This window comes from Arthrobacter sp. TMN-49, from assembly GCF_054511095.1.
The window spans coordinates 57,672-115,342 of sequence record NZ_JBTNDH010000002.1; the positions used below are offsets into that span (position 1 = coordinate 57,672).

Genomic DNA, 57,671 nt, shown 5'->3' on the forward strand with positions numbered 1-57,671 from the left:
TAGTTTGTCTTGATGCTTCTTGGACTCTCCCGTAGTCGTAACCTTGATCGGTCATGGAGGTTTGCCAAATCATCCCTGAGTAGGGCGCTTTACTCTTCATCGACTGAAAGAGTTGAAGTATGAAATCACGCTCGGTTGCCGCCACGACCATCTTGCTTCTACTCGCCGCACCAGGTCTCTCCGGGTGTTCCCTGTTCGATCCACAACGGGACCTCACTCTGCACGACGTCATGAACGCCGAGTACGACGCATCCGATGTCACGACGCAGGTGGAAGACATCACAGGTACGGCGTGTGAATCCCCGCGTGATTGCGTTGAGGCGTACAGCACTGCAGAAGCAGACTATTTCCGGTTTGATACCCGAAAGCGTGCTGAGGAGTATGGGTCTTCAGTGAAAGACGGGTTCGTTGTCAACTACTTCGTCATGGACTTCGAGGGCAAGAATGCCTCAGTGGAGAAACAGCTGTGGGCGATGCAGGCCCTGGCCGGCATGTGGAACGACTACGAGGGAGACTTCCCGGACCGTGGCTAACGTTTGAGGTAGAGGAACCCCCTGTGCAACGCTGGCGTCGGCGCTCAAGCTCGCTTCACGACACGGACAAGGGCGGCGGGGCGGAACGGCTTGCGGGACGCCAGAAACCGTACTCGCCCGCCGGACGACGTCGCTTGGAGCCATTCGGAACAGTAACGGCATATACCAATGCTTAATGAACTAAGCATTGGTATGCTTGGGTCATGTCAATGTTTGAGCAGAACGTGGTCTGGCCATCACTCGGCTATGAAGAGCGGCCCTGGCACAACGTTCAAGACGAGTATGGCTCACGCACGCAAAGACGCCGAGCTGCCGGACCTTACCTGGCGGCGGTGCCCCCATTCATTTCCGGTTTGGAAATCCACATCGATGGCGAACTGCAAGCACTGACTGAAGAAGGAGCCAGTGAACTCGCCCGCTTCGATGCAGAAGTGGGGCAGATCGCAGCACCATTCGCATCCATTCTCTTGCGCACCGAAAGCGCCGCCAGCTCAGAGATTGAGAACCTAACCAGCGGCGCGCGACAGATCGCCTTGGCAGAGCTCGGTGAGCACGCCTCGGAGAATGCGCAGCTGATCGTGGGCAACGTCAGAGCCATGCAAGCAGCTCTCGCACTGTCCGAATCCATTGATGGCCACGCCATCCTGGAAATGCACCGCGCGCTACTCGAGCAAAGCAACCCCGACATCGTCGGCCATTGGCGCGATCAGCAGGTGTGGATCGGAGGAGGGAGCTTCGGGCCCCACGCCGCACAGTTCATCCCGCCCCATCACGAACGAGTCACCGCGCTCATGGACGATCTTGTCGCTTTCACCAGCCGCGTCGACATTCCTGTTCTTGTCCAGACCGCGATTGCCCATGCCCAATTCGAAACAATCCATCCATTTCCCGATGGCAATGGCAGAGTCGGTCGAGCACTTATCCAAGCGATGCTGCGTGGGGGGCAGCTAACGCGCAATGTCGCCGTTCCGGTCTCCGCGGGTTTGCTCCACGACACCGGTCGCTATTTCGATGCGTTCGGTGCCTACAGATCCGGGGACATCGAACCGATAGTCCGCTCCATCGCTGAGGCATCGTTCGCGGCAGTTCACAATGGTCGTATCCTCGTCGACGACCTGGAAACTGTCCAGCTTGAGTGGCGCGACCGCGTTAAGGCAAGACGAGACTCCGCGGCCCACCGGCTCGTGAGCATCCTCCTTCGCCAGCCAGTTATTGACAGCACCTCCGCGGCAACTCAACTCGGTATTTCAGCCGTCAACGCCCAGGTCGCTATCAACCGCCTTGTCGATGCCGGCATCTTGGTCCAAATCTCGAACGGCAGACGCAACCGCATTTGGTTGGCGAAGGATGTTGTGCGGGTTCTTGACGAGTTCGGCGCTCGGGCCAAGAGACGCCGATAGGGGAAAGCTCTGTGCGACCGTCTTTAGTCCAACTGGTATTTCGAGGACGAAAGTAGCATTCAACGATCAATAACCGCACCAGCTACGTTCATTCTCGCGAGGGCTCGTTCACCAGATAGTTGTGAGATGCCAGAAACTGCTTCGGACAGGACGATTGTCTCGAGCCCGAGCTCAATGGAGTTGAGTACCGTTTGTTCAACTCCACCTTCAGCTACGACTCCGGCGTAGAACACCCTAGTGATCTGCAGCCGGGCTAGGAGCTCGGCAAGTCTGGTTCCTTCGAAGGCGTTCTGGCCATGCTTTGTGACTACGGTGTCCATGGACGCTATGGACACTTCCTCGACGAATTTCGTTGAAGAGTTTTCTATGCCACCGTCCGATTGATCCCATGCAAGGTATCGAACATGCACGACTGGGCTACTCGCCCTTCTGAAGTCAGCGGAAATTTTGCTTGCCCGACGCGCAGCAGCTCGTCCGGTTTTCGGTACAAACGACTCAACTATCCACTCTTGGAAATCAATCAGGACTAGCGCAGACCGCGAAGGATCGCGAATCGCTGGAGTTGCGTCTGTGGTCTCATTGACATTGAATGACAGTATACTCATATGAATCAGTGTACTGATATTAAGTGGATTCGAGAGAGGAACGATCGTGATTGAGCGAGAATTGGCGAGAACTGGTGAGCTTGTGGGGGCCGTGGGCCTTGGCTGCATGGGTATGAGCTGGGGATACCAGGAATCACAGCGGGATGATGCCGTGTCCATTGGTGTCATTCGTACCGCTGTTGATGCCGGGGTGACCGTGATCGACACTGCGGATATCTACGGCGATGGTCACAACGAAGAACTTGTCGGAAAGGCGCTCACGGGCATTAGAGGCGATGTCTTTCTTGCCACGAAAGGTGGTCTAGTCGTAGATGATCTCGGATCGCGGGCTATGCATCGGGACGCAAGTCCCGCGTATATGCAGGGCGCGGTCGACGCTAGTCTCAATCGCCTGGGCGTGGATCATATTGACCTCTACTATTTGCACCGGGTCGATGATCATGTGCCGCTGGAAGAGACGTGGGCTGCCCTGGCCGAAATCGTGCAACAGGGAAAGATTCGGTATCTGGGCCTCTCTGAAGTCTCAGTTGCGCAGGCGAGACTCGCCCAATCGATCCATCCCGTGACGGCAATCCAGTCAGAAATGTCCTTGTGGACCCGTGACGCGCTGACAGTCGCGCCGGGCTCTGATCAGGGTCTTCTGAGCTGGACATCAAGCAACGGCACAGCTTTTGTTCCTTTTGCTCCGTTGGGTCGCGGATACCTGACTGGCGACATTGGCTCAAATACGTCATTCGAATCCTCGGACTTTCGATCGTTCAATCCGAGGTTCTCAGACAAGGCCCGCAAAGCGAACGAAACCATCCTTGACGTTGTCCGCGCTGTCGCAATACGGCGAGAGGTGACTCCGGCTCAGGTATCTATCGCTTGGGCCCTGACCCAATCCGAGAATGTCATCCCCATCCCGGGAACCAAATCCGTCACACATTTACACGACAATGTTGACGCAGCATCGCTGATCTTGACTGCAAGCGATCTTTATGAACTTGACTCCATTCCACCGGCCAGCGGAACACGTTACTAATCAACACAGGGGCTCCCTGACTGTCCTAACGGACACGTACCCCGCGCGCGGCTAACGCTTGTCGCGGCCTGTCCTGCAGTGCTCATTCTGCCGGCCTCCCTCATCGGAACTTCCGTCGCTGTTCCCCAAATTAACGCGGATTTCGAGCCCAGTCTCGTCGCACTCCAATGGGTTGTTAATTCATACAATCTGATGTTTGCCTGCTTCATACTTGTCTGCGGTTCACTGGCCGACGTCCTCGGCCGCAAACGGATCTTCGTCGCCGGGACAGTGCTCTTTGGAGCATGTTCGCTTGTCGGTGCTTTCTCGCAAGGCATTCTGACTCTCGATGTCGCGCGCGGGCTCTCAGGCATCGGAGCCGCTGCGATGATGACAGGAGGAAGCGCGCTCATTGCCAACACCTTCAGTGGACCAAAACTTGCCAAGGCGTTCGCGATCTTCGGGTCTTCTGCTGGCGCCGGTCTCGCTTTGGGGCCCTCGCTGTCGGGGTTCCTTGTCGGTATCTTCAACTGGAGGGCAGTCTTTCTCGCCTATCTCGTTGTAGCGGTTGTGATCTTACTTCTGGCTTTCGCTGTCAAGGACCGTGGCGCTGCCGCATCCGGTGCCCGGGTCGATTGGGCCGGAACTTTCACCTTCACCCCGGCTCTGTTTACGTTTGTTTTTGGTGTGATGCAGGGGCCTCAGCTTGGCTGGGGCAGCCCCGTGGTCATCGGGTTTATAGTCGCTACAATCATTCTTGGCGTGCTCTTCGTGGTGGTTGAACCTCGCGCCAAATACCCCATGTTCGACGTGGATCTTTTCCGCCAACCGAAATTCTTCACTCTTTGCATGATCCCTGTCGCCCTAGCGTTTGGGTTCGTTGCGCTGCTTGTCTACTTGCCGATCTATTTCACTGCGAGCTACGGGATGAGTCCTGGAACCGTCGGAATCGTCATAGTCCTGATGACAATCCCGGTAATATTCGTTCCCCTCATCTCGGGGTGGTTACTGTCCTGTGGTGCCAGCGCACGCTGGCTACTGATTACTTCCCTTCTCCTCGTTGCCCTAGGAGCGGCGCTTCTCACGGTGATTGGACCTGAAACCCCTATCTGGGCGATCGCGCCCGCACTCCTCCTCATTGGTGCTGGCATGGGGCTCTCAGCGGGCATTCTTGATGGTGCAGCCGTCGGATCAGTTGAACCACACCGCGCCGGCATGGCAGCGGGGATGTTCAACACAAATCGTTTGGCGGGCGAGACCATCGCGATCGCGTTCGTGGGTACGCTTCTCGTCGCAATCAACATAGCTGGGGCGATTGCTACCTTGGTTATGATGCGCAACCGTACTCAAGAATTGATCGGTGATGCCACCGCCAGAAACCTAGAAGTGCCCGCTTAGGAAGCCGTGCAATGATGACGAAACGAGCAGACAGCAAACCGCATACGGCCGGGAGTTTTCAATTCTTGATGCTTCTGCGCCCACCCCGACCGAGCCGCCCGGAGATTCAGCGCTCATACGTCGCTATGGTGGCGCAATGCCAGATCCTTAGGCGGTGGCCCAAGACGCAGGTCCATGCCCTATCCTTGCGATAAAGCAGAACACTACTTCGTTACAGGATATTGATACTCATGAGCAGCTTGGGAAAAGAGCAACTTGAAGTCGATGTGGCAGGCAGAATCGGCCACCTCATCAAACGGGTCGAGCAGGTACTCATGGCCGAAAAGGCCCACGTCCTACGCGGATTTGACCTGACCGTTCCGCAGTACGTGACCATGATGGCCCTTCACTACGTGCCGAGCCAATCGGCAGCCCAACTTGCACGCGCAGCACTCGTTACCCCACAAACCATGTCGACAATTTTGGGCAACTTGGAAGGAAAAGGCCTCGCTCGCCGCGTCCCATCGGCAATCCACGCCAAGGTGCTTGTCACAGACCTAACACCTACCGGACGCTCCTTGGTGAAGAAGGCCGACAAATACGTCCTAGAAGTAGAAAATCAGCTCAAAAACGCCTTCACCGACACAGAATTCAAACAACTACAGTCACTGCTGGTACGAGCTGAGTCTGTCATCACTACCGCACTTGACGAACAAAAATCATCAAAACGTGAAGCGAAGATTTATTAGGGAACCGGAAATCTCCGAACATAGGCCGGTAAGGAAGCGCCAAGAGTATGGCGAACACACATCCCGTAGTGGGAACCGTCTGCGGGACGGAATAGAGTATCGGTGTGCAGCGTGATGAGCGGTACGGCGAAACGTCCCCAATGCCACCGTCAGATGGTTTTAGCTGCTGGACCGTGCGGTTCGCAGGGCAAGAAGCCATTTGTCCCATGCCGGGCGCAGCAGCGTGGCCAGGGCTTCGTAGCCGGCCGCTCCGGGATGGGCACCGTCGCCGTCGCGCACCTCGCGCCGCCAAACGCCATGGCCCTGCAGCTGCCGTACGACACTGAAATAGGGCACGGACTGGCGGTCGCATTCGACCGCCATTGAGGCATCGAGGGCAACGATGCGTTCGTTGTGCCGTTCGTCGTCGACTGCTGGGGGGCCGGCCATCATGACGGACCACCTCGCCTCATTCAGCTGCTGAAGCAAGATGCGCAGATTCGTCACCGTGTCATCGGCCGCCACCCTTGATATGCCGGATTCGAACATAGTGTCGTTGACGCCGAAGGACAACACGACTCCAGCGTGGCTTCCAGAAGGCAATCTGGGTGTGCATTCCGCTTGGAAGCGGCGGAGGATGTCGGCGCTGGTGTCGCGTCGAATTCCTAGGTTGTACGAGGTCAGAGCCTGTTCTGGTGCATGGCTGTGTGCTGCCAGGCGTCCGGCCCAGCCTAAGTGACGTGAATCGCCGACTCCGGCCACGAACGAGTCGCCGATAAAGCAGACACGCACATCCGGTTCCGGCGGCTTCCTGCCATCCAATGTATTCGCCTGGGACGCCTTCATGACTTCAGGCCTTCCACATGTTCACGACCACGCACGTATTCGGTGATGCCGACCCCGAGGAGTTGCCCCTGTTCCCGGAGACTGTTGAGCACTGCGATCAAGGTCGGGATATCAAGCCCCTCGGGTTCGGGGACAGCCACTGCCGGCCACACCTTTGGGTCCAGGACGTCCAGATGCAGGTGCACGTAAAGCGGCGCGACTTCCGGTAGCCACCGGTCCAGGAGCTGTTCCAGGAGGCCTGGTTCGTTTTGCAGTTGCCCGGGGGCAAGTAGTGGCAGTCCGTGGGCTTCGACGAACGCCTGTTCGGGTGGGTCTATGGAGCGGGTGCCCAGAAGTGCGCATCGTTGCGGTGACAAGGTGGTAGACGGCACCAGACGCCGGTGGCCGTCACCGAAGAGTGTGCGCAGCGGCATGCCGTGGGCGTGCCCGCTGGGGCTGGACTCCGGGGTGTTCAGGTCTGCGCGGGCGTCGATCCACACCACTCGTAGCTCCGGATGGATCGAGGGCAGGTACGACACGGAGGCCACTTCCACGGTGCAGTCTCCGCCGAGGGTCACCAGGCTGCGGGGGCCAAGGTCCTGCAAAAGGTCCGCCGCCGCGACCATGTGCGCCTCGACGGCATTGAGGTTCTCGACCAATGAGTTGTCCCCGCCGTTATAGGGCTCATCGAGGGTTCCAAGAGCCGGATCCGCGACGTGCCGTTTGGTCGAAGGCGCGAGCATCTCGGCCAGACGAGAGGCACCCTCCGCAATTCCAGGATCGCCGCTGCCCTGCCACAACGGCACCACCAGTTGAAGGTCCCAATCGGTCACCACAACCCCCACCTCATCTGTTGCAACCGGTTTCGGTTGCTCCCATGCTAGGGCAGTGTCCGATATTGACTGAATTCGGGAGTACGCAAGCGACGGACTAAGTCCCTTGCGAACACTGATTCGCCGTTCGCAAGGGGAACATTGAGCGGGCATTCTACTTGCGGGTCATCCGCGCTGAGAACGGTGCCCGAAGGATCTTCGTCCACAGTGACCGGCGGTGTGCAGAGTTTGGAGAGGAACTGTAGTCGTTTTCTGCGCGATCTAGGCTTTCTTCGATAAGCGCATCATGCATGGGCCGGAAGAAGAGTGGCCAGGTAAGTTTCGCCGTTCCGCTTGGCACCATAGAAAGCTCGTGCCGGAGCATCGTTGTATTGCCTGCAAGGCTGATGGCAGTGAACGAGTGGTGACCGTTGAAGCCCGATGGGCCGGTGAACTGAAACTCGATCCGTCGGCCGGGTTCGTACGCAGTTACGAAATAGCGCACAGGCCCATGCCCTCCCGCAGCGCCTATGTTGAGCGGCCCATCAAAGCGCATGGCTGGCCACTCGTGCCGGGGCCACAGCCGATCGTTCTTGCTCGCAAGCGAGTCAATGAGCAGTCCTACTTCGCTAGCGGGGGCCGCAGTTTCGCGCTGATGAGTGTTGTAGACCATATGGCAAGGGTAACTTTGATCCGCACCCGGCCCGATTCGGCTCAACCTCGCGAAAGAGTGTCCCCTAAGCCGGACCCCCATCGGTCAAACTACTCTCTGACCTGCGCCTTCACCGCACTTGAATTTTTGGATATCGCATAAGACCCGCCGCAAAAAAGCCCGGGGGAGCGGGCCCTATGCGGGACACCTTTGGCCCAAACGTGTCGTTGTTCTACGCCCTCCATATGCCAACGAAAACTCCGTGTTCCCGCAGCACCTCGGGGTTTTGACTAATGTTGGAAACTACTACAAACGCCACACTCCGAAGAAGAAGACAGGGGTTCGAATCTCCCTGGCTCCACTCAGGAGGAAGCGCCTCTGTCGTGGTCAAATACATGCCAGTGGAGCCTCTTGACTGGATGCTGGGGAGCCGCGTGGGTGACCTGCATTGACCATCGCCACAGCTGCGGCACCTCGCGGCAAATCACTCCAGAATGCGGCCCTCAGCCAGATGACTGAGTGCCAGTCGGTGTGAGGCTGCTCCCCTGCGGCTCCTGCAGTCATCACGCCCACACCTGGAGTTGCGACGCCGGCCTCAAGCACATCTGCAACGTCGGTGGAAACCTAGCCCGCGGTATACGCGAAGGCACCCGCTTACCAGTTCGTTTCCTTGGGCAACGCCACCGCGACCTTATGATCGTCCTGCCGGATGGGAGCAACGTAGATGATGCGATGGGGCACAGCGTTGCAGCATCGTGCTGCGGAACTGCACAACGCAAGCATCGACGTCGTCGACAAATCACAGCGGGCACCATTGACCCTAGTATCGATGTCCTTGGACTTGCCACCGAAGTTCGTCCGTGGTGGCGTCCAAGCGTCCCGGCCTTTTGCGTTCCCGCTGATATATGGCACACACAGCCCCCGAAGGATGCTGTTGGCGCCAGACACTCAGGAAACGTTCAGATTCCTTTCCTAGGGTTGAAAGTGTTCTAGTTGGATTCGAGTTGAAGGAGGACCTCATGGGTCTCGGAGATAAGATCAGCAACAAAGCTCAGGAAGCTGCCGGCAAGGCGAAGGAAACCCTGGGCGACGCAACGAACAATGAGAAGCTTCAGGCCGAGGGTGTTGCCGAACAAGCCGCAGCCAAGGCAAAGCAAGCCGGCGAGCATGTCAAAGACGCCGCGAAGGACACCTTCGGCAAGTAGCTAGTGCAGTCCTGGGAGGCCCCGCCGTGAGCTACGGCGGGGCTTCTTTGCTGTATTATTGCTCATTTGCGCCCCGCAATAGCTTTCACTGGAGCGTTCTGCTGGCATGATGAAACTGTGAACCCCACCGATGCAGTGCCGCCACGGTCCATTCCGCCAGAGGATGGTCACGCAGCTTCCCCAGCGCAAGACTCCGCGGTTTCCCTGCTGGAAAGCGTGCGATCCGAACTGGCAGCCCTTGACCTTCCGTTGGCGTTGCCGGGGGTGGACAGCGCCCGTGCCACGGCAGCGGCCGCGCTTGGCCAGCTCGATGACTACATTTTGCCGCGGTGGAAGAGTTTGGAGGCCCCACTGCTGGCAGTCGTTGGCGGTTCCACGGGGGCCGGAAAGTCTACGCTTGTCAACGCCCTGGTGGGGCATCCGGTGACGCGTTCTGGCGCCATCAGGCCCACCACGCGCCAGCCAATTCTGTTCCACAACCCGGCCGACGCGCCCTGGTTCACCTCCGCGCGGGTACTGCCCACCTTGCACAGGGTCCGCGGGGAGTCTGCACAAGGTAACACGCCCGCAACACGTGCGGGCGTGGAGCCGGATGCCTCAGCCATGACGTCCCTGGTTCTCATGGCTGACCCGGCCGTGCCAACGGGTGTGGCACTTTTGGACGCACCGGACGTGGACTCCATCTCAGATGACAACAGGCACCTGGCCGGGCAGTTGCTGGCGGCCGCGGACTTGTGGCTCTTTGTCACAACCGCCAATAGGTACGCGGACGCGGTGCCGTGGAAACTCCTCCTTGATGCCGCCTCCCGGGATATCACCGTCGCCATCATTTTGGACCGGGTCCCGCCCGGCGCTGAGCAGGAAATTGCCGCGGACCTGCAAGCCATGTTGGAACGCGAGGGCCTGGCCAGTGCGCAGCTCTTTGTGGTCCCGGAAATGACCCTTGACGCCTTGGGGATGCTGCCCGCTGCCGCTGTTGCCCCCATCAATAGGTGGCTGGCCACCATCAGTGAGGACTCGGCTGGCCGGGCGGAGATTGTGCGCAGGACCCTGAACGGTGCCGTCCGCTCACTCTCCGGGCGCCTGGATGTACTCTCCGGGGCGGTCCTGGACCAGCACGTGGCCGGCCAGCAACTGGCACAGGACGTCCGCGCTGCTTTCGACGACGCCGCCGCACGCATCAGCAAGGCCACCAGCGACGGGACCCTGCTGCGCGGGGAGGTCCTGGCCAGGTGGCAGGACTTTGTGGGCACGGGTGACTTCTTCAGAGCCTTGGAAAATGGCATTGGCCGTCTGCGGGACAGGGTGGGTGCCTTCTTCAAGGGCCAGCCGCCACCCGCCGTCAAGGTGGAAGTCGCCATTGAAACCGGCTTGCAGGCAGTCATTGTGGACCAGGCGGCCCGCGCCGCAGAGGACGCCGATCAACGCTGGCGGGCTGATCCGGCCGGTCGGCAACTCCTTGGCATGGATGACCTCTCAGCCCTCGACGCCGACTTCCCGGCCCAGGTGGCCGATGAAATCCGGGCCTGGCAAGGCCAGGTCCTGGCGTTGATTAGGGCAGAAGGCGCAGCCAAACGTTCACAGGCCAGATGGATGTCCTTTGGCGTCAACGGGCTGGGGGTGGCCTTGATGGTGGTTGTTTTTTCCTTTACGGGGGGACTGACTGGAGCCGAGGTGGGCATCGCAGGAGGCACCGCCGTCGTCGGTCAAAAAGTCTTGGAAGCCATTTTTGGTGAGGATGCTGTGCGCCGTCTGGCGAAGGAAGCTAAACGCTCCCTGGATGCCCGCTGCGCCAGTCTGCTGGAGCGGCAGCAGGACCTGTTCCTGAGCAGACTGGGACCCGTCCGGGGTGCCACCGATCCGCGGGTGCTTGGGCTGGCTGGTTTGGTCACCCACGTGGCTGCCTTGGGCGGGGCGGGGGAGCGCGCATGAGCCGGCATCGCCAGGCACGGGCCGAGTCCACGCTGTCCCGACAACTTGCGGCGCTCAACGAGGCGCGGGAGTTGGGCCAGGGCCGCCTGGAGGAGTCAGATCTGGAGCAACTTTTCGGGGTGTTGGAACGGGCCAGTTCGCGCCGTTCGTTGAGCGCCGACCACACGGTGGTGGGCTTCTTTGGCGCCACCGGCAGCGGGAAGTCGTCCCTTTTCAACGCGGTGGCGGGCACGGATGCCGCGCGGGTAGCCGTGCGCCGGCCCACCACGAGTGAGCCGCTGGCCATGGTGTGGGGGCCCGAAGGCAGCGCGCCCCTGCTCGATTGGCTTGAGGTTGCCGACCGCCGCGAGGGTGCCCCCGTGCCGTCTCTCGTGGACGACGCCGGGGGGCTGGTCCTGCTCGATCTGCCGGATTTCGATTCGGTCCAGTTGCGCAACCGCGAGATCGTGGAGCGCCTGGCCGGGCAGGTGGACGTTTTGGTGTGGGTGGTGGACCCGCAGAAATACGCCGATGCGGCCATCCACAACGAGTTCATCAGACCCTTCTCGGCCCACGCCGCCGTGACGCTGGTGGTGTTGAACCAGGTGGATAAGTTGGCCCCGCACGAGGTCAAGCCTGTGCTGGCATCGCTGACCGCCATCCTTGACAGCGACGGCCTGGGCACGGTGAAGGTGCAGGCGGTCTCGGCCGTGAGCGCCGTTGGGGTGCCGGAACTGCGCCAACGCATCGCCACGGTGGTGAAGGCCAAAGCGGCCCAAAACGCCCGCCTGGCCGCGGACGTGGCGGTGGCGGCAGAAAAGTTGGCCCAGGCAGCAGGTGGCGGTGACGCCGCCGGTGTGCACCAACAGGACAGAAAGCAGCTGGCGGCAGGGCTGGCCGGGGCGGTGCACCTGGAATCCATTGCCCGGGCAGTGCGCACGTCCTACAGCTTGGACGCCAGCAAGCGTACCGGGTGGCCCGCGACGCGGTGGCTGACTCGATTCCGCAGGGACCCGCTGCGGCGACTGAGTTTGCGGCGCACGGATGCCCCCGAGGTGAACAGGACGTCCCTGCCGCCCGCGGGTGCCGCCGAGCTGGCCCGGATCGATTCATCCGTGCGCGACTTCGCCGACGCTGCCAGCACCGGCGCTTCCGGGCCGTGGCGTGCCGCCATTCGGACAGCTGCCCGCAGCAACCTTCAGGAACTTCCCGACGCCCTCGACCAGGCCGTGGCCAGCACCGATTTGAAGGCCAACGCCCGCCCCTGGTGGTGGCAGGTGTTTTCGGTGATTCAGTGGCTGGCGCTGCTGGTGGCCGTGTCCGGACTGCTGTGGCTGGGCGCCGTGGCAGCCTTGGGTTACTTCCAGTTTCCGGTGCCGGAAACCCCGAAAGTTGAGGGCTGGGCCGTGCCCACCCTGATGGTTCTGACGGGTGTTGTGCTGGGTATCTTCCTTGCCATCACCAGCAAGTTCATGGCACTGGCCGGGGGCAAGAGGCGGGCCGCGCTGGCTCGACGGCGCCTGAGCGACAGTGTTGCCAGCGTGTCCCAAACACTGGTGGAGGAACCCACCGAGGCCGAGATTGCGCGCTACCGGGCGTTTCAGGAAGCGTTGGCGGCAGCCCGCTAGCCCATCGCCTCGCAGCACTTGAGCAGCGTGCGCAGGTTCCGGGTCGTCGTCGTACTTTTATAGCGCGGCCTAGCCGTCAGCTTACTAAAGGGGCTGGCCAGGGTGCTGCCGGTTTCGGCCAGCCACGCCAGCGCTTCGGGGCTCAGCCGGGCAAGTTCGAGCTCGGGAATCTCGCTGCCGCGGGTGGCAAGTTCGTCCAGGACGGCGGGGTCGTTGGAGAGTGTCACGTAGCTGTGCTGGGAGCTGTCATCGGCCGGGTAGGGGCACACGTCGATGATTTCCTGAAGCGTCTCCCGCTCCAGCACCACCACCCAGGCATCGTAGCCAAAGGAGTCGCGCAGAAGCTTTTCCACGGCGGTTTTCAACGCCCCGGCGGCCATGTTTGTGGAGCACACAACATTGCCCGAGGCCAGCAGTGTTTTGACCCGGGACACGGGGAGCGTGGCCAAGGCTGTGCGGAGTTCCGCCATTTTGACGTTAATGCCGCCAACATTGATCCCGCGCAGGAACACAGCGTAATTGGTCATGTAAGAACACTACTCCGGGCGGATTACTGCCGTGCGCCCATGACGATCAGGGAGCGCTCTTGCGCAGCGCCTCAGTCAGGATGCGGGAGGCGTTGCAGACAATTTCTGCGTGCAAACGGCCGGGCTGACGAGTCAGCCGTTCGATGGGTCCGGAGATGGAGACGGCCGCAATGACGCGACCGGACGGACCGCGCACGGGGGCCGATACCGAGGCGACCCCGGGCTCACGTTCGCCCAGGCTCTGACCCCACCCGCGCCGTCGCACACCAGCTAACACGGTTGGCGTAAAACGGGCGTTGTGCAGGCCCTCGAGCAGGCGCTCGTGGTCCTCCCACGCCAGCAGCACCTGCGCCGCGGAGCCAGCCTTCATGGTGAGCTGGGTGCCCACCGGAATAGTGTCGCGCAAACCAATGGGGCGCTCTGCCGAGGCGACGCATACGCGCGAATCGCCCTGGCGGCGGAAAATCTGGGCGCTCTCACCCGTGGAGTCACGCAATTGCAACAAAACAGGTCCTGCTGCGGCAATGAGCCTGTCCTCACCGGCAGCCGACGCCAGTTCAACGAGCCTGCTGCCGAGCACAAATCTGCCCTGCATGTCCCGGCTCACGAGCCTGTGATGTACCAAGGCTAGTGCCAACCTATGCACAGTAGGCCGGGCCAAACCGGTGGCTGCCACAAGCTGAGCCAGGGTTGTGGGGCCGGCTTCCAATGCGTCGAGCACAAGAGCCGCTTTATCGATGACGCCAACGCCACTAGAATTGTCCATGTAATGATATTGACGTCTCATTATGTGAGATGCAAATCGAAGGATTGGCTTCCGCCCGGATCTGGCTGGAACAGTGGGGATATACAAGCCACAGAACACTCTCGGGGAGCCCTTCACATTCTATGTGAATGCGGGGCTAGCTAAGAGGAGTTCAACAAATGAAGGGAGCTGCTGTGAGCGAGTCAACCACTCCCCACGCAGTGGACGAAACAGCAGTGGACGGTGCAGCCGTTGCTGACACAGTTGCACCGCGCAGAGTTGCCAAGACGCTGGCTGAAAAAGTTTGGCGCGATCACGTTGTCCGTCAGGGCCAGGGCGAGGGCGACGCTGCCCAGCCGGACCTTTTGTACATCGACCTTCACCTGATCCACGAAGTCACCTCACCCCAGGCTTTCGAAGGCCTGCGCCTGGCTGGCCGGCCGCTGCGCCGCCCAGACCTGACCATCGCCACCGAGGATCACAACACGCCCACGCTGGCCATCGACAAGCCGATCGCCGATCTGACGAGCCGCACCCAGATCCAAACGTTGCGCAACAACTGCGCCGAATTTGGTGTCCGCCTGCACTCCCTCGGCGACGCCGAACAGGGCATCGTTCACGTGGTGGGCCCGCAGCTGGGACTGACCCAGCCCGGTATGACAGTTGTTTGCGGTGACTCACACACCTCAACGCACGGTGCCGTGGGCGCCTTGGCGTTCGGCATCGGCACGTCCGAGGTTGAACACGTCATGGCAACCCAGACGCTGCCGTTGAAGCCGTTCAAGACCATGGCCATCAATGTTGAGGGAACCCTGCGTCCGGGCGTGACCTCCAAGGACATCATCTTGGCCATCATCGCCAAGATTGGCACCGGTGGCGGCCAGGGCTACGTGCTCGAATACCGCGGCTCAGCCATCCGGTCCCTGTCCATGGATGCCCGCATGACCGTCTGCAACATGTCCATCGAAGCCGGTGCCCGCGCCGGCATGATCGCTCCGGATGAGATCACCTTCGAATACCTCAAGGGCCGCGCGCACGCTCCCGTGGGTGCTGATTGGGACACGGCCGTTGAGTACTGGAAGTCCTTGAGTACCGAGGATGACGCAACATTCGACGCCGAGGTCTTCCTTGACGCCACCACGCTTGACCCGTTCGTCACCTGGGGTACCAACCCGGGCCAGGGTGTCTCCTTAAGCGACACGGTGCCCTTCCCCGAAGACTTTGGCGATGAAAACGCCAAGGCGGCAGCCGAACGTGCCCTGACCTACATGGACTTGGTTGCCGGCACACCCATGAAGGACATTCGTGTTGACACAGTGTTCCTGGGCTCGTGCACCAACTCCCGCATCGAAGATCTGCGCGCCGCAGCGGACATCATCCGTGGCCGTGAAAAAGACCCCAACATTCGCATGCTGGTGGTGCCGGGCTCCGCTCGCGTCCGGCTGGAAGCCGAGGCCGAGGGGCTGGATCAGGTCTTCAAGGACTTTGGTGCTGAATGGCGATTTGCCGGTTGCTCCATGTGCCTGGGCATGAACCCGGACCAGTTGGAGCCGGGGGAGCGTTGCGCTTCCACATCCAACCGCAACTTTGAGGGCCGTCAGGGCAAGGGTGGCCGCACACACCTGGTTTCTCCGGTTGTGGCAGCCGCTACAGCCGTTCGCGGAACTCTTAGTGCGCCGTCGGACCTCATCCCCGTTTCCGCAAGCACCGTAGCGTAAGGAGCTAACACCATGGAAAAGTTCTCCACCCACACTGGCATTGGTGTCCCGCTGCGTCAAAGCAATGTGGACACGGATCAGATCATCCCCGCCGTCTACCTCAAGCGGATCACCCGCACAGGCTTTGAGGATGCGTTGTTCTCCAGCTGGCGCAAGGACCCGGAATTCATCTTGAACAAGGAACCGTTCAACGCCGGGTCCGTCCTGGTGGCCGGCGCCGATTTTGGCACGGGATCCTCACGTGAACACGCCGTTTGGGCGTTGAAGGATTACGGGTTCAAGGCCGTGTTGTGCTCCCGTTTTGCCGATATCTTCCGCGGCAACTCAGGCAAGCAGGGCCTGGTGGCCGCCGAGGTTGCCCAAGATGACATCGAGCTGATCTGGAAGGTTTTGGAGAATGCTCCGGGCACCGAGATCACCGTTGACTTGGTGGGCAAGATGGTCACGGCCGGCACAGTTGTTGCGCCGTTCCAGATTGACGACTACACCCGTTGGCGCCTGCTCGAAGGCCTGGATGACATTGGTCTGACGCTGCGCAACGAAGCCGACATCACGGCGTTCGAGGCCACCCGTCCCTCAATCAAACCCACCACGCTGCCGGCGAAGTTCTAACTCTCGCTGCGCCAGTTGCCGCCTAGAAGCCGGCCAGCCCATGAGAGGGCGGGCCGGCTGTTGCGTGCACTGAGCTGTTTTGCGCGGAATTGGCGATGCGCCGGTGCCCCAAAAACTGCCGCGAGGCCGTTACGGACATTCGATGCTGGTCCACCTGGGGCGAATGTCTGTAACGGCCCCCGCACCTCCCGGGAAGGTCCGAAGCGACAACGAATGACCACTTCGGCCCCCGCTGAGCAGCTACTGTGAGGGCAAACCAGCTTCGTGCAACAAGGCGACGAGCCGTCGTGGGTCCCTGAGATCCGCCCAGACCCACCTAACTACGTTGTACCCCTGGGCGCGCAGACGGTTTTCACGATTCTTCTCCTCGACCACCACGTCGGAGGGAGTCTTGCCGTTCAAGTATTTTTGCGCGGAGTACTTTTCGTACCCGTCGAATTCGCCCAGAGTCTTGTATTCTTCCCAGTCAAAGTCCGGGAGGCCGATCAGCCCGCGATTATCCCGAAACGGAACCTGCAAAACGGGCGTTGGGAACCCGTTTTGGATCATGATGGCCCTGCTGAGGGATTCCCCCGCGGACTGCGAGAGCCCGTTGGCCACCTCCAGCACCCTTCCGACACGGCCACGCTGTGCGCTGTTGGGCAGCAGCAAGGCTGAACCGCGGACATCGTCCACCATGAAGACCAGCGGTACGTTGGGTGGGGACCCCGGCAGGATCTTGCGCTGCAGGAGCTTGTCCATGGCTGGCAGGGACTGGGCCAGGGGCAGTCTGACGGCCAAGTCCCTGACGGTCTGCACGGGAGGTGTCACCAGCAATCCAAACATTTCCCATGGAGCGGGGTCGCCGTCAATGGCGTTGATGCGGCGCACGCCATGGCTGCTCTGGCCGCCACTTGTGCCCACAGCAATCACCGTTTGCACCTCCCTCGGAATGCTGATGAGTGGGAGTCCCATAATCTGGGCCGCAGACTCCCGGGCAAAGATGGGCCGGCCTGCAGCGAGTTCATGGATGGCCTGTATTCGGATGCGGTATTTTTCCCACGGTTTCAGGGACTCCCAAAAATGAACCGGCAGATAAAGTCCCCGGCGGATACGAACAAGTTCCCCGGAAGCGGCGAGTCGTGAAAGCCTGCGGGCCGCATGTTCATCGACGAACTTGCTCCCCGGTTTTATGAATGGGGGTACTTGGAACGGTGTCATGCTCCCATGGTGTGGCTTGCCGGGCCCCGACGGCGGCTACCCTGCCCCGATTGTGGACAACCCCGGTCCCAAAGATGGGTGTGGGGGAATATAGCCAGTTGGGCGGACCCATATTTGTGCCGGATGCGAGGCACGGAGGCCGTTACGGACATTCGATGCTGGTCGACCAGCATCGAATGTCCGGAACGGCCTCCGCCGCGCTTGAAGGGAGCCGGAACGGGGGCGAATGTCCGTAACGGCCTCCGGCGCGCCCACTCCGTGCGGCCAGGGCGGGGGTGAAGATTCGCGCGGCAGAGGCGCCAGAGTCGGCACCGCAGGCGCTACCGCAGGCGTTACCGGTCACAGCCGCGCGGATGCATTTCAGCATCTAGAGAGGGAGAAACTATGCTTGACGCAGGCCCAAGCAGGTACAGGGTGCGTAGGTGAAACAAAGGATTAGGTGACGATGAGCAGAATTCTGACGGTACGTGGTGGTGTTCCGCTCAAGGGACGCGTCCAGGTGCGCGGCGCCAAGAACTTGGTTCCCAAGGCCATGGTGGCAGCACTTTTGGGCAGCACACCATCGACTTTGCGCAATGTCCCCGAGATCAAGGACGTGGAAGTAGTCACGTCCCTGCTGCAGTTGCACGGCGTGACAGTGGTCAAGGATCCTGCCACGGGCGACCTCACCATGGACCCGGCCTATACGAAGAAGGCCAACAGCGCCGAGATCAACACGCACGCCGGTGATTCACGCATCCCCATTTTGCTGTGCGGGCCGTTGATTCACTCCATTGGTCATGCCTTCATTCCGGATCTGGGTGGCTGCAAGATCGGCGACCGGCCCATCGACTACCACCTGGAAGTGCTGCGCAAGTTCGGCGCCGTGGTGGAGAAGACAGGTGGGGGAATCTCCATCACAGCCCCGCTGGGCCTCAAAGGCACCAAAATCAGCCTGCCGTATCCGAGCGTCGGGGCCACCGAGCAAGTTCTGCTTTCCGCCACGCGTGCCGAGGGTATCACCGAGCTCAGCGGCGCAGCCACGGAGCCGGAAATCATTGACCTCATAGCGATCCTGCAAAAAATGGGCGCCATCATTTCGGTGCAGACAGACAGGACCATCCGCATTGAAGGCGTCGACGAGCTGACAGGTTACGACCACACGGCCCTGCCGGACCGCAACGAGTCGGCGTCCTGGGCGTCGGCGGCGTTGGTCACCGGCGGCGACATTTATGTAGAAGGCGCCAGCCAGCGGGACATGATGACGTTCGTCAACACCTTCCGCAAGATCGGTGGCGGCATGGACATCCACGACGACGGCATCCGCTTCTTCCACAAGGGCGGCAGCTTGAAGCCGTTGGTCATGGAAACCGACGTCCACCCCGGCTTCATGACGGACTGGCAGCAGCCCCTGGTGGTGGCCCTCACCCAGGCCGAAGGCGTCTCCATTGTGCACGAGACAGTGTATGAGAACCGCTTTGGCTTCACCGAGGCGCTCACCCGCATGGGCGCCAACATCCAGCTGCACCGCGAATGCCTGGGCAGCATCCCGTGCCGCTTTGGGCAGCGCAACTTCATTCACTCCGCAGTGATCTCCGGACCCACACCCTTGAAGGGGACAAAGATCAATGTCCCCGATCTGCGCGGCGGGTTCAGCCATATGATCGCCGCGTTGGCAGCCCAAGGGACCTCCACGGTGACCGGCATCGACGTCATCAGCCGCGGCTATGAGCGCTTCACCTCCAAACTGGACGGCCTTGGCGCCGACTTTGATGTGCACGATTCCACCCGGACTTTGAGGTAGCACCAGTGACCACTGACCTTCCGCGCCAGGGCAAGCCAGCACACAGGCGCCCCTTCAAGCCGCGCAGCATGAAGCTGAGCACCCGGATGTTCTTTGCGCTCCTGGCAGGTATTGCCAGAAGCGCCATCAACGTGCTCATGGGCAAGGAATGGTACGGTTTGGATCGCCTGCCGGTCGATGAGGGCTTCATCGTGGTCCCCAATCACTGCACCGAAATTGACCCCATCGTTGTGGGTCACATGCTCTACAACCAGAACATCATGCCGCACTTCCTGGCCAAGGACGGATTGTTCAGGACACCCGTTTTGGGTGCTGCCCTGCGCGGGGCCCACCAGATCCCTGTTGAACGCAGCGGTGCCGGTGCCGGCAAGTCGCTGGCCGTGGCCCAAGAGGTTTTGGATGTTGGCGGTGCTGTGGTCATCTATCCCGAAGGTACCCTCACCCGGGACCCCGAGTTGTGGCCCATGAAGGGCCGCACCGGCGCCGCCCGCTTAGCCCTGGCCACGGGCGCCAAGGTGGTTCCCGTGGTGCATTGGGGTGCGCAAGAAGTGTTCCCCCGCTACGGCAAGGGCGTGAGGATTTTCCCGCGCAAAAAGGCCACGGTGGTGGTGGGTCACCCCGTAGACTTGAGCGCATTTGCCGGGCGCAGCGCCGACAAGGCCACCTTGGAGGCCATGACCGAGGTCATCATGAATGACATCACGGCCATGCTGGAAACGCTGCGCGGCGAGAAGGCCCCGGCCCAGCGCTGGGATCCTTCCGCCCACCAGCAATCTAGCCACGGCCGCTTCGAAGAGCGTGGCGCCAAGGCAGATAAGCCTGAGAAAAAGACCAAGAACGACGCCGGGACAACAGAAAAAGGGGACCTCACGTGAGCTACGCGGATGGGATTGCGCCGGCCAAGATAGCTGTTCTGGGTGCGGGTAGCTGGGGGACCACGTTCGCGAAGATTCTCGGCGATGCTGCCGAGGGAACCGACCGCAAGATTGTGGTGTGGGGCCGCCGCCAGGAAGTGGTGGATCAGATCAATGACCACCACCGGAACCCGCGCTACCTCTCCACCACCGAGCTGCCGGCAAACATCAGCGCCTCCACGGACGTTCAAGCGGTGCTGGCGGACGCCCAGCTGGTGGTTTTGGCGGTGCCCGCACAAACCCTGCGTGAGCAGTTGCGTGGGTGGGCCGGGCACGTGGCCCAGGACGCCGTCGTCGTGAGTTTGATGAAGGGGCTGGAACTGGGAACCGACCAGCGCATGTCCCAGGTCATTGAAGCTGAACTTGGTCTTAGCCCCGAGCGGGTTGTTGTGGTTTCCGGACCCAATCTGGCCATGGAAATTGCGCGGCAGGAGCCCACAGCCTCGGTGGTGGCGTGCGTGGATGAGGACACGGCCAAATGGGTGGCGAATGTGTGCAAGCCCAGGTATTTCCGCCCCTACACGGTTGATGATGTGGTGGGTGTGGAGATTGGCGGGATCGTCAAGAACGTCATCGCCCTGTGCGTGGGCATTTGCGAAGGCAAAAAAGTTGGCGACAACACCAAGGCTTCCGTCATCACCCGCGGCCTGGCGGAGACCACCCGTCTTGCGTTGGCGCTGGGCGGCAAGGCCGAGACACTGTCCGGGCTGGCTGGCTTGGGCGACCTTGTTGCCACCTGTTCGTCCTCGCTGAGCCGCAACCACACGGCCGGGCGCATGCTCGGGGAGGGGCTCACCCTTGACGAGGTCAACAACCGCATGACGCAAACGGCTGAGGGCATCAAGTCCGGCCGGGCCGTGTCTGATCTGGCCGCGAAGATGGGCGTCGATATGCCCATCACCAACGCTGTGGTGGCTGTGTTGGAAGGTAAACTTACTGTCGATGATCTGGGTCCGCTGCTGTTGGCCCGCCAATTGAAATCCGAAGGCGACTAACGCGTGACTACTGACTCCCTCGCAACAACTGCGCCCATCCGCGTGGCCATTTTGTTTGGCGGCCGCTCCAGCGAACACGCCGTCAGCTGCGTCACGGCGGCAGGTGTGTTGGGCGCCATCGACAGGGCAAAGTACCAGGTGCTCCCGATCGGTATCGCCAAGAACGGCCAGTGGGTTTTGGCCGGGGATGACCTCTCGGCGTGGTCGCTGAAGAACGCGTCGTTGCCTGAAGTGGTGGCGGGGGACAGGACTGTTTCGCTCACCCAATTTGGTGACACCCATCAGCTGGTGGTCACCGAGGCGGCGAAGGTTCCTGAAGTTCTCGGCGCGGTCGATGTTGTTTTCCCGCTGCTGCACGGGCCGTGGGGGGAAGACGGCACGGTCCAGGGCCTGCTCGAACTCAGCGACACCCGCTATGTGGGGGCAGGGGTCTTGGCCTCGGCCATCGGCATGGACAAGCACTTCATGAAGGTGGTGTTTGAGGCTGCCGGGCTCGCAGTGGGCCCGTACGTTGCCGTCACCGACCGCGAGTGGAGCGTGGACCCGGCCAAGGTGCGCGCCCGGGTGGCCGCCCTGGGCTTTCCGGTCTTCGTGAAGCCTGCGCGCGCCGGCTCCTCCATGGGAATCTCCAAGGTTGACACTCTCCAGGACCTTGACGCTGCCATCGCAGAAGCCCGCGAGCATGACCTGAAGTTGGTCATTGAGGCCGGCATTGTGGGCCGCGAAATTGAATGTGCAGTGCTGGAAGGACGGGGCGGCGACGCGCCGCGCGTGTCCCAACCGGGTGAAATTGCCATGGTGGACGGCGAACACCACGCGTTTTACGATTTTGAGGCCAAGTATGTTCAGGGCGATGCTGTCAGTCTCAGCTGCCCGGCCGACATGCCCGACGCCGACAATGCTCGGGTCCGGGAGCAGGCGGCGTTGGCGTTCGACGCCGTTGGTGCAGAAGGGCTCTCCCGCGTGGACTTCTTCTATACCGAGGCGGGGGAGTTGATCATCAATGAGATCAACACGATGCCCGGTTTCACACCGAGCTCCATGTACCCGCAAATGTGGGCGGCCTCCGGTCTTGGGTATCCGGAACTGATTGATGAGCTGCTGCAGCTGGCACTGAACCGCAAAGTGGGCCTGCGCTAGCCCGTGCCTGCGGCTTTCCTGCGGCTTTGCTGTGTGTCGTGTCGTTATTCGCCGAGCTTGATCCCCAGGAAGCCTGTGGTCTTGAAGAGGTGGACGATGCGCTTGGTGAGGCCGGTGAGGCACACGGAGCCGCCGCCAACCACGGCCAGCAGCAGGACCGAAAGCACTACGGGGTTCTCCGAGCTGCCGGGCACCAGCGGGGTTGCGATGAGTCCAGCGATGCCCGCTGCCAGGATCGCGCCGCCAATGAGGATGAGTTTGATGCCAGGGCGTCGGATGAGTCTTTCAGTCATAGTTAGTGAATCTAACACCGGAGCATCCGACTCGTGGCACTGAACAGCACGACGAGGAATCGCGAGGGTGCATTGGCTCGGCGGGTGAGGAAAACGAAATCACAGTCAACCAAAAGGATCCTGGGCTCCTTCACGGGCTAAACTGGGGCGTTAGTCCTGTCCTGTGGGTACTTGCCAGCACTGCTTGGCCCCGGCAATCATCGAGGAGCCCCACCCCATGAGCACTGAACCATTGCCGCCGTCGAACCTCATCACCTGGACACAGGGGGACGCGGACCACACGGCCCTGTGGCATTCGGCCAGTGGAGCGGCGGCGCCCAAGAAGGTCCAGGCCGTGGATGATTCCCTCACCGCCGACGACGCCTACCGCCTGGCCGCGCAGGGCACGGCGCTGTTGTGGCAGGGCGATTACCACAACGCCCGCCAGCTCCTCTCCGCCATGGCCAGGCGCCTGCCCACTTTTTCCAAGCACGACGGCGAGAGCCTTGCCCAAGCCTTCTACCGTTACCGCCAGGGCCGGACCCAAAGGGCAAGGATGTTGGGGCTAGTGCTGGTCCCCCTGGAGCCGGGGCCAGCAGTCGCCTTGCGCCGTGCACCAGATGTTTCCGCGGCATGGCAGGCTGCTGCCGGCGACGTGCAGGCCTTGACCGTGGCACCCCTGCAGGATGTGCTCGGTGCTGTGGGTGCCTTTGAATGGCGCCGCAACGGCTTGTTTGTGCAGGAGCTGGACGCTCTCATTTATCCGCATTACGGGACGTTCGCGCCCATTCGTAGTGAGTATTTGGCGTTGGTGGCGCAGGCCCCCTTGCCGTCCACCGAGTTGGCTTTCGACATTGGCACGGGTACCGGCGTGCTGGCGGCCATTCTGGCTCAGCGCGGGGTCAAAACCGTTATTGCCACAGACAGTGAGCCTCGGGCCATTGCCTGTGCCCAGGAGAACATGGAGCGTTTGGATCTGGCCGATGCCGTTGAAGTCAGCCAGCTGAATATGTTCCCGGCAGGGCGTGCCCCGCTGGTGGTGTGTAATCCGCCCTGGCTGCCCGGAACAGCCAACACCTTGCTGGACAACGCCGTCTACGACCCCAAGAGCCGTATGGTCAAGGCGTTCCTGACGGGGTTGGGCGGACATCTGGAGCCCAAGGGAGAGGGCTGGCTGATCATTTCCGATCTAGCCGAGCACCTTGGCTTGCGGTCACGCGCGGAACTGCTCGGGTGGATCGAGAAAGCCGGGCTCACGGTGCTGGATAAGGTGGACACGCCGGCGAAACACCCGCGCTCCATGGACAGCAGTGATCCGTTTTTTGATGCACGGTCACGCGAGACTACTTCACTGTGGAGGCTGGTCACCGCGGCCTGAGCGCTGTTTGCCGTGCTTTCGCTGGATGAAGGGTACGACGCCGGACCGGGTGGAAGTTCCGCAGTGCCCGCCAAGGAACGTGGAAGGCGGTACCAGTGTCTTAGGACTTCGCCCGACGACCAGATCGTTTGGCGAACGCATCGATGGCGTTCAAGATTTCTTCGCTGCGCCAGAATGGTCCAAGCTTGTGTTCTGCCTTGGACTGCAGAATTCCAGCCTCGACGAGTGCTTTCAGCGGTGGGTACACGTTCGGTTGCGCCACCCCGAGTTCTGACGCAGCGGTAGCTGAGTCAAGAACTGGGCGGCGGGCGATGACATCGAGCATTCGCCAAGCATTACTGTTCTTGCGCGCGGTGAGCTGATTTTTCCAAGACCCCTGAACTGCTTCGATCTCCTCGACCAACTGACGAGTGTTGGAGACTGCCCTCAATGCGGCGTTTGCGAATGCGCGAACAATTGGGGTGACGTCACCGGCGCGGTACGCGGTCAGTGCATTATGGTAACCGTCGATATCGGCCAGCAGGCCGGCAGAAACAGGGATGGCCACGTTTCTGGTGACGCCGCGGTATCGGAGGATCGATTGCGCCAAGGCACGTCCCGTTCGGCCATTTCCATCCGTGAATGGGTGGATCGTCTCAAACTGTGCATGGCTCACGGCAACCGAGACCAAAGCTGGAACATCAAGGCGTGAGGCAAACGTGACGACATCATCTATTAGCCCAGGTACTCTGCTGTGGTGTGGGGCAACGAAGTCGGCGCCAACGGGGGTGTCGCTGCGCGTACCGATCCACACCGGCTCATCGCGCCATTCGCCGGCCTGGTGAATGGTTTGGTTTTCCATGAGGACACGGTGCATTTGCAAGATGGAGTCAGATGAGATCTTCTCTGCCAGTCGCAGGGCAGCCGTCATCGCCCTGGTATTGGCAGCGATCAACTCAGCGTTTCGGCTCTTTTTCAGTCCAAGCTCGGCGCTGAATATGGCTCGGGCGCTGGCAGTCAGGTTCTCGATCTGGGAGGATGATGCGGATTCAGAGCGCAGCAACACAGGCGCAAAGGTTGCTACCTTATGTCCCAATTCGGCATCAAACCTGGTGAGCTCGCTGGTGGCTCGATCGGCGAGATGGAGCGTTTCCTCATCCGGGGCCGGTGTTTGATTGGCAATGACCGGCGGTACCGCTGATTTGTAGCGGCTGAAGTCGGGTTGCTGATGCGCCCCGTATCCGGCAGTGGCCGGAACCCAGTCTTGCTGTTCCCAATCGAGGCCGGGCCACTGGTGTCCGCTTTTCCTTGAATCCTTGTTGGTACTCATAAAGTGACCGCCCAGTTTTTATGACTTATCGAGTTACTCATAATAATTGCACATGATTTTATGATTAACCAGCCTCAAGCACTTCAGCCCCCGCAAGGCGAAGGCCTACAGGCAGGCCCCGCCCGTGGCAGGAATTTTGGCCACGGCGGCAGAAAGCTGAGTCAACACGGTGTCCGATGGAATCGTATTCTCCTTCAACACCAGCTCGGTGGCAGGGTTGCGCCCGTAAGTGGTGATGGTCCACGTTGCGTCCTTTTGCTTGAGGACCCAGTCCACGCCGTTGACGCTCACGCACTTGTCCGTTGTGGGTCCGAGTACCGGCACGCCGCACCGCAACACCACCAGCGACGGCTCGCCCCAGGCCGCCGTGGCCTGGCTGGTGGTGGTTCGCCGCTTGGCGTCGTCCAGTGAATCCGGCAGCGCCACCATCATGGGGGCACACGCTGGATTGTTGGCATCGTCGGCAACAGTGATGGCCACAGATGGCGCACAAGAGGTCAGGACGAGCATGGTAACGGCCGCTAGGGGCACAGCGATCCGCCAGGAACGGGAAGTCAGAGGCATGTAATAAAGCATATCGGTCAAAGCTGCGCGCATCCCCCTGCACTTGGTCGCAGCGAAGCCTCCGTTCATTCTTCGCTGGTAGCATTGCACGCTGAGCCCGAAGGCGCTTTACGTCTCGCCGCCGGTCGGCGCACATATACGTTGCCGCGTCCTTGCCCCCCCAATTGTTTGGAGATCACTTTTGCGTCAGAAGAAGGCCTGGATCATTTCCGGAGGTGCGGTTGCAGTTATGTTGGCGGTATCTGCGGTAGTCCTCCCGACCATGCTCGACGGCGGCGATGAGGTACCGGCGCCGACCGCGGTTACCCAGGTGGTTGTTACCCCGGATCCCACCAAGACGTACCCCGCAGTGACCAGCTTCTACGAGCAAGCTGGCCCGCCGGCTAGTTCGCCGCTGACGGCCGTGGCGCCGCAGACGATGACGATCAGTAACGACCCGGTTGGGACCTCGCTGTCAGCCTCGCAGATCGGCCTCTCCCTTGAGGCCACCGATCTTGCTGATCCCAATCTGAACGCGGATAACGCCTCCCTGGTGGAAATCTTGAAGGGCCTGAACAAGCCTGTCATCCGCTTCGGTGGCAACGCCGTGGATAGGCGCTTCTTCTGGACCTCATCCGATGAGCCCATCCCGGCGGACTACACCGGCGACAAGGCCCACCCGGTGCGTTCTGCAGGCCCCGAAGATTTGAAGCGGATCAAGGGCATGCTGGACGCGGCCGATGCTTACGTGAGCCTCTCCGTGGATCTGGGTCACTACGATCCCGCCCGTGCTGCCGACATGGTCAAGTATGGTTCTGAGATTTTCGGTGCCCGACTCGTGGCCGTCACCATCGGCAATGAGCCCAACGGTTTCGGTGACGGCGACCGTCGCCAGGGCGAATACACGGCCGATGACTTCGTCAAGGAAGCGCAAGCCTACGCAGACGCCATGTACGAAGTTGCCCCGAATGTGCCCATCTCCGGGCCGGGGACTTATTCGGCCAACTGGGTAGATCAGTGGGTGAATATGCCCATGAAGCAAAAGAAGATCCTCACCTTCCACCACTACCCCTTGACCGGCTGTAACACCGGCGCAGCAGCGGATCAGCCCACCATGGCTAACCTGCTCACGTCGAACATCCACCAACGCTCCATCGACTACAACAAGACGTTCGTGGAGAAAGCCAATGCGGCAGAGCTGCCTGTGTGGATTCCTGAGACTGGTATTTCGGCTTGTGCTGGCAGCAATGAAACCACCAAGACCTACGCATCAGCCTTGTGGGCTGCCGACTATGCGCTCAGCGCGGCCCAGACCGGGATCAATCAGACTGACTTCCACAGCTCCATGATCACCTGCACCGGTGGCCCGCCCATGTCGATGGTGTGTGCTGAAGGTGCATACCTCCAACCCACCGGCGCCATGGACGTGCGCGCCAACTACTACGGGATCTCGATGGTTTCTTCCATCGGCTCGGGCAAGTTCCTCAAAGCCGGCAATGAAGGTGGTGGGCAGAACTTCGCTTACGCCCTGCAAAAGGAAGACGGCAGCACCTCAGTGGTGTTCGTCAACCAGAACGACCCCGAAAAAGCGGCCCAGACGAAGGTGACGTTGAAGCTGCCGAACATTCCTGAAACGGCAACCATGACTCAGATGACGGGCAGCAGCTACTCGGCTGAAGATGGCGTGCACATCGATGGTGAAGCTGCGGCGCCCAAGGCTGATCCTGAGCGTCCAGCGCCCATGGGCTTCAAACCTGGTCAGCAAACCCAGACATTCTCGCTCACCGCCGGGACCGTTTCGATCATGAATTTCAAGTATTAGCAACTGTTACGCGCATGACACGTGCCGTTGAGCAGGGCCTGGCGGCATTTGCGGGCCCTGCTTTTGTATGTTGAACGGGCAGTACCATGCGGGTTGATGTCGCCGACCCCCGGAGTCTCGCTCGCATCGTATTGGGCATGTCCAGCTCCGGGAGTGGCACCGACTCTCCTCTTCAGCGTGATAGAGACATACGAAAGGCATCTGTAGGTCACCAATATTGGGGACTCCGAATACATGACTATGTTCACAAAGGACTGAAAGCTTGCCGTGGTTTGATGGGCTTTGTGGGATACTCAAACCGATGGGCCAATTGTGGTGCCATTTTTAATTCGTGCTTATGTTTGATGCCTCACTTTTTAGTCGTTTGGCTGCCGCACGACTATTGGGGAAGCGAAGGCGGTTAGATTTTGGTCAATCGGTACGGGGGTTATGCCCGCATTGCCGTACTGGCGGCTGTTTTAGTCTTGGCTTGCCTGGTTCTGCCGCAGGCATCCATGGCAAGGGCAGAAGACGGCAACCCGGAAATTACTCTGCCATTGGATCCGCCCCCGGTGGTTGATCCCAACCCACCACCGGTTGTGGAACCACCCATTGTCGTTGCGCCGCCAGTGATTGTGCCCCCGTATATTCCTCCAGTGGTTCCCGCACCTGCTCCAGTGGCTCCCGTACCCGTCGTGGTTCCGGCTCCCAAAGTTCCTGACGTAGAGCCTGTTGCAACCGAGGAACCGGTCGAAGTGATCGAGGTAGAAGTTCCTGCGGAAGTGGAAACCACCTCGGCGGCGGCCACCACTAAAGCTCCGGCCACCACAAAAGCCTCAGCAAGCAGCATGGCAACCGCAACGATCACTGCGCAGGTGTTGCCGGCCGAATCAAGCTCTGCGTCGATGCCCACGCCCACCAATTCCCTGCTGCTTCAAATGCTGGTGATTGCGCTCGTGCTTGCCATTGGGCTTTGGTACCTGCGCTTTATGAAGCGCGGCGGCAAGCACTTCGGCGCCGCTTCAACAGGCCAGGTGAACTAGCACAACCATGTCCAAAAATGGAACGAGTGGCAGACCCACACGGATCATGCTTCTGGCCCATTCCTATTGGCCTGAGAATAGCCCGCCCCAACGCCGCTGGTCGTCGCTGATTCGCGAATTCTGTGCAGCGGGTTGGCAAGTCGATGCCGTGGTCCCCGTGGCCCACTTCCCGCAGGGGACACGCATCCTGCCTCGGAAGGTTGCCGGCACGGTGTTCCGCAGCCAAAAGGGTCCCCACGGGGAAGTCATCCTGCGCGTTCCCTACGTGCCACACAGTGGAAATTTCCACCCCGCACGTCTGGTGGACCAGCTCTTTTCTGCTGCCATGTCCATTCCAGCAGGGATCTTCTGGCGAAAGCCGGATGCTGTCATTGTGACGGCACCTAGCCTGCCCATTCTCGTGTCCGGCTACGTCATCGCAAAAGTCCGTCGTGTCCCACTCATTGTTGAGATGCGAGATGCCTGGCCGGACCTGGCCAGAGACGCCCGGCTCGTCAGAGGCAACGTCAAAAGTGGCATCGAACGTGTGGTTGAGGCTATCCAGCTCCGTGCTGATGTGGTGGTTGCCGTCACCCAGGGTTTCGCAGAGACGCTTCGTGCGCGCGGCGTGGAGCATGTCGTGACGGTCAGCAATGGCCTGGATGTCGATTCTGTACCCAGCTTTGAGGCGCCTGCCATCGATAAGGAAACACTTGAGGTCCTGTATCTGGGCAATCATGGCCAAAGCCAGCGGTTGGATGCCGCAATTCGCGCCAGCGCGCTGGTGGGTCCGGCCATGCACCTGCACATGGTGGGCCACGGAACGCACCGTCCGGCACTCATCAGGCTGGCCGCCGAACTCAATGCTCCCGTGACTTTCCACGACTCTCTCCACGGTCAGGAAGTTCTGGACCGCTACAAGTCGGCGGATTCCTGCATCGTTTCCTTGCGCGATGACTGGAAGTCCTTTGAGGCAACCGTCCCATCAAAGACTTATGAGGTTTTGGCGATCGGCCGTCACATCACAGCCATTGTGCGCGGCGAGGCCGCTCGAATCGTCAGGGACGCTCAAGCTGGCGATGTCGTCGCATGGAAGCCTGAAGCCATTGCTCAGCTCTGGCGCGATCTAGCGGCAGATCGTAGCCGTCTGGACGCCGGAACCACGGGTCGTGACTGGGTCCGCGCGCACGCAAACTACCCGGTCTTGGCTGCGAAGTACATGCGAGTCATCAGTGCCGTCACCGGCAAAGTCGGTGCCGACGCGTGAGCCTTGCAAAGAATTTATCCCTAGCCGCTGGCACCGCCATGAACCATTTGGCGGATGATCCGGTAGTTTTGGCCTTGCAGATTTCCCGACGGCTGCCAGCTTCGGTTGTTACACCCGCTGCAAAGCTGATCACCAGGACATTTCCCTGCTCCACCGCCACGCCTGCGCTTCTGGCCACCTATATGACCGGCGATACAACCAGCCTTGAGTCCAAGCTGTCCGGAGCACTTGATGCTGACATGTCCCCGAACCGCGCCCGGCTTGCCGCCGACGTCGCCCTCGCTGCCGGTCAACCTGAATGGGCGGATAAGTTCCTGCCCTTGGCGACAGGGTCAAAACGCTTCCCGGCCACGCTGGCACGCCGCAAATGGTATGGCGGTGACATGGAAGCTGCCGTCAGGGCACTTGCCGGGCAGCATGGCGCCATGAAGCGGCACCGTGAGCGGCTGGCAGGGGAGCAGCGTACGTTCAACGGATGGACTCCGCTCTTGCCGAAGACTCCCATGGTTCCTGTCAAGGGTCGTGTCCTTCACCTCCTCACCAACTCGCTGCCTCACACGGGCAGTGGGTACGCTCAGCGCAGCCACTCCATCATGCTGGCCCAGCAGGAAACTGGCCGCGAGGTCTTGGCCGTCACCCGCCTTGGCTACCCAGTCCAGGTTGGCAAGGTTTTTGCCTCCGGTGAAGACGTAGTCGACGGCGTGCGGTACCGCAGGATGATTCCCTCCAGCCTTGCGCCAACCCCAGATGCGCGTTTGCAGCAGGAAGCGGAAGAGCTACTGAGGGTGGCCCTTGAGTTCCGTCCGGACATTTTGCACACCACCACCCATTTTGCCAATGGCCTGGTGGTCGGCGCTGTGGCCAAAGCGCTGAATATCCCTTGGGTCTATGAGGTGCGGGGTCAGCTGGCAGATACATGGGCCTCCACTCGGGGTGAGGACGCCAAGGCCAGCGAGCGATATCTCCAGTTCCAGGCTTCAGAGGCGCTGGTCATGAACGACGCGAACGCTGTAGTAACTCTGGGCCCGGCCATGCTTGAGGGCATTGTTGGCAGGGGCATCCCGGGAGGGAAAGTCGTGCTCGCGCCTAACGCCGTGGGCGGTGATTTTCTGCTGGAACCGGGCACACCCGCGGCGGCCCGGGAAGAGCTTGGCCTGGACCCTGCCCTGAACTACATCGGAACCGTCAGCTCACTGGTGGATTACGAGGGCTTTGATCACCTCGTAGAGTCTTTTGCTATTTTGGCGCCCGACTTCCCGGAGCTTCGCCTGCTGATTGTTGGCGGTGGAACAGCAGCCCCTGCTTTGCACGATCAGGCTGCCAAACTCGGCCTCGCTGACCGCGTGATTTTCACTGGTCGAGTACCCCGTGAGTCGGCCCCCTTGTATCACCAAGCGATGGATATTTTTGTTGTTCCCCGCAAGGACCTCGATGTCACCCGTGCGGTCACTCCGCTAAAGCCGGTCGAGGCGATGGCCAGTGGCCGTCCCGTGGTTGCCAGTGATCTTCCCGCTCTTCGCGAGATTGTGGGCCATGGAGTCAATGGCATGCTGAGCGCTGCTGACGATCCGCCAGCTCTTGCCGCAACCTTGGCTCTGTTGCTTCGCGACGAACCGTTGCGCCGACGCCTTGGGGAGAGTGGCCGGCGGGCAGTGCTGCAAGGCAGAACCTGGGCGGCCAACGCCCAACGATGCGAGGACAAATACCAGGAATTAATCAACAACCGGACAGGGAAGGAAGCAGTGCGATGACACAAACACAGGAAAACACCGTGGTGCCAGCCGCTGCGAAGAACTTCCCCGTCGATTTGAGCCACTTGAGCCGTGTTGGTGCACGCCCGGCATTTTTAGACTACCTCGTCCAGCTCTGGGACTTCCGCAGCTTCATCATTTATGATGCCCGCGCCCGGGTCAAGAGCGGTACGCGTCGCGACAAGCTGGGCAGCGCCTGGCTGTTGCTGAACCCGATTTTCAATGGCGTTACCTACTTTGTAATCTTTGGGTTGTTGTTGGGAACGGGAAACGGCATACCCAACTTCGTTGGGTACCTGACTATTGGTATTTTCATGTTCCAGATGACCTCGGGTGCCATCACCGGCGGTGCTCGTTCCATTCAGCAAAACAGGGCCCTAGTCCAAGGTTTTACCTTTCCCCGCGCTGCTTTACCTTTGGGCGTGAACATCCGCGAAGCTATGGTCAATGTGCCATTGATCCTTGCCATGCTGCTGTTGGTGCTGGTCATTCCACCGTCAGAACCCATCACGTGGCGGTGGCTGTTGATTGTGCCGGTTCTGCTGCTGCAGTTCCTGTTCAACTTGGGCGTAGGACTGATTTTGGCCCGTGTCATTTCCAGGGTCAATGACGTGACCCATTTGTTGCCTTTTGCCCTGCGCGCGTTGATGTACCTTTCGGCGGTTTTCTTCTCCTATGAGCGGTTCATTGAACACCCGCTGTTGCTGAATATCATGCAGGCCAACCCGATGTTCATCATCATCGATATCACCCGTGCCTGCCTCCTGTACGGCGTTACGCCGTCATTGCAGTCGTGGGTCTCACTTACGGCTTGGTCTCTGAGTGCATTGATCATTGGTGCCGTCTACTTTTGGAAGGGTGAAGAGTCCTATGTCCGTGGCTGAGATGCTCACTAACATGAAACCCACTCCCTGCATCGTGGCTGACAATGTTGCCATGAGGTACCGGGTGCCTTCCACCGAGGTTCCCGAGGATACCCGGTACCCGCATATGAAATTCTTGCGGATGCTCAATCCTTTGCCCACCACGGTCACCGTCCATGCACTCAATGAGCTGTCATTGGTGTTCAACCGCGGTGAATCGGTTGGTGTGATTGGGCGCAATGGTTCGGGGAAGAGTACCCTGATGAAACTTGTCAGCGGCCAGATCCGTCCTACTTCAGGCGCCATCCACGCATCCAGCACGCCCATCATGCTCGGAGTGAACGCGGCACTTGTGCCGGAGCTTTCCGGTGACCAGAACGTAGTGCTGGGTTGTCTGGCCATGGGCTTGAGCCACGAGGAAATTACTGACAGGTTTGATGAGATTGTAGAAGTCTCAGGGCTGGAAAAATCCATTCATTTGCCCATGAAGTCCTATTCTTCCGGCATGGGCTCCAGACTTCGCTTTGCCATTGCGGCCTGCGCTAACCCCGAGATTCTCCTCGTTGACGAGGCGCTGAACACCGGTGACGCGCAATTCGCCGCCCGCAGCAAGCGGCGCATGGATGAGCTACGCGCCCAGGCCGGCTGTGTACTGCTGGTCAGCCACAGCCTCACCACCATCAAGGAAATGACCAGCCGCACCATTTGGCTAGACAAGGGCGATCTCATCATGGATGGTTCGTCCAAGGATGTGACCCGCGCCTATATGCAATTCACCAAGGAATTATCCGAGGGCAACAACGTCACCGCTGAGCGGATGCGGTCCGAGTCCATGGCATCCTTGGACGCCGTGAACGTCGTCAACACCCCCCGGGGCACGCAGCGGGGTGGCCGCTAGATGTATACAACGGAAGATTTCCGTACCGGCCTGTGGCACCTGCGCCAGGGCGGCACCGCGCAGTACAAGGAGTGGCAGGCACGACGCCGGTCCCAGCTGGGTTTCGCTTCCCCCAAGGATGCCAAAGGCGTTGAAGGCGGCTGGATTGGCAGGGGCAACAAGCGCCGTCTGTCCTTCGCCGAGGCCGCCCTGCCACAGGGCGCGCCCCGCCTCGCTGACCTCCGTGTTGGCGTCATCCTGGATGACTTTTCCGCCATGGCCTTTGCCTTCGAATGGAACTCCATTGCCCTGGACCCTGCCACCGGTGCAGCGCAGCTGGACGGCCTTGACCTGGTCTTCATCGAATCTGCCTGGAATGGCAACAACAAGCAGTGGTTTGGCAAAATAACGAGTTCAAGGGGCCCGTCGGAGCAGTTAGTTGAACTGCTGGCCGCCGCCCGGCACCGCAACATCCCCACGGTTTTCTGGAACAAGGAAGACCCGCCCCACTACAGCGACTTCCTGCCGGCAGCGATGCTCTTCGACTTCGTCTTCACCTCGGATGAAGGCCGCATTGAAAGCTACCGCCGGGACCTGGGCCACAGCCGCGTCGCAGTCCTGCCCTTCGCCGCACAGCCAGCAGTTCACAACCCCGTGAGGCCGGCCAAGGGCTTCCATCAGCGGGATGTTGCGTTTGCCGGCATGTATTTTGCCCACAAGTACCCCGAACGCCGTGAACAGATGGACGTTGTCCTCCACGGCGCCATGGATGTCTCCGTCAAAATGAAGACGGGACTCGAGATCTTTTCCCGTCAACTCGGCGGCAACCCGGAGTATCAATTCCCGGCACCGTTGGACTCCCGCGTCGTGGGATCGCTGACATACCCGCAGATGCTCTCCGCCTACAAGGCATACAAGGTGTTCCTGAACGTGAACTCCGTGGTGGACTCCGAGAGCATGTGTGCCCGGAGGATCTTTGAAATTTCTGCCGCTGGCACGCCTGTTGTATCAGCGCCGAGTGCGGCCATCAAGAACTTCTTTTCAGCGGACGAGGTCCCCATCGCCACTACCCGGGAAGAGGCCGGGCACCTCAGCCGCGCGCTCGTGGCCAACCGTGAGCTCAATGACCGGACTGCCCATCTGGCGCAGCGCCGCATTTGGCAGCACCATACCTATGCCCACCGAGTTGCCACTGTGCTGGAGCACGCCCTTCCCAACCGCAGCGCCGGGTTGACGCAGCCCAGTGTTTCGGCCTTGGTGCCGACCATCCGTGCTGAGCAGATCGAGCACGTATTCAAGACGCTAGCTAGCCAAGTTGGTGTGCGGGTGCAACTGGTCCTGTTGACCCACGGCTTTGAGCTTCCTGCCGAGGCACTTGCGCACCTGCAGGAGAAACACGGTATCGACGACGTGGTCTTGCTGGCCGCTGGCAGGGAGGTCAGCCTGGGCGAGTGCCTCAACCGCTGTGTTGCTGCCGCCAGTGGGCAGGTGCTCGCCAAGATGGACGACGATGACCACTACGGTCCCAATTACCTATCTGACCAGCTGTTTGCCCTGAACTTTTCGAAGGCAGACATCGTTGGCAAGCAGGCGCACTTCATGCACCTTGCCGCCTCTGACTCCACTATCCTGCGTTTCGCACAGAAGGAACACCGCTTCACCGACTTTGTCATGGGCCCCACAATCATGGGCCACAGACATGCCTTCGCCAAGGTGCCGTTCCAAGCTTTGCGCACAGGAGAGGACACAGAATTCCTGCGCGATGCGCGGGCCGCCGGACTTGTCATTTACTCAGCGGACCGCTTTAACTTTTGTCAGAATCGTTCAGGAAGCGGGCATACATGGAATATTACCGATGCAGAACTACTCATATCAGGGGAACTTGAATCAAACGGTTTTCCGCTGGAAAGAATTTCAATCTAAAGAGGGATCATGGAACAAGAACATACAGTGGCTGTCATCGGCTTGGGATATATTGGGTTGCCCACGGCAGCAATTCTTGCAACGCACGGGGCGAATGTCATCGGCGTGGACGTAAAACAAGTTACGATTGATGCTGTTAATCGTGGCGAAGTTCCTTTCGTTGAACCAGATCTGGAAGCGCATGTGTCCAGTGCGGTGCATCATGGAAGACTGAAAGCATCTGCCGACACCCCATGGGCCGACACCTATATCGTGGCTGTACCTACGCCATTTAAATCGGACCGTAGCGCCGATCTCCGCTTCATTGAGGCTGCAGCTACCAATATTGCAAGCCAACTTCGTGGCGATGAACTGATCATTCTTGAATCGACATCCCCTCCCGGAACAACCCAGCATATGGCTGATTTCATCCTCAATCTGCGTCCGGACCTCAGCTTGGACGGTGAAGGCGGCAGGCTACGTATCCACATAGCACATTGTCCTGAACGAGTATTGCCTGGAAAGGTAATGATCGAACTGGTCACAAACGATCGAATTGTCGGGGGACTCACCGCCAAGGCCTCCGAAAAGGCTCGAGAGCTTTACTTGCTGTTCTGCCAAGGCGAGATTCTAGTGACCGATGCAAAAACAGCTGAAATGGCTAAACTCGTTGAAAACTCATTCCGAGATGTAAATATTGCATTCGCCAATGAACTGTCCATGATCAGCGATCGACTCGACATCAACGTATGGGAATTGATTCGATTGGCCAACCATCATCCTCGAGTCAACATTCTCCAGCCGGGGCCTGGAGTCGGTGGTCACTGTATCGCTGTCGATCCGTGGTTCATCGTTGCCGCAGCGCCCGAAGATTCAACTCTTATTCGCACAGCACGTCAGGTCAATGATTCAAAACCAGAATGGGTTCGCACCCAAGTGCTTGATGCAGTGGCAGCATTACCAGAGTCGGCTGAAATAGCCATTTTGGGGCTTGCCTTCAAAGCCAACATCGACGACCTACGTGAATCACCCGCCGTTGACATAGCACACAGTATCGCGTTGCAATTGCCACAGAAAACAATCAATATTGTTGAACCGAACATTGGCAATTTACCAAATAAGCTCGAACTCTTGAACAACACGAAGCTGCTTGACATCGAGTCAGCAGTTAGCCGATCTGCTGTGGTTGTTGTTCTCGTGGATCACAATGAAGTAAAGGGACTGCCTACAGAATCACTTAGGGATAAAGTATTAATTGACACGAAAGGTGTTTTCAACCCGTGATCGCGTCTAGTGACCACTTCGCCTTCGGTATTCGACAATTCGACAGCTTGTCCATCGTGCACAACGCTGTAATTACAACTCCTGTTCTTTGCATCTCGGGTGAAGGACCAGGACATGATCAAATAGCAGTTGCGGGAAACAATGTATTCTTTGTCGCAGATTCGAGTGAATTTGAGAATCTGTCGGTAAATGATTACAGAGATGTGCTTGTCCTTGATCCAAATCACGCAGTGGTGAACCGCATCTTACCAATCGTCACTGAGGATAGAAATCGAGCTATCCACTGGTACTTCCAAGTAGATTTGCAGACTGCCTTGGAGCAACTCGCCACGCTAAATCTGCCCAGCAGGCTCAAACTTATACAGATCAATTTTCTACCAAAGGCTATCGTGCTGAGTACTGGTCACCATGGCGGTCTCACACTAGACAACGATTCGCTTAGGGCAGGTGTCCAGGCGGGTATTCTGGCCGCAACGGCAGGTCAGCCACGCCACGTTGCCAGCCGGCATCAAGACTATATTCAGGAACTCCAACAGAAGCTGTTCGCTGCGCTTAGCCTGATCTCTGATATGGAAAACGCAAATACCCTTGCGTCCGACAAGGGGGCGGTTCCTACGGAAACAGACACGCACGACAATGAGCTAATTCTGTTGAAGAGTAAATACGATGCCCTCGAACGCAAATACGATTCGCTGTCTGGTTCCAAGCTTGGAAAACTGACATTGAAGCTTTGGTCGAAGAACCGAAAGCAAATGCAGGCATAGCAATGACTTCAGTCACTTATATACAAGGTCAAGGTAATTAAAATGAAGGCGCAAAATCTCACCGGTGTTGACGTCGATTTCGGCCCTAAGATGGCTTTGGATCCAAAGGCACGAATGGCGGAAATTCAGCAACTTGGGTTCCTGCTTAATGCGGTCCGTGTTGCTGAGGTCGGATCAGATGAAGGTCAACTCGCTGCCGGCGTATCAATTATCATCCCGTCTTGGCGGGGAGAAGATCGATTGATTCGCTGCCTTACAAGCGTCGTGGAGCAATCAGTTGATCCCGAGCTGCTGGAAATCATCGTTGTCGTAAACGGCCAGCGTGACAAATCGATTGATCTCCTAAACGCCTTCTCTCAAAACTATCCGAAACATAGAATTCGGATCTTCTATGTGCCGACTCCCAGCGCCGGGGCAGCGAGAAATCTGGGGATAGCTGCAGCCTCTCGCGAGTATACGACTTTTGTCGACGATGACGACTATGTCGGTCCAAAATTCATCGAGGAAATGCTGCGTGTTGCCCTTCCGGATAGGATCGCAGTAAGCCCGATTGTTAATGTTTCATCGGAGGGGGTCGAGGACTCCGACAATGCCCTCAATACTGTGATCAGGTCCAAATCTTTGCTTTCGTTTCCGCTCAACTCAGTTCCCGTGCTCCTTGGATTCAATGCCTGCAAATTGATACCGACTAACGCGCTGCGGGGCCTGCGGTATTCGCGGGAACTCAAGAGTGGTGAAGATATTTGCTTCATGTCATCCATCGCCGTTTCCCGCAACTACCAGGCTCAGGTCGGAACTATTCATCCTGATGGGGCCTACTACCGTGTACTTCGAGACGATTCAATTTCACGCCAAGAACTGGCATATGATTTTGCCGTGGATCAAAGGCTGGCTGTAATTTCCCAACTGGAACAAATGCGAGCCTGGGATGAGGGAATTAATGACAACTTGCTAGTAGCCTTGTCGAACTCACAGGCGGGGTTTGTCTCTAGGTATCTCGATGGTCATCCCGAAGAACTGAAGCGGATTGAAAATTCGATTGATCACCATGCAATTCAGGACTTTCCTTGGAAGCGTCTTAACGCAGGCAAGGCGCGCGACCTTGTCGTGAGTTATTGTTTCGCTCCTTACTCGGACACTAGCGCTGTAGTTGCTGCCAAGGCCATAGTTGAGAGAGGCAGGATTGTAGATGTAATCTCGAATAGCATGACCGGGGTACGTCGAATAGATTCGAGCCTCAATACGATCGCTGGTAGGCTAATTGATGGTCAGTTCGAGGTGAAGTCCAGTCCTTCTTTTGCAGGGTGGGCACAGATATCTGAGTTTGTTCGCAAAGGAATAGTGACGGCGGATCGACAGGACGCGAGAATTGACGGTTACAGAACCCTTTATAGCCGAGTCCTTTGGCCTGGTTCGCATTTCCTCGCCGCGCTGTTCAAGCTTAAGCATCCGAAGGTAGTTTGGACGGCAGAATTTTCTGACCCCGTCAGCACAGACGCTTCGGGAGCGCCTCGCTCGGGTGAGCTAATTCGTGACGATCTCTTTGCCCTATTCAATCGGGCGGTAGCAGCAAAGGGTTACAGGGGGATTGATAGCAATAGCATTTTTGAGTGGTGTGAATATGTAACATATGTTCTGTCCGATGAAGTTCTGTTCACCAATACCAATCAGCGAGATTACATGCTGTCGAAGATCGCAGACAAAAAGTTGCGAAATCTGGTTCTTGGTAAGTCACGTGTCCGCCACCACCCCGTCCCCCCAGCAAGGAGTTACTCGGTAGTCCCGTCCCAATACACATTGTCGGAATCTACGATCAATATCGGCTACTTCGGGGCATTCTATGACAATCGTGGTTTGACGGACGTTCTTACTGCGTTAATGAATACGCCATCGCACATTAGGCGCAAGATTCGTTTACATGTCTTCACGAACCGTGCCGAAGAATTTGGCCGCGAAGTGGCTGGCATGGGTTTGATTGGAAACGTTCTTTACCAAGGTTATCTGCCATACCTGGAGTTCCTTAATTTGTCAACGCGGTTCGATGTTTTGATGGTCAATGATGTCGAGCGAGGAACCAATTTGGATATTAACCCATTCCTGCCTTCGAAGTTCTCTGATTACAAGGGCTCCGGTGCCAAGATCTGGGGTGTTCTGGACGAAGGAAGCGCGCTGAGTAGGATGGAGTTGGATTATACTTCAGTGGTGGGAAACAGCGCGAGTGCTTTGAATGCTTTATCCTGTATATATGAGGATTTGATTGGGCTGTCTCGGTAGTCCATTTCCGGATACTTCAATTGTGACTCTTGCTATTCTTAGAATCGTCCTTACTATCAGACTAGCTGGACAAGAAAATGGTCATACTCGGGTTTAGCTGACTGATTCGCCGGTCTTTGTATCCGGTGGAACGTACGGTTTCGTCTGCATGTCATTGAAGCGTCGCGCCTTCCTGCAGGTTTCGATTCATGGCTTCGAACTTTTGTCAATTAAGTAATATTTTCTGATTATGCCAAATCATCTTGTTCACGCACTGAATGCCGCTTCTGGCGTAATTGAACGTGAAATGGGATCAGACCCTCTTCATAATCATCTATTTTTGCCCATCGTTGTGGGCTCTAAGTTTTGGGAGCAGTTATGCGCTTGAATCGCAATCTAGTGTGGGCATCCGAGATTGAGCCAAATATATACCTTGATGCGTTTTCGGATTCAATGCTTATGGTTGGTTCGACGGTCTGGAAGATATGGCCTGAGTCGGAGGGTGAGTTGATTGTCAATTTGCCAAACAATGTTACGGTTAGCCCATTCGAGTCTAATTTTCGTTTTGACGGAATTGAATACGAACAACTGCAAAGCACGCTGCTTTGGATTCACTCGATTGGATATCTTCCTCAACTTTTCTCGAAGGAGGGGGGAATGAGTCTGATCTCGGGTTTCCTTGATGAATATGTTCCTTTCATCCAGAGTGTGGCATGGCTAGAAGTTAGTAGCCAGATGACTTCACTTGATCATGCCATCGCCATGCGTATTCGGACGACCTGTATGCTTTTTGCCCAGTACGCGAATATCGATCGGGATCCTCCGGAAATATTGTTTGAACTTCTTGAGCTAGATATGCAGTGGGCGGGCATTGAAAGCAACTACGCCAGGAATAATCATGGAATGATGCTAGCTACTGCGGTCTTGCATGTGGCGTATATGTTTCCTTTGTTTGGCACAAGTGAGATTGAAATGTTGGCCGAACGTCAATTGCATTCAATTGTCTCGGATGCTTTTGACTCCACATGGATTTGTAAGGAGAACACTGCTGGCTATCAGGCGTTCTATGTTAGATTCTGTCGCGATATATTGCGCTTCATTACTGCCTGCAAACGGAGTGGGAATTTTGAACAAACAATTTCTGCCATGTTGCAACCAGCCACGAAGACTCTCCAGACTTTAGTTCTCCCAAATGGAGATTTTCCAGCTATGGGTGATTCTGGAGGCGGTCCATCTGGTTTCAAATCGGTAGATGGCAGTATCTTTTCTGAGGAGTCCGGACTTTATGTCGAAAAGAGATCTGGTGTCTATAGGAGTCTTAAGTGTGGATTTTCGAGTTATGTGCACAAGCATGCTGATGATACATCGTTGACTTTATCGGTTGGCGGCGATGAATTGTTACTTGACGGCGGACTTCATTCTTATGATTGGAGCGATTCCTATACTTTGGCTGTAAAGTCGCAGCGAGGACACAGTGGAGTTTTCTTTCCTCGGTTCGACGAGTTGTACTCTGGAATGTTGTATGACCCTCGGCACAACCGTGTTGCAAGTTCTCTCAGTATTGTCGATAGAGGGACACCCAATGAGTATTTTGTCGGACGTTGCGCCGTTAATGGCACTCATCATGTGAAGCGATCAGTCACTTTTGGTGATGGGGCGATGGCCGTTCAAGATTTTTTTACATGTCGAGATCAATTTGATGATGTTGCCGTACAAAGATTTCTTTTGCCTCTTGGGGCTGAGATTGCATATTCTCAAGGTGAAATTCGGGTGACAACGGTCGAGGCATGGATGACAATCCAATTTGACCCTCTGAGGAAGTTTGTTGTCAGAAGTGGCACCAAGGGGCAGTTGCCTGCCGGCTGGATTTCCCGCCAATGGGGCATCAAATTGCCGTGCGTTGCTGTAGATATCTTGCCTCGGGACGGGTGGTCAACTATGGATGCGTCAATAAAGTACGGAATGGTACGCCACAAAGCAGACAACTTGGATTGAAGAAACTGGACTTGACTGTCTATTTGTTGATGTGAGTCTCGCCGGCTGTGTGCTTCGACTAGATAGGTAATTCGGCTCTTCAGAATTGACCCATTTATGGTTCGTGTCAAGCAAGAAGTTGGGCTCTCCTGACGTAAGTGTGGGCAGGGCGACTGCAAAGTCGCCCTGCATGGACGGATGCGTCGGGAATTGGATGATTGCATAGTTTGTTCGTTAGGATGCTTCAGTGGATACAAATGAGAAGCCAAGGATACGTTTCGAGTCGCTGAGAATTTCCGATGCTAGGCGGATAGACGTTCGATGCGTGCGGACTGGCGTCGCCGTCGAGCCTGATGATTTGTGGTTTGAGTTTAGCAAGCCTGTCTCATTACTAACTGACAACATTGCAATAGCGCTGTCAACGCTTTGCGGGCGAGCGTTCGCCGCTATCCATTTTGATTTCGCTGTGTCGCACGCAGTTCTTGCCAGCGTTAAGGCCCTGACATTAGCGGAGGTATCAAGTGCCGGTCACGTCACTCCCGTGAAAGTGCCACGGGCCGGCCTGCAGTTGAGCTTTAGCGGGGGCTTCGATTCCCTGGCTGCTCTGTGCCTCATGCCTGACGAAACAAACTTGGTGTCTATGGACTTCGGCGGCCGGTTCAGCCGTGAACGAGCCTACTTCGAGAACTTCCCCACGGTCACAGTGAGCACAAATCTGGTGGCTCTCGGTTACAACAAACACAACTGGTCGTTCATGGGGTCGGGCGCTATCCTCGTTTCTGATCATTTTCGGGCCAAATATCTTACATTTGGCGGCATTTTGGAAGCTTTCGCAGGCAATCTTAGCCCTAATCCCGTGGCCGCTAAGAACACGACACCTGAGCCGTTCAAAGCAGCTGGCTACGCAAATGCGCCTTACGTTTTAGGGCTCACAGAAATCGGAACCCTGTTTGTACTTGCCGAGTACCGTCCCGACCATATCCGGGAGTCTCTCAAATCCGTGGCTAGTCCCGGAGAGGAAAAGCTATACAGAAAACAAGTATTGGCCCAGATAGTCGGAGACAGACTGGGTAAGTCCATTGACTTGGAAATAACACCTAAGCCTCCGAAGCCAGACTTCGCATTTGGTCAGAGCTTTGCGCTCGATTTCCTTAGCCTGTATGTGGCGAAGCATGCGGGTCAGACCGTTGCGAGCGACCTGGTCAGAGATATACCGGCAGAGGTCTTTGCCCTCTCGAAGAAGCTAGATCTGACGTTCTTCGAGAGAGCCAACCCCAACCTGTATGGAAGTTTCCCGGCAGAGCTCATGGGCGGTATCGCGGATCGGTTGGCTTGGGCGAAGATGCCCTTCTATACCGAGAAGGACTGGGCTGAATACGCCCAGGTGCGGGATATCCTCAAGAAACACTACCCCAGCATCGCAATGTAAAGAGTCAATTCTGAAGAGCCGGATGAATGCTTAGCCCTGCTTGGGGAATTGTTTGAACAATGAGTGATTAGTTGAAGTCTTGCAACCGAGTTCCAATTTTGAGCATTGCAGAAATTGCAGCTACAGTTCTTTTCGCGGCGCTGCCATCGCCATACGGGTTTACGGCCATGGCCATTTGGTCAAAGTAGTCTTGATCCTCATGAAGGCGTGTCACTTCAGTGACAATTCGCTCTTCGTCTGTTCCGATCAATTTGACGGTACCGGCGACAACGGCCTCAGGGCGTTCTGTGTTGTCGCGCATGACGAGTACGGGCTTACCGAGGCTGGGTGCTTCTTCTTGGACTCCACCTGAATCGGTCAGCACGATATGTGCAAGTGCAATCAGTCGTGTGAATTCTCCATATGAAAGAGGTTCCGTCACCATGACGTTGGCTTTGCCTTCGATGGCGGGCAGCACTGCCTCACGGACAACTGGATTCTTGTGTGCCGGCAGCACGATCATGATTTCGGGGTAGGCGTCGGCAAGTCGCGCCAACGCCCTGCCCACACCACGCATCGCACCGCCCTGGTTCTCACGTCGATGGGTGGTCACGAGAAGAATCTTCCTGCCACTCGCGGCGAGTTCCTCAAGAGCCTGGTCGGTAAAAGGAATTTTCTTGTCCACGGTCGTGAATAGAGCATCGATCACCGTGTTGCCCGTGACCACAATGTCGGCCTCATTCACGCCCTCGTCCAGCAGGTTCTGCTTGCTGGTATTTGTCGGTGCTAGGTGAAGGCTTGCGATCTGGGTTGTGATCTTTCGGTTGGCTTCCTCGGGGAACGGGGAGAAGAGGTTGTGGCTGCGCAGCCCGGCCTCGGCGTGCACCACGGGGATGCCATGATAGAAAGCGGCAATGGCCCCCGCTGTTGATGTCGTTGTATCGCCCTGGACGACAACAACGTCCGGTTTGGATTCGGCGAACAGCTTGTCTAGCCCGTTGATGGTCCGGGTCAGGATGTCTGAAAGGGACTGTCCGGGCTGAAGGATGTCCAGGTCATGATCCGGGGTGATTTCGAAGAGCTCGTTAACCTGATCGAGCATTTCACGGTGCTGGCCTGTCACTGTGACCACGCAATCCAACGAGTCAGATGCCTTCAGTGCAGCTACAATTGGCGCCATCTTGATGGCTTCCGGACGAGTTCCATAAATGGGCATGACAACGGGCATAGTTCCCCCAATATAAGAGTTAGTTAGTCAGATCAGACTTTATCCGACAAATGGATTTCTAGCGATTTTGGTGGTGCGGCTCTCTCATACCCATGGTGCTATTCGCTTACCGGATGGGGGAGTCGCACTCCGGGTTCAGGAAAACCGTGAACAGCCCGCCGGTCTCAATGACAAAGCGGCGTAGCCATTTGGCGGGCGACAGCTCCGGATCCGTGGCCACCATCTGCACCTTCGACGGCGTGCATTGGTTCATCAGGCGTTCCGACCGGGCCACGTGGTACTTGGAGGTCACCACCACAACCGACTTCCAGCCACGCTCGCTCGCCAGAAACCCCACGGCATCCGCCTCGCCGCGCGTATCCATGGGCTCGGGCAGGAAACAAATCACCGACGGGTCCAGGGAATGGGCGTCACAGTACTGGTCCGCCGTCGAGTTTCCCGGGGTGTCGGTGTTGGAGAGCACCAGGAACGGGGCGTTGAGCTCGTCCCGAACCTTCAGCGCCTCAGGAAGGCGCTCCTTGCTGGCGCCGCCCAGCATCACCACTGCGTCGGCCTTATTCAAGGGGGGCGTGTGCACGTTGTAGAAGAGCTGGGACGCGAAGAACAGCCACAAAAGCAGCACCACCAGAACAGCCAGGACCACCTTGGACGGTGTCAGGCGAAAGGGCATAGCGGTGGCGGGCATCGGCCCAGTCTAGCGGCCCATCATGGGCGTCCCGTGCGCTCCGGACCCGCCATCCACCCGCCCACCAGGGCATTGTGCTGGCCCAGCGTCGGCGCAGGGGAGGGCGCCACCGAACCGGTCAGGCGCAGCGGCGAGGCCAAGGTGCGGAATCCGTCGGATTCGGTGGCCACCGTGCCCCGGTGCTGGGCGTGTTCGCTGTTGAGGGCCTCATTGACCGTCTGGACCTTGGATACCGGCACGTGGTGGGCCGTGAGTAGTTCTATTGCCTCATCGTCCGTGAACGGCTGCAGCGCCTCCTCCAGCGCCGCCCGGAATTCAACGGGGAACTCGTTGCGCCGCGTCTGCTCACGGAAGCGCTCGTCCTCAAGCCACTCCGGCCGGTTCAGCGCCTCGGTGAGCCGGGGGAATAGCCGGTCCCCGGCGATAGGGATCGCTATGGAGCCGCGGCCGGTCAGGAAGGTGCTGAACGGGGTGGACATGGCATGGTCATTGCCGCAGGCCACCGGTTCCTCGCCGTGCAGGGCGCGCATGCCCACGGATTCCAGCACCGAGACAAGGCTGTCCAGCATGGCCACGTCAATGTGCTGCCCCTGCCCGGTGTTGTTGCGTTCGTTGATGGCTGCCAGCGCCGCGATGGCGCCGTACAGCCCCGGGATGACGTCGCCAATGCTGATCCCGATCCGGGTGGCCTCCCCGCCCGGCCAGCCGGTGACCGACATCAGCCCGCTCATGGCCTGGGCAATGAGGTCGTACGCCGGCGCCTTCTGCAGCGGCCCGTCCTGCCCAAATCCGGAGATACTCACCAGCACCAGCCGCGGGTTTTCCTCCAGCAGGCTCGCGGGGGAGAGGCCCAGCCTGGCCATGACACCCGGCCTGAAGTTTTCAATGACGACGTCGGACCGCCTCACCAGGGCCAGCAGCCGCTCGCGTTCCGCCTGATCCTTCAGGTCCATGGTGACCCCGCACTTGCTGCGGTTGAACAGCCGGTAGTAGGCGGATTCGCCGTTGTACCAGGGGCCGAAGTGGCGGGAGTCGTCGCCGTCGGGGCTTTCCACCTTGATGACCTCCGCACCCAGGTCCGCCAGGATCATGGCACAAAACGGGCCGACCAGCACCCGGGACAGGTCGAGAACCCGGAGGCCCTCAAGCGAGCCGGGGCGGTTCAGGGCGGCGGGCGCCGGAGCAGTCTCCTGGACATTTGTGGTGGTCATGGCGAAGGCAGTCCTTTTCAACGATGGCGACCCGGCAGCCCGGGACGTGTAACTGCCATCACACCACCGAACGGGGGTGCCCGCCCCGTGGTCGCCGTTCATTTCGTCTGGGATTACAGACGCCAGGGGCTACCATTGCCCCATGGGAACACAGAACTTGCCGCAGGTCCCGGCAGCCAAGAACGTGCTGTCGGTGCTGCGCTACATTGCCGCGCAGGCCGGGCCCGTGGGTGCCGCAGCTATATCCAGGGACGTGGAGTTGCCGCCCTCCACCACCTACCACCTGCTCACGGCGCTCATCGAGGACGGCTTTGTGGTCCACCTGCCCGAGGAGCGCAAGTATGCGCTGGGCGTCACGGCGCACGAACTGGGCACCGGCTACACGCGCCAGGTCCCGCTGCAGCGCCTGGCCCGCTTCCCCATGGCCCAGCTCGTGGAGCGTACCAAGCGCACGGCCCACCTGGCCGTGATGCACGGCCGCGAGGTCATCTACGTGATCGAGGAGCGGGCCAAGAGGCAGAGCACGCTGGTGACCAACCCCGGCGTCCGGCTGCCAGCCCACCTCACCGCCAGCGGCCGGGCCATGCTCGCGGCCATGTCAGGGTGCGCCACCATGTGCCCGGCCCGCAGACCCGCCAAACCGTAGGCCTTGGAAAAGGTGCGCAGGATAACCAAATTGGGGTGGCGGTTCAACAAGGCGAGGCTGTGCCGGGAGGCGGCATCGGCGTCGTCCATGAACTCCACGTAGGCCTGGTTCAGGACCACCACCACGTGGGAGGGAATGCCGGCCAGAATCTCCTCCAGCTCGGCAGCAGTCAGGACTGTCCCCCGTGGGGTTGTTGGGGCTGCACAGGAGCACTGCCGCGGTGGAGTGCGTGAGTGCCTGTGCCATGGCGGGAAGGTCGTGCCTGTGGTCAGCCGTCAGCGGCACGCTGACATCGCGGGCCCCGGTCAGGCGCGCCAGGATGGGGTAGGCCTCGTAGCTGCGCCATGCAAAAACCACCTCGGTGCCCGGGCCCGCGAACGCCGTTAACAACTGCTGGAGCACCGCGAGGGATCCGGTACCGGTCACAATTTGCTCCCGCCCTACGCCCAGTTCGCTGCTGAGTGCCACAATCAGTGGATCTCCCACCAGCGTGGCGTACCGCTGGCAGTGCTGGGCCGCCGAGTTGATGGCGGCCAGCACCGCCAGCGACGGCGGCAAAAAGGATTCGTTCGACGACGCACGCCAGGTGGGTGGGAGCTGCCCGCCGGCCGTGGAATAGACGGGCAACGAGGCCACCAGCTCGCGGGGCTGGCTTCTCCGCCACAGCCTGGTGCGTGTTCATGGTTTTCCTTTGCTGGTTGGGTTAGCGGGTTGCGACGGGCTCGCGTGCGGCGTCGTCGGCCGGGTAGATCATCTCGGCCGGCGGGTGGTTGAAGCGCTTGGCCACGGGGTAGTAGACAAGGGCCGTCGCCACCAGTCCAACGATCCAGGAGATGTCGGCGCCGCCCAGGAGGGGAGTGATGGGGCCGGTGTGCATGTGCTGGGCCAGGAACGGGATCTGCACAACAACGCCGAATGCGTAGGTGAGCAGGGCCGGAACGTTCCAGGCGCCGTAGCGTCCCTTGGGGTCGTACAGTGCCGGGACGTCAACCTTTTCCTTGGAGGAGAAGTAGAAGTCCACCAGGTTGATGGAGCTCCACGGGATGAACACCATCAGCAGCAGGAGCACAAAGTTCTTGAAGTTGGAGATGAAGTCCGCCGACGCCACCAGGGCGATGATGACGGAGACGGAAATGAAGCCGATGACGTAGGCAAAGCGCACCCACGGGGCAAAGCGGAGCTGGCGGGTGAAGGCGCTGACGGAGGTCAGGATGGTCATGTATCCGCCGTAGGCGTTGAGCGTGTTGACCGTCAGCTTGCCCACCACAATCACGATGTACATGAGCACGGCAAAGGCGCCGCCGCCAGCGAGCTCGCCCACAAAGGCCACCTGGCCGTCAAGGAAGGCATGGCCCGCGGCCATGGGGATGGCGGCGAACAGTGCGCCGAGCGTCATGGACCACTGCGCGCCCAAAACGGAACCGGACATGCACGCAAGGAACGTTTTGCGGGCGGGGGTGTTGGCCGGCAGGTAGCGGGAGTAGTCGGCAACATAGGGGCCGTAGGTCAGCTGCCAGCCGGCGCTGAGGGAGATGGCGAGCAGGAACGTGGGGAAGGCGAAGCCGCCTGTGCCCAGGATGGCGCCGACGTCGTGCTTGAGGAAGAGCTGGATGCCAAGGAAGGTGAAGCCGATGATGCCCACAACCGTGGAAATGCGCCCCTGCAGGTGAATGTACTTGTAGCCCATGGTGGCCACCAAGACAGTCAGTGCGCCAAAGATGATGACGCCCACGGCCGGGTTTCCGGTGGGGATGATCTGGTTCACTGCCTGGCCGGCCAGAACGGCGCCGGTGGCTGCGAAGCCCAGGTACATGATGATGACCAGAACCAGGGGAATGACGGCACCAAACACACCAAACTGGGCGCGGCTGGAGATCATCGGGGGCATGCCAAGCTTGGGCCCCTGGGCTGCGTGCAGGGCCATGACGGCGCCACCGAGGATGTTGCCAATAAACAAACCAATGATGCCCCAGAACGCGTTCGCCCCAAAGATCACGGCCAGGGCGCCGGTGACGATCGCGGTGATCTGCATGTTCGCCCCAAACCACAGGGTGAACTGGCCAAAAGGCTTGCCGTGGCGCTCGCTGTTCGGCACGAAGTCGATGGAGCGCCGCTCAATGGCTGGCCCGCTCTTTCGCACGGTTTGAATCCTAGGCATAACATTCCTCCGTTGGAATCTGCAAAACCCGTGGGTCCGTATTTCTTCTTCCATCTGAGCATGATTGACGCGATACGGGTGACTTGCTTCACTAAAATCGTCTGCGATCACAGACAAACGTCCCCGCGGTGTGATCTGGCGCATAGTCGGCTTCGGGGCCGGGCTTTGTTCGAATAGCCGCCATGTTCGACGGCGTCGCTGAACCGTTGCGCGCCCGCCCGGCGCGGCGTCCGTGAGCGAGTCGCCATCCCGACCACTGTTCTTGCAAGGAGATTTCCCTTGACCGCCACCACAGTCCCCACTGACAAACTGCCCTAATCTTGACGGCGACTTCATTTATTTTGAGAGTCTGCTGCCGGCCAACGAACTGGCCCGGCTAAACACCATCCGCGACTGGATGGAAGCCAATGTCCGACCCATTGCCCGTGACTTTTGGAACCGCAACGAATTCCCAGTCCACTGATCCCGAGGTCGCCGAGCTGGACATGATCAGCCCGGTGCGCCGACAGCGCCACTCGCACTTGTTTGCTGGCATGGTGACGGCCGCCATCCACCGAGTGGACGCCTCCTTCGGCACCTTCTTCAGCGGTCATGACGGGCTGTTTACGGGTTCGATTGAACTGCTCGCCTCGGCGGAACAGCAGGCTGCCTGGCTGCCTGACATTTATGCCCTTCGGAAAACGGGTGTCTTTGCCATCACTGAGCCACTGGCCGGATCCGATGTTGCCGGCGGTGCGCAAACAGCTGCCGTCCGCGACGGTGGTCACTGGGTCCGACTACGTCATTGTGTGGGCCAAAGATGTGGCAGACAGCCAGGTCAAGGGCTTCCTGGTTGACACCGCCACTGCTGGTTTCACGGCGACGCTGATTGAGAACCGCATTGCCCTGCGCGCGGTCCAGAACGCCGACATTGTCCTGAAGGACGTCGTCGTGCCGCACTTTAACAAACTCGCCAACGCCAACAGCTTTCGCGACACCAACAAGGTGCTGAAAACCACCCGGGCCACCGTGGGTTGGCAGGCCGTGGGCATTCAGTTGGCGGCCTTCGATGTGGCCCGCAAGTATGCCGTGGAACGGCACCAGTTTGGCAAGCCGATCGCCAGCTTCCAGCTCATTCAGGAACAGCTTGTCACCATGCTCTCCAACGCCCAGGCGTCGATGGGCATGATGGTCCGGCTGGCGCAGATGGAGGATGAGGGCACCACCCGCAACGAACACTCCGCCATGGCCAAGGCGTTCGTGACGAAGTGCATGCGTGAGTCTGTGGCGCTGGGTCGGAGCATCCTCGGTGGCAACGGTGGCAACGGTGTCTCGGTGGACTATTGAAATGGCCAAAATCTTCTGTGACGCCGAGGCCATTTACAGCTATGAGGACACCTACGAGATCAACACCCTGGTGGCAGGACGGGCCATCACGGGCATCGCGGCCTTCGTGTAGTAAAAGCGGGCGCATTGTCTGGCATCACAGACGGACGGCGTCGGGAACCCCTAGGATTGCGTGGCGGCTGGGGGTTGGATAAGAGCATAAGAACTTTTAGCGGAGCCCGCTGGCTTTGCCTGCTGAACCAATAGTTAAGGAAAATCATGGCAACGATGCATGACCCATCCCGCACCATCCGCGCAGCGCGCGGCACGGACCTCTCGGCCAAGTCCTGGCAGACGGAGGCGCCCCTGCGCATGCTCATGAACAACCTTGACCCGGAAGTTGCCGAGCGCCCCGAGGATCTGGTGGTCTACGGCGGAACGGGCCGCGCAGCCCGCTCCTGGGAGGCCTATGACGCCATCGTGGCCACGCTGAAGACGCTCGACGACGACGAAACTCTCCTGGTGCAGTCCGGCAAGCCGGTGGGTGTTTTCCGCACCAATGTGTGGGCCCCGCGCGTGCTCCTGGCCAACTCCAACCTGGTGGGGGACTGGGCCACCTGGCCGGAGTTCCGCAAGCTGGAGGCCGAAGGCCTGATGATGTACGGCCAGATGACTGCCGGCTCATGGATCTACATTGGCACCCAGGGCATCCTGCAGGGCACCTTTGAAACGTTTGCAGCCATTAGTGAGAAGCGCTTTGGCGGCGCCCTCGCCGGCACGCTGACCTTGACGGGCGGCTGTGGCGGCATGGGTGGTGCGCAGCCGCTGGCCGTCACGCTCAACGGCGGCGCCTGCCTGATTGTGGATGTTTCCGCCGAACGTCTCCAGCGCCGTGTTGGCAAGCGCTACCTCGACGAGCTGGCCCCCGACCTGGACACTGCGTTGGCTCGCGTGCTGGAAGCCAAAGCAAACAAGACCCCGCTGTCCGTCGGTGTTGTGGGCAACGCTGCCGAAGTGTTCCCGGAAATCCTGCGCCGCCACCAGGCGGGCGAATTCACCGTTGACATTGTCACCGACCAGACCAGCGCGCACGATCCGCTGTCCTACCTGCCCACCGAATATTCGGTGGCGGAATGGGTTGCCGAGTCCGAGGCTGATCCCGAGGGCTTCACCAAGAAGTCCCAAAACGCCATGGCCCGCCACGTCCAGGCCATGGTGGAGTTCCAGGACGCCGGCGCCGAAGTGTTTGACTACGGCAACTCCATCCGCGACGAAGCACGCAAGGGCGGTTACAACCGCGCCTTTGAATTCCCCGGCTTCGTCCCGGCCTACATCCGCCCGCTCTTCTGCGAAGGCATGGGCCCGTTCCGCTGGGTTGCACTCTCCGGCGACCCGGAAGACATTCGCGTCACCGACGAGGCCCTGAAGGAACTCTTCCCCGAGAACGAGCACCTGCACCGTTGGATCAACGCAGCCCAGGAACACGTTGAGTTCGAGGGTCTGCCCGCCCGGATCGCCTGGCTCGGCTACGGCGACCGTGCCAAGGCCGGGGTGATGTTTAACCAGTTGGTGGCGGACGGTAAAGTCAAGGCCCCCCTGGTGATTGGCCGTGACCACCTCGACTCGGGGTCGGTGGCTTCGCCCTACCGTGAGACCGAATCCATGAAGGACGGCTCTGACGCGATCGCCGACTGGCCGCTGCTGAACGCCATGCTCAACACAGCATCCGGGGCCACCTGGGTGTCCATCCACCACGGCGGTGGCGTGGGCATTGGCCGTTCCATCCATGCCGGCCAGGTGTCAGTTGCCGACGGTACGCCGCTGGCTGCCGAGAAGCTGGCCCGCCTGCTCACCAACGACCCCGGCATGGGCGTCATCCGCCACGCCGACGCCGGCTACGAACGCGCCATCGACGTTGCGGCCGAGCGCGGGGTCCGTGTCCCGATGCAGGAGCAGTAAGCCCTCTCGCGGGACAAGAAAACCCCGCCCCGGACTCATGTCCGCGGCGGGGTTTTCTTGCGTGCCAGGCGCCTGTGCGCCGGTGGGCCCAGGCGCACAGGCGGGACGCGCGCGCGAGGTGCGTGTCCGGCGTCGTACGTTAGCGGCGCCAGTAGTACGGGACGGTGCTGGAGACCTTTAGCAGGCCCGAGCGTTCCAGAATGGGGCGGGAAAACTCGGACGAATCACTGTGGACCAGCGTCTTGCCCTGGGCGATGGCCGAACGGGCCCGCGCAGCCGTCAGCGCCCGGTAGATGCCGCGGCCCCGGTAAGCCTTGAGTGTGGACCCACCCCAAATCCCCGCAAAGTCGGTGCCGGGCACTGGCTCGAGCCGGCCGCCACTGACGATCTTGCCGTCGGTCTCGGCCACCCAGAGTTCCATGCCGTCGTTGCGGGCCAGGCGGGCCAGCAAGGCATCGGCCATGCGCGTGTCGACTGCCTCGCCGAAGGCCTCATCGGCCATGGCGCTCATGGCCCGGATGTCGGACTCGGTGGTGATTTTTCTCAGCGTCACGCCGTCGGGCTCGGGTACGTTGGCGCACAGGCCCTCGAGCGGCCCCACCATGATGGATTCGGCCTCCTCGGGGGCGAAGCCCTGCGCCACGAGTGCCTCAGGCAGCCCGGGGGAGTCGTCGTGCAGGCGGACCTTCCACTCAACCTTGCCGACCCCGGGGTCGGCGCGGTAGTGCTCCAGGGCGCCGGACACCAGGCCCGGCATGTCGTTCGTCCCGGCTCCGTCCAGGTCCCGGTAGGTGACGAAGCCGAGCCCGCCGGCGAAGGTAGCCAGGCGCAGGGGGCCCAGTCGGGTCACACTGATTGCGCTGGGCGTTTCGGCCTCTGTGCGGAGTTGCTCGTCGTAGGCCTGCAGGTAGCGCTCTTTAATAGTCATTGGCATTAGCTTCTCAGGCTCGGACAACCTGGGCAAGTGACACGCGCCACGGGTCCTGCTAATTTACTGCAGCGGCAGTTCGGTCAACGTCCCGCCCGCCGGAGCAAGGGCCGCAGGAAAGCCCTTGTGGCGGGGGCGTATCCTGATCCCATGGAATCCGAGGTGAGGAATCTGGTCCTGGGAACCGGCATCTCAGTGCCCTGCCTGGTTCAAGGGGATGCGGGGGCAAAGCCGCTGTTGCTGCTGCATGCGTGGGGTGAGTCCCGGTGCAGCTTTGACCGGCTGGTGCCGTTGCTGGGCAACTTCAGGGTTTACGCGCCCGACCTGCGCGGGCAGGGCGACGCAGACAAGCCGGAGGACGGGTATTCCCTGGCCGAACAGGCCGGGGACGCCGCAGCAATTCTGGCGGCCCTCCATGTGCCCGCTGCCTTCGTGCTTGGTTCCTCCAGCGGTGGATATGTGGCGCAGCAACTGGCGATCATGCACCCGGACCGGGTTGCGGCGCTGGTCCTGGTGGGATCTCCCGTGAGCCTGCGGGGGAGGCCTAGCTTCGCCGCCGACGTCGATGCCCTCACGGACCCTGTCGCGGAGGACTGGGTGCGGGAGTCGCTGTCCTGGTTTCCCTTGGTGCAAGAGGTTCCGCAGTGGTATTTCCGGGACCGTGTGCGCGACGGTGCCCGTATGCCGGCGTACGCGTGGAAACGAATTCTGGCGGGATTGACTGAGGCAACGCCGCCCACTGAGGCCGGGGCCATCCACGCACCCACGCTGATGCTGTGGGGCGCACGCGAGAACGTGCTGCCGCGCTGGCAGCAGGACGCCCTGATGGAGCGCATTGACGGGGCAGTGTTGAAGGTCTATCCCGAGGCGGCACACCTGGTTCTCTGGGAATGTCCGGCACAGGTGGCCATGGATGCGACGGCGTTCCTGCTTTCCCTTGGTTGATGTCCCGGCCCGGGCCTGTCACCAACGCAAGCAATGTCCCACCGTGGCGCTACGGTTAAACCATGACCCTCACAGTGGCCCAACTCTCCGAATCCGAGCTCCTGGCCCGGATTTTCCCGCGCCTGCACGCCGGCACCACCATGCTGCTGGGCCCGGGGGACGACGCCGCCATCATCGCAGCCCCCGACGGCCGCACAGTCATTTCCATCGACACCCAAGTGCAGGACAAGGACTTCCGCCTGCTCTGGCCCAACGGCAGCACGTCCACCGGATTCGACGTCGGCTGGAAGGCCGCCGCCCAAAACCTCAGCGACATCAACGCTATGGGCGCTGTTGCCACGGCCATGGTGGTGAGCCTCACTTTGCCGGGGGCGACGCCGGTCAGCTGGGTTGAGGAGTTGGCCGACGGCTTGAGCGCGGCGATTCTTGCGCTCGGTGCCCCTCAGTGTTCAGTGGCCGGCGGGGACCTGTCCGGCGGCAGCGAACTCGTGGTGACAGTTGCCGTGACAGGCTCCCTCGATGGCTGTGCGCCAGTACTGCGCAGCGGCGCTCAGCCAGGAGACCAAATAGCTGTTTGCGGGAACATGGGTGCTTCCGCTGCCGGCTGGGCGCTGCATGAGAGCAGCATCCCGGCCGCTGAGTTCACCCCCGCCCTGGCAGCAGCCGCCGCGCTCTTTTGCCGGCCGGAGCCGCCGCTGGCTGCCGGAGCGCTAGCTGCGCGCGCTGGAGCCACCGCCATGATGGATATTTCCGACGGCTTGTTGCGCGACGCCACACGGTTGGCCACAGCCAGTGAAGTCTCACTCGATTTGGACGGTGCAGTGCTGCGCGCGATGGCCAACGGACTTCAGGATTGCGCCGTCGTCCTGGGCGCCGACCCGCTCAGCTGGGTGCTGACCGGCGGCGAAGACCATGGACTGTTATCCACATTCCCGGCGAACGTGCCGCTCCCGACAGGCTTCATTAGGATAGGCTCAGTAGTGTCATTGGGGACGGCCAAAGGGGCTGTGAGCATTGACGGACAGAACTTCAAAGGCGCCTTAGATGGCGCCGTGGGATGGGATCATTTTGCAGTCTAAGATCGCGGCAACTGCGCCCGTTGTTCGCCGCTGGTTGGCCATGGCAGAACAAACCTTGGCCAATCACAGTGACCGGCTCAACGCCATCAACATCTACCCGGTGGCGGATGCGGATACCGGCACAAACCTGTACCTGACAGTCCGTGCGGCAGCGCATGCCGTCACCGACATGGAAGCTGCCGACGTCGGCGCCACCATGCGCGTTGCAGGACGTGCCGCCATGGAACAAGCACGCGGCAACTCAGGCACCCTCTTCGCTGTTTTCCTGGCCGCACTGGCGGAGCCGTTGGCCGGGGCGCAACGCCTGAGCGGGCCCTTGCTTGCAGCGGCCCTGCACAGGGCCCAATTGCGGGCGTGGAGCGCGTTGAGTGAACCCATGCCCGGGACAATACTCTCGGTCCTGGAGGCAGCAGCCGGCGGTGCAACCGTGGCGCAGTCAATGCTCCACGGCGACGAATCAAACAATGCCCTGGCCCAAACAATTGATGGCGCCGTTGTCGCAGCCCGTGAAGCCGTGGTGCTGACAGAATCCCAACTGGGTGTTCTCAGCGAAGCCCACGTTGTGGATGCCGGCGCCGTTGGCTTGTTGCTCATCCTGGACTGTTTGCGCTCAGTGATTGTGGGCGAGCCGTTGCAGGAGGACTTGTTGGATGGTTTGTCGGGGTACAAGGTCCAAGATCCCAACATTGCCTTGTCCATGCCCGAACAAGAGGGCGTGGAAGTCATGTGCACCATCCAGCTCACGCCCCTGGCTGCAGCCGGATTGCGGCTGCAGCTCGATAGCCTGGGCGATTCGGTGATCATGAGCGCCGTTTCCGAACTTGCCGACGCCACAGGCGCCTACCCGTGGCGGGTGCACGTTCACGTACCCTCTGCCACCGCGGCGCTTGAGGCCATCCAGTCTGTGGGTGATCCAAACAATGTGAGCATTTCGGCACTAACAGCCACTGCCACCGAGGACGCCCATGACTTCCTCTGACCCCGAGTCGGGCTACCGAGATCTGAGCCTTGACCTGTCCCGGCTTGTTGGTGCCGCCACCGCCACGTCAGTGGCCAAGGCCCTTGAAATTACCACTGTGGGTGAAATGCTCCATCAGTTCCCCCGACGCTACCTGGCCCGCGGCGACCTGACAGACCTGGACCAACTGGTGGTCGATGAGGACGTCACCATTCTGGCCCGGGTGGTCGCCCAGTCCACCCGGTACATGCAAACACGCAAGGGCACCATCAGCGACGTTGTCATCACGGACAATTCCGGTCGCCCGTCATCGCTGCGCATTAGCTTCTTCAACGGCTTCAAAGCCAAGGCCGAACTCCGTCAAGGTGTGTTGGCCATGTTTTCCGGCAAGGTCTCCCTGTACAACGGCAACAAGGTCCTGACCAACCCCGGCTATGTCTTGCTGCCCGACGACGAGCTGGCCGAACACGAAGTTGAGGTCCAGGCCGCCAAACCCGTGCCGATCTACCCGGCAACGGCAAAGTTCCCCAGCTGGAAGACCCAGCACGTCATCGCTGCCCTGCTGCCGGCCCTGGACCTGGAAAAGATTCCGGATCCCGTTCCCAAACACATTGCTGCACGGGAAAAGCTCATGCCACTGTGGGATGCGTACACCGAAATCCACGCGCCCTCGGACATGGAGTCGTGGCCCCGAGCCCGCAAACGGTTCCGTTTCCAGGAGGCGCTGGCGTTGCAGACGGCCCTGGCCCAGAAACGTTTCGAGGCCATGCACCAGAACGCCACGGCCCGCCCCGCTGTCCGGGGCGGGCTCTTGGATGCCTTCGATGCACGGCTGCCCTACACGCTCACGGCCGGTCAGCTGGGCATTGGTGAACTGATTTCCGACGAAGTTGCTGCCGGCCATCCCATGCACAGGCTGTTGCAGGGCGAGGTGGGCTCGGGCAAGACAGTCATCGCCCTGCGGGCCATGTTGCAAGTGATTGACGCGGGCGGGCAGGCCGCGTTTCTGGCCCCCACCGAGGTGCTTGCCGTGCAACATGTGCACTCCATCGCTGCGTTGCTTGGATCCTTGGGGGCGGGGCCACTTCTTGGTGGTCCCCACGCCACGGCCGTGACCCTGCTGACCGGAGCCCTGCCGGCAGCGGCCAAGAAGAAAGCGTTGCTGGCGGCAGCCTCCGGCGAGGCCGGAATTGTGATTGGCACGCACGCGCTCCTGTCCGAGAACGTACAGTTCGCGGACCTTGGTTTGATTGTGGTCGATGAGCAGCACCGTTTTGGGGTGGAACAACGTGATGCCCTGCGGGCCAAGGCGCTCAAGCCCCCGCACGTTCTGGTCATGACGGCCACCCCCATTCCCCGGACCGTGGCCATGACTGTTTTTGGTGATCTGGAAATCTCCGAGCTGACGGAACTTCCCGCCGGGCGGGCGCCCATCATCACTCACGTGGCGCCGCTGGCTGAACACCCCAGTTGGGAGTCCCGGGTGTGGGCGCGCTGCCGTGAAGAGGTCGACGCCGGCCACCAGGTGTATGTTGTGTGCCCCAAGATCGGCGACGATCCGGACGCCGACGACATCGCCCCGAACGGC

At 59.8% G+C, this 57,671-nt stretch carries 49 protein-coding genes and 3 pseudogenes (1 of these 52 only partly in view); 35 read left to right on the forward strand and 17 right to left on the reverse strand.

Translation table 11 applies throughout. The features are described 5' to 3' along the window. The first annotated feature begins 119 nt into the window (after positions 1-119). Positions 120-533 (forward strand): hypothetical protein, encoded by a 414-nt coding sequence (locus ACX80E_RS01395; RefSeq protein WP_459299810.1) that lies wholly within the window; start codon positions 120-122, stop codon positions 531-533. 203 nt (positions 534-736) lie between these two features. Then, a complete protein-coding gene (locus ACX80E_RS01400) occupies positions 737-1,933 on the forward strand; it encodes a Fic family protein (RefSeq protein WP_459299812.1) in 1,197 nt (398 codons plus the stop codon). Between the two features lie 59 nt (positions 1,934-1,992). Here ACX80E_RS01400 and ACX80E_RS01405 read toward each other — a convergent pair whose 3' ends face one another. Beyond that, positions 1,993-2,538, reverse strand: coding sequence for a cysteine hydrolase family protein (locus tag ACX80E_RS01405; protein ID WP_459299814.1), 546 nt, complete (start codon positions 2,536-2,538; stop codon positions 1,993-1,995). Between the two features lie 46 nt (positions 2,539-2,584). On the opposite strand from ACX80E_RS01405, the gene ACX80E_RS01410 reads away from it, so the two are divergent. From ACX80E_RS01410 to ACX80E_RS01420, 3 genes are all read left to right on the forward strand, one after another. Further along, positions 2,585-3,562: an aldo/keto reductase gene (locus ACX80E_RS01410; protein WP_459299816.1), complete on the forward strand. Its 978-nt coding sequence runs from the start codon at positions 2,585-2,587 to the stop codon at positions 3,560-3,562. A gap of 78 nt (positions 3,563-3,640) precedes the next feature. Continuing rightward, positions 3,641-4,939 (forward strand): MFS transporter, encoded by a 1,299-nt coding sequence (locus ACX80E_RS01415; protein WP_459299818.1) that lies wholly within the window; start codon positions 3,641-3,643, stop codon positions 4,937-4,939. A 230-nt stretch (positions 4,940-5,169) separates the two neighbouring features. Next, positions 5,170-5,667 (forward strand): MarR family winged helix-turn-helix transcriptional regulator, encoded by a 498-nt coding sequence (locus ACX80E_RS01420; protein WP_459299820.1) that lies wholly within the window; start codon positions 5,170-5,172, stop codon positions 5,665-5,667. Between the two features lie 159 nt (positions 5,668-5,826). Here ACX80E_RS01420 and ACX80E_RS01425 read toward each other — a convergent pair whose 3' ends face one another. From ACX80E_RS01425 to ACX80E_RS01435, 3 genes are all read right to left on the reverse strand, one after another. Continuing rightward, the gene (locus ACX80E_RS01425) at positions 5,827-6,492 is read right to left on the reverse strand and encodes a GDSL-type esterase/lipase family protein (protein WP_459299822.1); all 666 of its coding nucleotides are present in this window, start codon (positions 6,490-6,492) and stop codon (positions 5,827-5,829) included. Further along, entirely contained in the window at positions 6,489-7,307 is an 819-nt protein-coding gene (locus ACX80E_RS01430; protein ID WP_459299824.1) for an arginase family protein, read from the reverse strand. Before ACX80E_RS01430 ends, ACX80E_RS01425 begins: the two co-directional genes overlap by 4 nt. Positions 7,308-7,458: 151 nt before the next feature. Then, positions 7,459-7,956 (reverse strand): SRPBCC family protein, encoded by a 498-nt coding sequence (locus ACX80E_RS01435; protein ID WP_459299826.1) that lies wholly within the window; start codon positions 7,954-7,956, stop codon positions 7,459-7,461. A 998-nt stretch (positions 7,957-8,954) separates the two neighbouring features. Between ACX80E_RS01435 and ACX80E_RS01440 the strand changes: the two genes are divergently transcribed. The 3 genes from ACX80E_RS01440 to ACX80E_RS01450 all read left to right on the forward strand — a co-directional run bounded on the left by ACX80E_RS01440 (position 8,955) and on the right by ACX80E_RS01450 (position 12,679). After that, positions 8,955-9,140, forward strand: coding sequence for a CsbD family protein (locus tag ACX80E_RS01440; protein ID WP_459299828.1), 186 nt, complete (start codon positions 8,955-8,957; stop codon positions 9,138-9,140). A gap of 117 nt (positions 9,141-9,257) precedes the next feature. Next, on the forward strand, positions 9,258-11,072 hold the full coding sequence (locus tag ACX80E_RS01445; protein WP_459299830.1) for a dynamin family protein: 1,815 nt from the start codon (positions 9,258-9,260) through the stop codon (positions 11,070-11,072). Then, a complete protein-coding gene (locus tag ACX80E_RS01450; RefSeq protein WP_459299832.1) occupies positions 11,069-12,679 on the forward strand; it encodes a GTPase in 1,611 nt (536 codons plus the stop codon). The genes ACX80E_RS01445 and ACX80E_RS01450 overlap by 4 nt, the downstream gene beginning before the upstream one ends. On the opposite strand, the gene ACX80E_RS01455 is transcribed toward ACX80E_RS01450, so the two are convergent. Together ACX80E_RS01455 and ACX80E_RS01460 are read right to left on the reverse strand one after the other, a co-directional pair. After that, positions 12,676-13,206, reverse strand: coding sequence for a DUF1697 domain-containing protein (locus ACX80E_RS01455; protein WP_459299834.1), 531 nt, complete (start codon positions 13,204-13,206; stop codon positions 12,676-12,678). The two genes, ACX80E_RS01450 and ACX80E_RS01455, sit on opposite strands and share 4 nt — an antisense overlap. 46 nt (positions 13,207-13,252) lie before the next feature. Further along, entirely contained in the window at positions 13,253-13,972 is a 720-nt protein-coding gene (locus ACX80E_RS01460) for an IclR family transcriptional regulator (RefSeq protein WP_459299836.1), read from the reverse strand. A 215-nt stretch (positions 13,973-14,187) separates the two neighbouring features. Here ACX80E_RS01460 and leuC point away from each other — a divergent pair, with 215 nt between their 5' ends. Together leuC and leuD are read left to right on the forward strand one after the other, a co-directional pair. Continuing rightward, on the forward strand, positions 14,188-15,669 hold the full coding sequence (leuC, locus tag ACX80E_RS01465; protein ID WP_459300064.1) for a 3-isopropylmalate dehydratase large subunit: 1,482 nt from the start codon (positions 14,188-14,190) through the stop codon (positions 15,667-15,669). Between the two features lie 12 nt (positions 15,670-15,681). Then, on the forward strand, positions 15,682-16,281 hold the full coding sequence (gene leuD / locus ACX80E_RS01470) for a 3-isopropylmalate dehydratase small subunit (RefSeq protein ID WP_459299838.1): 600 nt from the start codon (positions 15,682-15,684) through the stop codon (positions 16,279-16,281). A 240-nt stretch (positions 16,282-16,521) separates the two neighbouring features. Here the strand turns inward: leuD and ACX80E_RS01475 are convergent, their stop codons facing one another. Further along, positions 16,522-17,481, reverse strand: coding sequence for a hypothetical protein (locus ACX80E_RS01475; protein ID WP_459299840.1), 960 nt, complete (start codon positions 17,479-17,481; stop codon positions 16,522-16,524). A 445-nt stretch (positions 17,482-17,926) separates the two neighbouring features. On the opposite strand from ACX80E_RS01475, the gene murA reads away from it, so the two are divergent. From murA to ACX80E_RS01495, 4 genes are all read left to right on the forward strand, one after another. Further along, entirely contained in the window at positions 17,927-19,264 is a 1,338-nt protein-coding gene (gene murA, locus ACX80E_RS01480) for a UDP-N-acetylglucosamine 1-carboxyvinyltransferase (protein WP_459299842.1), read from the forward strand. Between the two features lie 68 nt (positions 19,265-19,332). Further along, the gene (locus ACX80E_RS01485; protein WP_459300066.1) at positions 19,333-20,139 is read left to right on the forward strand and encodes a lysophospholipid acyltransferase family protein; all 807 of its coding nucleotides are present in this window, start codon (positions 19,333-19,335) and stop codon (positions 20,137-20,139) included. Next, positions 20,136-21,173: an NAD(P)H-dependent glycerol-3-phosphate dehydrogenase gene (locus tag ACX80E_RS01490; RefSeq protein WP_459299844.1), complete on the forward strand. Its 1,038-nt coding sequence runs from the start codon at positions 20,136-20,138 to the stop codon at positions 21,171-21,173. The genes ACX80E_RS01485 and ACX80E_RS01490 overlap by 4 nt, the downstream gene beginning before the upstream one ends. A gap of 3 nt (positions 21,174-21,176) precedes the next feature. Further along, the gene (locus ACX80E_RS01495; protein WP_459299846.1) at positions 21,177-22,313 is read left to right on the forward strand and encodes a D-alanine--D-alanine ligase family protein; all 1,137 of its coding nucleotides are present in this window, start codon (positions 21,177-21,179) and stop codon (positions 22,311-22,313) included. A 44-nt stretch (positions 22,314-22,357) separates the two neighbouring features. Here ACX80E_RS01495 and ACX80E_RS01500 read toward each other — a convergent pair whose 3' ends face one another. Next, complete coding sequence (locus ACX80E_RS01500; RefSeq protein ID WP_459299848.1) at positions 22,358-22,606, reverse strand: hypothetical protein; 249 nt, start codon at positions 22,604-22,606, stop codon at positions 22,358-22,360. 217 nt (positions 22,607-22,823) lie between these two features. Here ACX80E_RS01500 and ACX80E_RS01505 point away from each other — a divergent pair, with 217 nt between their 5' ends. After that, positions 22,824-23,963: a methyltransferase gene (locus ACX80E_RS01505; protein ID WP_459299850.1), complete on the forward strand. Its 1,140-nt coding sequence runs from the start codon at positions 22,824-22,826 to the stop codon at positions 23,961-23,963. Positions 23,964-24,063: 100 nt separating this feature from the next. Here ACX80E_RS01505 and ACX80E_RS01510 read toward each other — a convergent pair whose 3' ends face one another. Both ACX80E_RS01510 and ACX80E_RS01515 read right to left on the reverse strand, forming a co-directional pair. Next, on the reverse strand, positions 24,064-25,272 hold the full coding sequence (locus ACX80E_RS01510; protein ID WP_459299851.1) for a Fic family protein: 1,209 nt from the start codon (positions 25,270-25,272) through the stop codon (positions 24,064-24,066). Between the two features lie 105 nt (positions 25,273-25,377). After that, positions 25,378-25,836: a DUF3515 domain-containing protein gene (locus tag ACX80E_RS01515; RefSeq protein WP_459299853.1), complete on the reverse strand. Its 459-nt coding sequence runs from the start codon at positions 25,834-25,836 to the stop codon at positions 25,378-25,380. 229 nt (positions 25,837-26,065) lie between these two features. Here ACX80E_RS01515 and ACX80E_RS01520 point away from each other — a divergent pair, with 229 nt between their 5' ends. From ACX80E_RS01520 to ACX80E_RS01575, 12 genes are all read left to right on the forward strand, one after another. Next, positions 26,066-27,637, forward strand: coding sequence for a hypothetical protein (locus tag ACX80E_RS01520; protein WP_459299855.1), 1,572 nt, complete (start codon positions 26,066-26,068; stop codon positions 27,635-27,637). A gap of 674 nt (positions 27,638-28,311) precedes the next feature. Then, a complete protein-coding gene (locus ACX80E_RS01525; protein ID WP_459299857.1) occupies positions 28,312-28,659 on the forward strand; it encodes a hypothetical protein in 348 nt (115 codons plus the stop codon). Between the two features lie 7 nt (positions 28,660-28,666). Continuing rightward, complete coding sequence (locus ACX80E_RS01530; RefSeq protein WP_459299859.1) at positions 28,667-29,905, forward strand: glycosyltransferase family 4 protein; 1,239 nt, start codon at positions 28,667-28,669, stop codon at positions 29,903-29,905. After that, the gene (locus ACX80E_RS01535; protein ID WP_459299861.1) at positions 29,902-31,656 is read left to right on the forward strand and encodes a glycosyltransferase family 4 protein; all 1,755 of its coding nucleotides are present in this window, start codon (positions 29,902-29,904) and stop codon (positions 31,654-31,656) included. The genes ACX80E_RS01530 and ACX80E_RS01535 overlap by 4 nt, the downstream gene beginning before the upstream one ends. Next, positions 31,653-32,540: an ABC transporter permease gene (locus ACX80E_RS01540; RefSeq protein WP_459299862.1), complete on the forward strand. Its 888-nt coding sequence runs from the start codon at positions 31,653-31,655 to the stop codon at positions 32,538-32,540. The genes ACX80E_RS01535 and ACX80E_RS01540 overlap by 4 nt, the downstream gene beginning before the upstream one ends. A gap of 13 nt (positions 32,541-32,553) precedes the next feature. Continuing rightward, positions 32,554-33,417, forward strand: coding sequence for an ABC transporter ATP-binding protein (locus ACX80E_RS01545; RefSeq protein ID WP_459299864.1), 864 nt, complete (start codon positions 32,554-32,556; stop codon positions 33,415-33,417). Next, positions 33,418-35,319, forward strand: coding sequence for a glycosyltransferase family protein (locus ACX80E_RS01550; protein ID WP_459299866.1), 1,902 nt, complete (start codon positions 33,418-33,420; stop codon positions 35,317-35,319). Between the two features lie 9 nt (positions 35,320-35,328). Continuing rightward, a complete protein-coding gene (gene wecC, locus ACX80E_RS01555; RefSeq protein WP_459299868.1) occupies positions 35,329-36,582 on the forward strand; it encodes a UDP-N-acetyl-D-mannosamine dehydrogenase in 1,254 nt (417 codons plus the stop codon). Beyond that, a complete protein-coding gene (locus tag ACX80E_RS01560; RefSeq protein ID WP_459299870.1) occupies positions 36,579-37,346 on the forward strand; it encodes a hypothetical protein in 768 nt (255 codons plus the stop codon). The genes wecC and ACX80E_RS01560 overlap by 4 nt, the downstream gene beginning before the upstream one ends. Positions 37,347-37,388: 42 nt before the next feature. Beyond that, on the forward strand, positions 37,389-39,620 hold the full coding sequence (locus tag ACX80E_RS01565) for a glycosyltransferase (protein WP_459299872.1): 2,232 nt from the start codon (positions 37,389-37,391) through the stop codon (positions 39,618-39,620). Between the two features lie 357 nt (positions 39,621-39,977). Then, a complete protein-coding gene (locus ACX80E_RS01570) occupies positions 39,978-41,594 on the forward strand; it encodes a heparinase II/III family protein (RefSeq protein WP_459299874.1) in 1,617 nt (538 codons plus the stop codon). 226 nt (positions 41,595-41,820) lie between these two features. Then, a complete protein-coding gene (locus ACX80E_RS01575) occupies positions 41,821-43,002 on the forward strand; it encodes a hypothetical protein (RefSeq protein ID WP_459299876.1) in 1,182 nt (393 codons plus the stop codon). A 67-nt stretch (positions 43,003-43,069) separates the two neighbouring features. On the opposite strand, the gene wecB is transcribed toward ACX80E_RS01575, so the two are convergent. The 3 genes from wecB to ACX80E_RS01590 form a co-directional block, all read right to left on the reverse strand. Then, on the reverse strand, positions 43,070-44,209 hold the full coding sequence (gene wecB / locus ACX80E_RS01580) for a non-hydrolyzing UDP-N-acetylglucosamine 2-epimerase (RefSeq protein ID WP_459299878.1): 1,140 nt from the start codon (positions 44,207-44,209) through the stop codon (positions 43,070-43,072). A 106-nt stretch (positions 44,210-44,315) separates the two neighbouring features. After that, the gene (locus ACX80E_RS01585) at positions 44,316-44,894 is read right to left on the reverse strand and encodes a YdcF family protein (protein WP_459299880.1); all 579 of its coding nucleotides are present in this window, start codon (positions 44,892-44,894) and stop codon (positions 44,316-44,318) included. 20 nt (positions 44,895-44,914) lie between these two features. Then, positions 44,915-46,105 (reverse strand): CaiB/BaiF CoA transferase family protein, encoded by a 1,191-nt coding sequence (locus tag ACX80E_RS01590; RefSeq protein WP_459299882.1) that lies wholly within the window; start codon positions 46,103-46,105, stop codon positions 44,915-44,917. Positions 46,106-46,247: 142 nt separating this feature from the next. On the opposite strand from ACX80E_RS01590, the gene ACX80E_RS01595 reads away from it, so the two are divergent. Next, on the forward strand, positions 46,248-46,751 hold the full coding sequence (locus tag ACX80E_RS01595) for an IclR family transcriptional regulator (RefSeq protein WP_459299884.1): 504 nt from the start codon (positions 46,248-46,250) through the stop codon (positions 46,749-46,751). Here ACX80E_RS01595 and ACX80E_RS01600 read toward each other — a convergent pair. After that, a pseudogene (locus ACX80E_RS01600) lies at positions 46,745-46,876 on the reverse strand (aminotransferase class I/II-fold pyridoxal phosphate-dependent enzyme); the annotation flags it as partial. The gene ACX80E_RS01595 and the pseudogene ACX80E_RS01600 overlap by 7 nt on opposite strands. A 103-nt stretch (positions 46,877-46,979) precedes the next feature. After that, positions 46,980-47,291: pseudogene (locus ACX80E_RS01605) on the reverse strand (aminotransferase class I/II-fold pyridoxal phosphate-dependent enzyme); the annotation flags it as partial. Between ACX80E_RS01605 and ACX80E_RS01610 the strand changes: the two are divergent. Next, positions 47,242-47,370, forward strand: coding sequence for a hypothetical protein (locus ACX80E_RS01610; protein ID WP_459300076.1), 129 nt, complete (start codon positions 47,242-47,244; stop codon positions 47,368-47,370). The pseudogene ACX80E_RS01605 and the gene ACX80E_RS01610 overlap by 50 nt on opposite strands. A gap of 84 nt (positions 47,371-47,454) precedes the next feature. Here the strand turns inward: ACX80E_RS01610 and ACX80E_RS01615 are convergent, their stop codons facing one another. Continuing rightward, positions 47,455-48,891: a purine-cytosine permease family protein gene (locus ACX80E_RS01615; protein WP_459299886.1), complete on the reverse strand. Its 1,437-nt coding sequence runs from the start codon at positions 48,889-48,891 to the stop codon at positions 47,455-47,457. A 319-nt stretch (positions 48,892-49,210) separates the two neighbouring features. Between ACX80E_RS01615 and ACX80E_RS01620 the strand changes: the two are divergent. Both ACX80E_RS01620 and hutU read left to right on the forward strand, forming a co-directional pair. Next, positions 49,211-50,347, forward strand: a pseudogene (locus ACX80E_RS01620) (acyl-CoA dehydrogenase family protein). A gap of 146 nt (positions 50,348-50,493) precedes the next feature. After that, positions 50,494-52,173 (forward strand): urocanate hydratase, encoded by a 1,680-nt coding sequence (hutU, locus tag ACX80E_RS01625; RefSeq protein ID WP_459299888.1) that lies wholly within the window; start codon positions 50,494-50,496, stop codon positions 52,171-52,173. A gap of 139 nt (positions 52,174-52,312) precedes the next feature. Here hutU and ACX80E_RS01630 read toward each other — a convergent pair whose 3' ends face one another. Further along, positions 52,313-53,101: a GNAT family N-acetyltransferase gene (locus ACX80E_RS01630; RefSeq protein WP_459299890.1), complete on the reverse strand. Its 789-nt coding sequence runs from the start codon at positions 53,099-53,101 to the stop codon at positions 52,313-52,315. 150 nt (positions 53,102-53,251) lie between these two features. On the opposite strand from ACX80E_RS01630, the gene ACX80E_RS01635 reads away from it, so the two are divergent. From ACX80E_RS01635 to ACX80E_RS01650, 4 genes are all read left to right on the forward strand, one after another. Further along, positions 53,252-54,046 carry an alpha/beta fold hydrolase gene (locus ACX80E_RS01635; protein WP_459299892.1) on the forward strand — a complete coding sequence of 265 codons (795 nt, stop codon included), beginning with the start codon at positions 53,252-53,254 and terminating at the stop codon, positions 54,044-54,046. A gap of 62 nt (positions 54,047-54,108) precedes the next feature. Further along, entirely contained in the window at positions 54,109-55,125 is a 1,017-nt protein-coding gene (locus tag ACX80E_RS01640; protein ID WP_459299894.1) for a thiamine-phosphate kinase, read from the forward strand. Next, a complete protein-coding gene (locus ACX80E_RS01645) occupies positions 55,091-56,104 on the forward strand; it encodes a DAK2 domain-containing protein (RefSeq protein WP_459299895.1) in 1,014 nt (337 codons plus the stop codon). Before ACX80E_RS01640 ends, ACX80E_RS01645 begins: the two co-directional genes overlap by 35 nt. Beyond that, positions 56,091-57,671 carry the 5' portion of an ATP-dependent DNA helicase RecG gene (locus ACX80E_RS01650; RefSeq protein ID WP_459299897.1) on the forward strand. 624 nt of this gene lie beyond the right edge of the window, so 1,581 of the gene's 2,205 nt are visible here — the first part of the coding sequence; its start codon is at positions 56,091-56,093; the stop codon falls past the right edge of the window. The genes ACX80E_RS01645 and ACX80E_RS01650 overlap by 14 nt, the downstream gene beginning before the upstream one ends.

What these genes read in the sequence shown, in the direction of transcription:
- ACX80E_RS01395 (WP_459299810.1), top strand. Translation starts at nt 120, where the DNA reads ATGAAATCACGCTCGGTTGCCGCCACGACCATCTTGCTTCTACTCGCC.
- ACX80E_RS01400 (WP_459299812.1), top strand. Translation starts at nt 737, where the DNA reads ATGTCAATGTTTGAGCAGAACGTGGTCTGGCCATCACTCGGCTATGAA.
- ACX80E_RS01405 (WP_459299814.1), bottom strand. Translation starts at nt 2,538, where the DNA reads ATGAGTATACTGTCATTCAATGTCAATGAGACCACAGACGCAACTCCA.
- ACX80E_RS01420 (WP_459299820.1), top strand. Translation starts at nt 5,170, where the DNA reads ATGAGCAGCTTGGGAAAAGAGCAACTTGAAGTCGATGTGGCAGGCAGA.
- ACX80E_RS01425 (WP_459299822.1), bottom strand. Translation starts at nt 6,492, where the DNA reads ATGAAGGCGTCCCAGGCGAATACATTGGATGGCAGGAAGCCGCCGGAA.
- ACX80E_RS01435 (WP_459299826.1), bottom strand. Translation starts at nt 7,956, where the DNA reads ATGGTCTACAACACTCATCAGCGCGAAACTGCGGCCCCCGCTAGCGAA.
- ACX80E_RS01440 (WP_459299828.1), top strand. Translation starts at nt 8,955, where the DNA reads ATGGGTCTCGGAGATAAGATCAGCAACAAAGCTCAGGAAGCTGCCGGC.
- ACX80E_RS01450 (WP_459299832.1), top strand. Translation starts at nt 11,069, where the DNA reads ATGAGCCGGCATCGCCAGGCACGGGCCGAGTCCACGCTGTCCCGACAA.
- ACX80E_RS01455 (WP_459299834.1), bottom strand. Translation starts at nt 13,206, where the DNA reads ATGACCAATTACGCTGTGTTCCTGCGCGGGATCAATGTTGGCGGCATT.
- ACX80E_RS01460 (WP_459299836.1), bottom strand. Translation starts at nt 13,972, where the DNA reads ATGGACAATTCTAGTGGCGTTGGCGTCATCGATAAAGCGGCTCTTGTG.
- leuD (WP_459299838.1), top strand. Translation starts at nt 15,682, where the DNA reads ATGGAAAAGTTCTCCACCCACACTGGCATTGGTGTCCCGCTGCGTCAA.
- ACX80E_RS01475 (WP_459299840.1), bottom strand. Translation starts at nt 17,481, where the DNA reads ATGACACCGTTCCAAGTACCCCCATTCATAAAACCGGGGAGCAAGTTC.
- murA (WP_459299842.1), top strand. Translation starts at nt 17,927, where the DNA reads ATGAGCAGAATTCTGACGGTACGTGGTGGTGTTCCGCTCAAGGGACGC.
- ACX80E_RS01485 (WP_459300066.1), top strand. Translation starts at nt 19,333, where the DNA reads ATGAAGCTGAGCACCCGGATGTTCTTTGCGCTCCTGGCAGGTATTGCC.
- ACX80E_RS01500 (WP_459299848.1), bottom strand. Translation starts at nt 22,606, where the DNA reads ATGACTGAAAGACTCATCCGACGCCCTGGCATCAAACTCATCCTCATT.
- ACX80E_RS01505 (WP_459299850.1), top strand. Translation starts at nt 22,824, where the DNA reads ATGAGCACTGAACCATTGCCGCCGTCGAACCTCATCACCTGGACACAG.
- ACX80E_RS01510 (WP_459299851.1), bottom strand. Translation starts at nt 25,272, where the DNA reads ATGAGTACCAACAAGGATTCAAGGAAAAGCGGACACCAGTGGCCCGGC.
- ACX80E_RS01515 (WP_459299853.1), bottom strand. Translation starts at nt 25,836, where the DNA reads ATGCCTCTGACTTCCCGTTCCTGGCGGATCGCTGTGCCCCTAGCGGCC.
- ACX80E_RS01520 (WP_459299855.1), top strand. Translation starts at nt 26,066, where the DNA reads ATGTTGGCGGTATCTGCGGTAGTCCTCCCGACCATGCTCGACGGCGGC.
- ACX80E_RS01530 (WP_459299859.1), top strand. Translation starts at nt 28,667, where the DNA reads ATGTCCAAAAATGGAACGAGTGGCAGACCCACACGGATCATGCTTCTG.
- ACX80E_RS01540 (WP_459299862.1), top strand. Translation starts at nt 31,653, where the DNA reads ATGACACAAACACAGGAAAACACCGTGGTGCCAGCCGCTGCGAAGAAC.
- ACX80E_RS01545 (WP_459299864.1), top strand. Translation starts at nt 32,554, where the DNA reads ATGAAACCCACTCCCTGCATCGTGGCTGACAATGTTGCCATGAGGTAC.
- ACX80E_RS01550 (WP_459299866.1), top strand. Translation starts at nt 33,418, where the DNA reads ATGTATACAACGGAAGATTTCCGTACCGGCCTGTGGCACCTGCGCCAG.
- wecC (WP_459299868.1), top strand. Translation starts at nt 35,329, where the DNA reads ATGGAACAAGAACATACAGTGGCTGTCATCGGCTTGGGATATATTGGG.
- ACX80E_RS01565 (WP_459299872.1), top strand. Translation starts at nt 37,389, where the DNA reads ATGAAGGCGCAAAATCTCACCGGTGTTGACGTCGATTTCGGCCCTAAG.
- ACX80E_RS01570 (WP_459299874.1), top strand. Translation starts at nt 39,978, where the DNA reads ATGCGCTTGAATCGCAATCTAGTGTGGGCATCCGAGATTGAGCCAAAT.
- wecB (WP_459299878.1), bottom strand. Translation starts at nt 44,209, where the DNA reads ATGCCCGTTGTCATGCCCATTTATGGAACTCGTCCGGAAGCCATCAAG.
- ACX80E_RS01585 (WP_459299880.1), bottom strand. Translation starts at nt 44,894, where the DNA reads ATGCCCGCCACCGCTATGCCCTTTCGCCTGACACCGTCCAAGGTGGTC.
- ACX80E_RS01590 (WP_459299882.1), bottom strand. Translation starts at nt 46,105, where the DNA reads ATGACCACCACAAATGTCCAGGAGACTGCTCCGGCGCCCGCCGCCCTG.
- ACX80E_RS01595 (WP_459299884.1), top strand. Translation starts at nt 46,248, where the DNA reads ATGGGAACACAGAACTTGCCGCAGGTCCCGGCAGCCAAGAACGTGCTG.
- hutU (WP_459299888.1), top strand. Translation starts at nt 50,494, where the DNA reads ATGGCAACGATGCATGACCCATCCCGCACCATCCGCGCAGCGCGCGGC.
- ACX80E_RS01630 (WP_459299890.1), bottom strand. Translation starts at nt 53,101, where the DNA reads ATGACTATTAAAGAGCGCTACCTGCAGGCCTACGACGAGCAACTCCGC.
- ACX80E_RS01635 (WP_459299892.1), top strand. Translation starts at nt 53,252, where the DNA reads ATGGAATCCGAGGTGAGGAATCTGGTCCTGGGAACCGGCATCTCAGTG.
- ACX80E_RS01640 (WP_459299894.1), top strand. Translation starts at nt 54,109, where the DNA reads ATGACCCTCACAGTGGCCCAACTCTCCGAATCCGAGCTCCTGGCCCGG.
- ACX80E_RS01645 (WP_459299895.1), top strand. Translation starts at nt 55,091, where the DNA reads ATGGCGCCGTGGGATGGGATCATTTTGCAGTCTAAGATCGCGGCAACT.